This is a genomic window from Gilliamella apicola, assembly GCF_003202655.1.
GTDB lineage: Bacteria > Pseudomonadota > Gammaproteobacteria > Enterobacterales > Orbaceae > Gilliamella > Gilliamella apicola_R.
In genome coordinates this window covers 1-57671 of the sequence record NZ_QGLR01000018.1, presented here as the reverse complement: position 1 = coordinate 57671, position 57671 = coordinate 1, and the positions used below count along the sequence as shown (strand labels likewise).

At 36.4% G+C, this 57671-nt stretch carries 57 protein-coding genes and 1 tRNA gene (1 of these 58 running past the window's edge); 30 read left to right on the top strand and 28 right to left on the bottom strand.

What is annotated here, in order from left to right; translation table 11 throughout:
• A protein-coding gene (gene nagE, locus DKK70_RS15340) for an N-acetylglucosamine-specific PTS transporter subunit IIBC (RefSeq protein ID WP_110434765.1) crosses the window boundary here: on the top strand, window positions 1–358 show its end. The gene continues 1121 nt to the left of window position 1, outside the view; only the last 358 of its 1479 coding nucleotides appear in the window; its start codon lies beyond the left edge, outside the window; the stop codon is at window positions 356–358.
• A 156-nt stretch (window positions 359–514) separates the two neighbouring features.
• On the opposite strand, the gene tusC is transcribed toward nagE, so the two are convergent.
• The 3 genes from tusC to fkpA are packed head-to-tail and all read right to left on the bottom strand — an operon-like array spanning window position 515 to window position 2324.
• Window positions 515–868 (bottom strand): sulfurtransferase complex subunit TusC, encoded by a 354-nt coding sequence (tusC, locus tag DKK70_RS15335; RefSeq protein ID WP_110434764.1) that lies wholly within the window; start codon window positions 866–868, stop codon window positions 515–517.
• A gap of 15 nt (window positions 869–883) precedes the next feature.
• Window positions 884–1249, bottom strand: coding sequence for a sulfurtransferase complex subunit TusD (gene tusD, locus DKK70_RS15330; RefSeq protein WP_110434763.1), 366 nt, complete (start codon window positions 1247–1249; stop codon window positions 884–886).
• A 28-nt stretch (window positions 1250–1277) separates the two neighbouring features.
• The gene (fkpA, locus tag DKK70_RS15325) at window positions 1278–2324 is read right to left on the bottom strand and encodes an FKBP-type peptidyl-prolyl cis-trans isomerase (protein ID WP_110434762.1); all 1047 of its coding nucleotides are present in this window, start codon (window positions 2322–2324) and stop codon (window positions 1278–1280) included.
• 233 nt (window positions 2325–2557) lie between these two features.
• Here fkpA and fabZ point away from each other — a divergent pair, with 233 nt between their 5' ends.
• The 4 genes from fabZ to rnhB are packed head-to-tail and all read left to right on the top strand — an operon-like array spanning window position 2558 to window position 5563.
• On the top strand, window positions 2558–3004 hold the full coding sequence (gene fabZ, locus DKK70_RS15320) for a 3-hydroxyacyl-ACP dehydratase FabZ (RefSeq protein WP_091121625.1): 447 nt from the start codon (window positions 2558–2560) through the stop codon (window positions 3002–3004).
• A 41-nt stretch (window positions 3005–3045) separates the two neighbouring features.
• Complete coding sequence (gene lpxA / locus DKK70_RS15315; protein WP_110434761.1) at window positions 3046–3825, top strand: acyl-ACP--UDP-N-acetylglucosamine O-acyltransferase; 780 nt, start codon at window positions 3046–3048, stop codon at window positions 3823–3825.
• Entirely contained in the window at window positions 3825–4979 is a 1155-nt protein-coding gene (lpxB, locus tag DKK70_RS15310) for a lipid-A-disaccharide synthase (RefSeq protein ID WP_110434760.1), read from the top strand. Before lpxA ends, lpxB begins: the two co-directional genes overlap by 1 nt.
• The gene (rnhB, locus tag DKK70_RS15305; protein ID WP_110434759.1) at window positions 4970–5563 is read left to right on the top strand and encodes a ribonuclease HII; all 594 of its coding nucleotides are present in this window, start codon (window positions 4970–4972) and stop codon (window positions 5561–5563) included. The genes lpxB and rnhB overlap by 10 nt, the downstream gene beginning before the upstream one ends.
• Before the next feature lie 2 nt (window positions 5564–5565).
• Here rnhB and DKK70_RS15300 read toward each other — a convergent pair whose 3' ends face one another.
• Both DKK70_RS15300 and DKK70_RS15295 read right to left on the bottom strand, forming a co-directional pair.
• Window positions 5566–6165 carry a YiiX family permuted papain-like enzyme gene (locus DKK70_RS15300; RefSeq protein WP_110434758.1) on the bottom strand — a complete coding sequence of 200 codons (600 nt, stop codon included), beginning with the start codon at window positions 6163–6165 and terminating at the stop codon, window positions 5566–5568.
• A gap of 88 nt (window positions 6166–6253) precedes the next feature.
• Window positions 6254–7543: an NAD(P)/FAD-dependent oxidoreductase gene (locus tag DKK70_RS15295; protein WP_110434757.1), complete on the bottom strand. Its 1290-nt coding sequence runs from the start codon at window positions 7541–7543 to the stop codon at window positions 6254–6256.
• A gap of 338 nt (window positions 7544–7881) precedes the next feature.
• Here DKK70_RS15295 and DKK70_RS15290 point away from each other — a divergent pair, with 338 nt between their 5' ends.
• The 5 genes from DKK70_RS15290 to rraA all read left to right on the top strand — a co-directional run bounded on the left by DKK70_RS15290 (window position 7882) and on the right by rraA (window position 12734).
• Complete coding sequence (locus tag DKK70_RS15290; RefSeq protein WP_110434756.1) at window positions 7882–8853, top strand: HlyD family secretion protein; 972 nt, start codon at window positions 7882–7884, stop codon at window positions 8851–8853.
• On the top strand, window positions 8835–9974 hold the full coding sequence (locus tag DKK70_RS15285; RefSeq protein WP_110434755.1) for an ABC transporter permease: 1140 nt from the start codon (window positions 8835–8837) through the stop codon (window positions 9972–9974). The genes DKK70_RS15290 and DKK70_RS15285 overlap by 19 nt, the downstream gene beginning before the upstream one ends.
• A 14-nt stretch (window positions 9975–9988) precedes the next feature.
• Window positions 9989–11176, top strand: coding sequence for an ABC transporter permease (locus tag DKK70_RS15280; protein WP_110434754.1), 1188 nt, complete (start codon window positions 9989–9991; stop codon window positions 11174–11176).
• 74 nt (window positions 11177–11250) lie between these two features.
• On the top strand, window positions 11251–12153 hold the full coding sequence (locus DKK70_RS15275; protein ID WP_110434753.1) for a 1,4-dihydroxy-2-naphthoate polyprenyltransferase: 903 nt from the start codon (window positions 11251–11253) through the stop codon (window positions 12151–12153).
• Between the two features lie 89 nt (window positions 12154–12242).
• Window positions 12243–12734, top strand: coding sequence for a ribonuclease E activity regulator RraA (rraA, locus tag DKK70_RS15270; RefSeq protein WP_110434752.1), 492 nt, complete (start codon window positions 12243–12245; stop codon window positions 12732–12734).
• A 104-nt stretch (window positions 12735–12838) separates the two neighbouring features.
• Here the strand turns inward: rraA and dprA are convergent, their stop codons facing one another.
• Window positions 12839–13960 (bottom strand): DNA-processing protein DprA, encoded by a 1122-nt coding sequence (gene dprA, locus DKK70_RS15265; RefSeq protein ID WP_219999841.1) that lies wholly within the window; start codon window positions 13958–13960, stop codon window positions 12839–12841.
• A gap of 160 nt (window positions 13961–14120) precedes the next feature.
• Between dprA and def the strand changes: the two genes are divergently transcribed.
• Window positions 14121–14633 (top strand): peptide deformylase, encoded by a 513-nt coding sequence (gene def, locus DKK70_RS15260; protein WP_110434751.1) that lies wholly within the window; start codon window positions 14121–14123, stop codon window positions 14631–14633.
• Between the two features lie 102 nt (window positions 14634–14735).
• Here the strand turns inward: def and grpE are convergent, their stop codons facing one another.
• A complete protein-coding gene (grpE, locus tag DKK70_RS15255; RefSeq protein ID WP_110434750.1) occupies window positions 14736–15320 on the bottom strand; it encodes a nucleotide exchange factor GrpE in 585 nt (194 codons plus the stop codon).
• A gap of 154 nt (window positions 15321–15474) precedes the next feature.
• Between grpE and nadK the strand changes: the two genes are divergently transcribed.
• Window positions 15475–16353: an NAD(+) kinase gene (nadK, locus tag DKK70_RS15250; protein WP_110434749.1), complete on the top strand. Its 879-nt coding sequence runs from the start codon at window positions 15475–15477 to the stop codon at window positions 16351–16353.
• Between the two features lie 49 nt (window positions 16354–16402).
• On the opposite strand, the gene DKK70_RS15245 is transcribed toward nadK, so the two are convergent.
• Together DKK70_RS15245 and argF are read right to left on the bottom strand one after the other, a co-directional pair.
• Complete coding sequence (locus DKK70_RS15245) at window positions 16403–16900, bottom strand: phosphatidylglycerophosphatase A family protein (RefSeq protein WP_110434748.1); 498 nt, start codon at window positions 16898–16900, stop codon at window positions 16403–16405.
• Window positions 16901–16996: 96 nt separating this feature from the next.
• Complete coding sequence (gene argF, locus DKK70_RS15240; protein ID WP_110434747.1) at window positions 16997–18007, bottom strand: ornithine carbamoyltransferase; 1011 nt, start codon at window positions 18005–18007, stop codon at window positions 16997–16999.
• A 267-nt stretch (window positions 18008–18274) separates the two neighbouring features.
• Between argF and carA the strand changes: the two genes are divergently transcribed.
• Together carA and carB are read left to right on the top strand one after the other, a co-directional pair.
• Complete coding sequence (carA, locus tag DKK70_RS15235) at window positions 18275–19435, top strand: glutamine-hydrolyzing carbamoyl-phosphate synthase small subunit (RefSeq protein WP_110434746.1); 1161 nt, start codon at window positions 18275–18277, stop codon at window positions 19433–19435.
• Window position 19436: 1 nt separating this feature from the next.
• Window positions 19437–22652 carry a carbamoyl-phosphate synthase large subunit gene (gene carB / locus DKK70_RS15230; RefSeq protein ID WP_110434745.1) on the top strand — a complete coding sequence of 1072 codons (3216 nt, stop codon included), beginning with the start codon at window positions 19437–19439 and terminating at the stop codon, window positions 22650–22652.
• A gap of 58 nt (window positions 22653–22710) precedes the next feature.
• Here carB and DKK70_RS15225 read toward each other — a convergent pair whose 3' ends face one another.
• Window positions 22711–23130 (bottom strand): GFA family protein, encoded by a 420-nt coding sequence (locus DKK70_RS15225; RefSeq protein ID WP_110434744.1) that lies wholly within the window; start codon window positions 23128–23130, stop codon window positions 22711–22713.
• A 221-nt stretch (window positions 23131–23351) separates the two neighbouring features.
• Here DKK70_RS15225 and DKK70_RS15220 point away from each other — a divergent pair.
• A tRNA-Met gene (locus DKK70_RS15220) sits at window positions 23352–23428 on the top strand.
• A 43-nt stretch (window positions 23429–23471) separates the two neighbouring features.
• On the opposite strand, the gene metF is transcribed toward DKK70_RS15220, so the two are convergent.
• Both metF and metE read right to left on the bottom strand, forming a co-directional pair.
• Window positions 23472–24347, bottom strand: a complete 876-nt coding sequence (gene metF / locus DKK70_RS15215) for a methylenetetrahydrofolate reductase [NAD(P)H] (RefSeq protein ID WP_110424500.1) — start codon at window positions 24345–24347, stop codon at window positions 23472–23474.
• A 109-nt stretch (window positions 24348–24456) separates the two neighbouring features.
• Window positions 24457–26730: a 5-methyltetrahydropteroyltriglutamate--homocysteine S-methyltransferase gene (gene metE, locus DKK70_RS15210; RefSeq protein WP_110434743.1), complete on the bottom strand. Its 2274-nt coding sequence runs from the start codon at window positions 26728–26730 to the stop codon at window positions 24457–24459.
• 211 nt (window positions 26731–26941) lie between these two features.
• Between metE and DKK70_RS15205 the strand changes: the two genes are divergently transcribed.
• Window positions 26942–27313 carry a hypothetical protein gene (locus DKK70_RS15205; RefSeq protein ID WP_110434742.1) on the top strand — a complete coding sequence of 124 codons (372 nt, stop codon included), beginning with the start codon at window positions 26942–26944 and terminating at the stop codon, window positions 27311–27313.
• Between the two features lie 58 nt (window positions 27314–27371).
• On the opposite strand, the gene DKK70_RS15200 is transcribed toward DKK70_RS15205, so the two are convergent.
• Complete coding sequence (locus DKK70_RS15200; RefSeq protein WP_034882391.1) at window positions 27372–27923, bottom strand: YagU family protein; 552 nt, start codon at window positions 27921–27923, stop codon at window positions 27372–27374.
• Between the two features lie 364 nt (window positions 27924–28287).
• Between DKK70_RS15200 and DKK70_RS15195 the strand changes: the two genes are divergently transcribed.
• From DKK70_RS15195 to DKK70_RS15170, 6 genes are all read left to right on the top strand, one after another.
• Window positions 28288–29640, top strand: coding sequence for an Nramp family divalent metal transporter (locus tag DKK70_RS15195; protein ID WP_110434741.1), 1353 nt, complete (start codon window positions 28288–28290; stop codon window positions 29638–29640).
• A 268-nt stretch (window positions 29641–29908) separates the two neighbouring features.
• Window positions 29909–31570: a DNA repair protein RecN gene (gene recN, locus DKK70_RS15190; protein ID WP_110434740.1), complete on the top strand. Its 1662-nt coding sequence runs from the start codon at window positions 29909–29911 to the stop codon at window positions 31568–31570.
• A 52-nt stretch (window positions 31571–31622) separates the two neighbouring features.
• On the top strand, window positions 31623–32849 hold the full coding sequence (coaBC, locus tag DKK70_RS15185; protein ID WP_110434739.1) for a bifunctional phosphopantothenoylcysteine decarboxylase/phosphopantothenate--cysteine ligase CoaBC: 1227 nt from the start codon (window positions 31623–31625) through the stop codon (window positions 32847–32849).
• The gene (gene dut / locus DKK70_RS15180) at window positions 32833–33291 is read left to right on the top strand and encodes a dUTP diphosphatase (RefSeq protein WP_110424494.1); all 459 of its coding nucleotides are present in this window, start codon (window positions 32833–32835) and stop codon (window positions 33289–33291) included. The genes coaBC and dut overlap by 17 nt, the downstream gene beginning before the upstream one ends.
• Window positions 33288–33881 carry a nucleoid occlusion factor SlmA gene (gene slmA, locus DKK70_RS15175; RefSeq protein ID WP_110424493.1) on the top strand — a complete coding sequence of 198 codons (594 nt, stop codon included), beginning with the start codon at window positions 33288–33290 and terminating at the stop codon, window positions 33879–33881. Before dut ends, slmA begins: the two co-directional genes overlap by 4 nt.
• 60 nt (window positions 33882–33941) lie before the next feature.
• Complete coding sequence (locus DKK70_RS15170; RefSeq protein WP_110434738.1) at window positions 33942–34778, top strand: mechanosensitive ion channel domain-containing protein; 837 nt, start codon at window positions 33942–33944, stop codon at window positions 34776–34778.
• Window positions 34779–34829: 51 nt separating this feature from the next.
• On the opposite strand, the gene cysE is transcribed toward DKK70_RS15170, so the two are convergent.
• Together cysE and DKK70_RS15160 are read right to left on the bottom strand one after the other, a co-directional pair.
• Window positions 34830–35591 carry a serine O-acetyltransferase gene (gene cysE, locus DKK70_RS15165; protein ID WP_110424618.1) on the bottom strand — a complete coding sequence of 254 codons (762 nt, stop codon included), beginning with the start codon at window positions 35589–35591 and terminating at the stop codon, window positions 34830–34832.
• A 179-nt stretch (window positions 35592–35770) separates the two neighbouring features.
• Complete coding sequence (locus tag DKK70_RS15160) at window positions 35771–37006, bottom strand: oligosaccharide MFS transporter (protein WP_110434737.1); 1236 nt, start codon at window positions 37004–37006, stop codon at window positions 35771–35773.
• 194 nt (window positions 37007–37200) lie between these two features.
• On the opposite strand from DKK70_RS15160, the gene DKK70_RS15155 reads away from it, so the two are divergent.
• Complete coding sequence (locus DKK70_RS15155; RefSeq protein WP_110434736.1) at window positions 37201–38205, top strand: LacI family DNA-binding transcriptional regulator; 1005 nt, start codon at window positions 37201–37203, stop codon at window positions 38203–38205.
• 35 nt (window positions 38206–38240) lie between these two features.
• On the opposite strand, the gene DKK70_RS15150 is transcribed toward DKK70_RS15155, so the two are convergent.
• Window positions 38241–39710, bottom strand: coding sequence for a glycoside hydrolase family 32 protein (locus tag DKK70_RS15150; protein WP_110434735.1), 1470 nt, complete (start codon window positions 39708–39710; stop codon window positions 38241–38243).
• Window positions 39711–39993: 283 nt separating this feature from the next.
• Here DKK70_RS15150 and DKK70_RS15145 point away from each other — a divergent pair, with 283 nt between their 5' ends.
• The 3 genes from DKK70_RS15145 (at window position 39994) to bioB (ending at window position 42880) form a co-directional block, all read left to right on the top strand.
• Window positions 39994–40953, top strand: coding sequence for an aminoimidazole riboside kinase (locus DKK70_RS15145; RefSeq protein WP_110434734.1), 960 nt, complete (start codon window positions 39994–39996; stop codon window positions 40951–40953).
• A gap of 4 nt (window positions 40954–40957) precedes the next feature.
• On the top strand, window positions 40958–41518 hold the full coding sequence (locus tag DKK70_RS15140; RefSeq protein ID WP_110434733.1) for a sugar O-acetyltransferase: 561 nt from the start codon (window positions 40958–40960) through the stop codon (window positions 41516–41518).
• Between the two features lie 315 nt (window positions 41519–41833).
• Complete coding sequence (gene bioB, locus DKK70_RS15135) at window positions 41834–42880, top strand: biotin synthase BioB (protein WP_110434732.1); 1047 nt, start codon at window positions 41834–41836, stop codon at window positions 42878–42880.
• A 43-nt stretch (window positions 42881–42923) separates the two neighbouring features.
• Here bioB and ispC read toward each other — a convergent pair whose 3' ends face one another.
• Genes ispC through deoC form a run of 3 tightly spaced genes read right to left on the bottom strand, consistent with a single transcriptional unit; the run spans window position 42924 to window position 45597 of the window.
• A complete protein-coding gene (gene ispC / locus DKK70_RS15130; RefSeq protein WP_110434731.1) occupies window positions 42924–44102 on the bottom strand; it encodes a 1-deoxy-D-xylulose-5-phosphate reductoisomerase in 1179 nt (392 codons plus the stop codon).
• Window position 44103: 1 nt separating this feature from the next.
• Window positions 44104–44865 (bottom strand): DNA-binding transcriptional repressor DeoR, encoded by a 762-nt coding sequence (gene deoR / locus DKK70_RS15125; protein ID WP_110434730.1) that lies wholly within the window; start codon window positions 44863–44865, stop codon window positions 44104–44106.
• Window positions 44866–44925: 60 nt separating this feature from the next.
• Window positions 44926–45597, bottom strand: a complete 672-nt coding sequence (gene deoC, locus DKK70_RS15120; protein ID WP_181416039.1) for a deoxyribose-phosphate aldolase — start codon at window positions 45595–45597, stop codon at window positions 44926–44928.
• A gap of 211 nt (window positions 45598–45808) precedes the next feature.
• Here deoC and rbsK point away from each other — a divergent pair, with 211 nt between their 5' ends.
• The 3 genes from rbsK to DKK70_RS15105 are packed head-to-tail and all read left to right on the top strand — an operon-like array spanning window position 45809 to window position 49079.
• Complete coding sequence (rbsK, locus tag DKK70_RS15115; RefSeq protein ID WP_110434728.1) at window positions 45809–46738, top strand: ribokinase; 930 nt, start codon at window positions 45809–45811, stop codon at window positions 46736–46738.
• 2 nt (window positions 46739–46740) lie between these two features.
• Window positions 46741–48057: an L-fucose:H+ symporter permease gene (fucP, locus tag DKK70_RS15110; protein WP_110434727.1), complete on the top strand. Its 1317-nt coding sequence runs from the start codon at window positions 46741–46743 to the stop codon at window positions 48055–48057.
• A gap of 17 nt (window positions 48058–48074) precedes the next feature.
• Window positions 48075–49079 (top strand): aldose 1-epimerase family protein, encoded by a 1005-nt coding sequence (locus DKK70_RS15105; RefSeq protein ID WP_110434726.1) that lies wholly within the window; start codon window positions 48075–48077, stop codon window positions 49077–49079.
• Window positions 49080–49117: 38 nt separating this feature from the next.
• Here the strand turns inward: DKK70_RS15105 and frr are convergent, their stop codons facing one another.
• The 7 genes from frr to DKK70_RS15070 form a co-directional block, all read right to left on the bottom strand.
• On the bottom strand, window positions 49118–49675 hold the full coding sequence (gene frr, locus DKK70_RS15100; RefSeq protein WP_110434725.1) for a ribosome recycling factor: 558 nt from the start codon (window positions 49673–49675) through the stop codon (window positions 49118–49120).
• A 23-nt stretch (window positions 49676–49698) separates the two neighbouring features.
• Window positions 49699–50433: a UMP kinase gene (gene pyrH, locus DKK70_RS15095; protein ID WP_110424482.1), complete on the bottom strand. Its 735-nt coding sequence runs from the start codon at window positions 50431–50433 to the stop codon at window positions 49699–49701.
• 119 nt (window positions 50434–50552) lie between these two features.
• On the bottom strand, window positions 50553–51413 hold the full coding sequence (gene tsf, locus DKK70_RS15090) for a translation elongation factor Ts (RefSeq protein ID WP_110424481.1): 861 nt from the start codon (window positions 51411–51413) through the stop codon (window positions 50553–50555).
• 84 nt (window positions 51414–51497) lie between these two features.
• Entirely contained in the window at window positions 51498–52235 is a 738-nt protein-coding gene (gene rpsB / locus DKK70_RS15085; protein WP_034882419.1) for a 30S ribosomal protein S2, read from the bottom strand.
• A 355-nt stretch (window positions 52236–52590) separates the two neighbouring features.
• Complete coding sequence (locus DKK70_RS15080) at window positions 52591–52926, bottom strand: zinc ribbon domain-containing protein YjdM (protein ID WP_110434724.1); 336 nt, start codon at window positions 52924–52926, stop codon at window positions 52591–52593.
• Window positions 52927–53025: 99 nt separating this feature from the next.
• Window positions 53026–53799, bottom strand: coding sequence for a class I SAM-dependent methyltransferase (locus tag DKK70_RS15075; protein ID WP_110434723.1), 774 nt, complete (start codon window positions 53797–53799; stop codon window positions 53026–53028).
• A 14-nt stretch (window positions 53800–53813) separates the two neighbouring features.
• Window positions 53814–54155 (bottom strand): cupin domain-containing protein, encoded by a 342-nt coding sequence (locus DKK70_RS15070; protein ID WP_110434722.1) that lies wholly within the window; start codon window positions 54153–54155, stop codon window positions 53814–53816.
• A gap of 223 nt (window positions 54156–54378) precedes the next feature.
• On the opposite strand from DKK70_RS15070, the gene DKK70_RS15065 reads away from it, so the two are divergent.
• On the top strand, window positions 54379–55092 hold the full coding sequence (locus DKK70_RS15065; RefSeq protein ID WP_110434721.1) for a Crp/Fnr family transcriptional regulator: 714 nt from the start codon (window positions 54379–54381) through the stop codon (window positions 55090–55092).
• 39 nt (window positions 55093–55131) lie between these two features.
• On the opposite strand, the gene DKK70_RS15060 is transcribed toward DKK70_RS15065, so the two are convergent.
• Both DKK70_RS15060 and DKK70_RS15055 read right to left on the bottom strand, forming a co-directional pair.
• Window positions 55132–57195, bottom strand: a complete 2064-nt coding sequence (locus DKK70_RS15060) for a TonB-dependent receptor family protein (RefSeq protein ID WP_110434720.1) — start codon at window positions 57193–57195, stop codon at window positions 55132–55134.
• 355 nt (window positions 57196–57550) lie between these two features.
• The coding region (locus DKK70_RS15055) for an EF-Tu C-terminal domain-related protein (protein ID WP_219999817.1) at window positions 57551–57671 on the bottom strand (121 nt) is incomplete at its 5' end.

The following is a 57671-nucleotide window of genomic DNA, read 5'->3' as shown; positions in this document are numbered from 1 at the left end:
CGTATTCTTCTTTGTTTACTATATCGTATTCCGTTTTGTCATTGTTAAACTCAATCTTAAAACACCGGGTCGTGAAGACGATGTTACGGTAGCTGAAGAAAACGTACCAACTGTAGGTGATGTTTCTAAACTTGCTGAACAATATTTAGTGGTTATTGGTGGTAAAGAAAACTTAACTAATATTGATTCATGTATTACTCGTTTGCGTTTAAATGTTCATGATACCGATCTAATTGATGAACAAGCAGCTAAAGCACTGGGTGCAATGGCAGTCATAAAATTAGGTAAAACCGGTGTGCAAATCGTGGTTGGTCAACAAGCTGAAAAGATTGCCGATCATATGAAAAAGTTAGTTTAATATAAATTTTATCTACTAAGTTTGTTTAAAATAATCCCCGCAGCTTATAAAGCCACGGGGATTTTTATTATTACTTACAAAATTAGGTTAAATATTAATAAGATAACTCTCAAATTAAAGAATAAAGGAGTTGCGTAATCGAGGTTGTAAAGGTAATTAAAAGCGTAAAACCGCGTCTTGACTCGCTAGTAATTGGTGCAATTGTTTATTTTCAATTAGTTGGTTGGCAATATTGATGGTTATCTGGCTTAAATTCCGTTCATCTAGTGATGTTTTACAAACATAAACATCTTCAATGTCATAAAGTTCTAACATATTAAATGTTGCTATATAATCTCGCATCAAGATATCTTCTGGATGTTGATTAGGTAAAAGATGAAAAACACCATCACCCATAAAAAAGACGGAAATATGGTTAAATGTTGAGAGCGCTAAAGCAGTATCCAACGCTTCTCGACCCTTGGCACTGCCATGTGGTGCTGAGCTAATTATGATGGCTACTTTTTTCATGTTATCTGCCTGTATTTAAAATTGTACAACTCGATCTGAACTGGCTACCGCAGCACTTAACTCTCCAAGACCAGTTAATTCAAAATGTTCGGCAAGATTGTCTAGACTAATTCCTCGTCTTTGCGCAGCCGCTACACAGACCGTAAGCTTTAAGGAATATTTTTTTGCTAAATTTTGCCAAGCTTTGATTAAATCAAACTCATCATTAGCCGGATCCGTATAACAGTTGGCGTTATAAACACCATCCGCATAAAAAAAGATATTATCGATGGAATGATTAGTACTTGAAAGCAGTATTTGTGCAAATTGATAAGCACAATAAGCAGATTGGGCCCCATAAGCGGGACCCATAATAACCAATGTATAACTCAATGGTTTCATTAAATTATTTTGCTGATAGTTCTTGTGTTTATTCTGTATCGGTAGCTGGAGCAGTCTCTTCATTGTGCTCTTTATCACTATCAATACCAAGTAGTTCAATTTCAAAAACTAAAGTTGACGCAGGGGTAATGCTAGCTTTGTCGCCTTGGTTTGGGAATCCTTGATCACCATAAGCTAATTCAGGGGGAACAACGAGTTTAATCTTACCACCGACACCAATAATTTGAATTCCTTCAGTCCAACCTTTAATGACACCATTAAGTGGGAAGGTTGCAGTTTCGTTGCGATCAAAAGAGCTGTCGAATTTACGACCATCAGTTAATGTTCCAATATAGTGAACAATAACAGTATCATTCTCTGTTGGGTGAGCTCCGGTTCCTTCGTTAATAACTTTATATAGTAAGCCTGACTTAGTTTTTATTACACCTGGTTCTTTGGCAAACTCTTCGCGGAATTTTTCACCAGCTGCGGTATTTTCAGCTTTTTGTTTTTCAAAACGCGCTCTACTTTCTTCTTGCACTCGTTTACCGAAAGTCTCAAGAATTGTATTCACTTCTTCTTGGCTGAATTGTGAAGTATTTTTCATTGTTTCGTTAAAGCCGCTAATTAAATATTCTTGGTCAGCTTCTATGCCATTTTGTTCTAAGTTTGATTTTAAGTAGTTAGCAAATGAAGAACCTAGCGCATAAGATTCTTTTTGAGCTTCAGTTGTAATTTTTATTGGCGTGTTTTGCACATCATCTTTTTCAGGTGTTTCGCTAGCTTTGGCATTATCAACTGTTGTCGTTGTTTCAGATTCTGGTTTATTTTCATCTATCGTAGTTGCCGATGTTGATACCGGCTTATCGTTGCCTTCTGTATTATCAACTATTGTCGTTGTTACCGATTTTGGGCTATTTTCATTTATTGCTGTGTCAGGGGCAGGAGTACTATTATTTTCAGTAGTATTTGCTGTTGTAGTTTTAGTGGTTGTTACCGGTGCTTCGCTTTTTTCTGTAGTTTTTTTATCATCACAACCTGCTAATGCTAGTACAATAGCACTACTTATCAATGTCATTTTAATAAATGATTTCATTTCACTCTCCAAGTTAAAAGATCTTTTAGCTAAATATTAATCATATTATATATGATCTATTATTGGATAATATAGTTTTTACATATCATTTATATAATTAATTTATATCGAATTAGATTTATTTATTATTGCAAACCATAAAAACAAGGTGAAAAATCACTCCTTGAGTGAAAGTGGTTTCCTCAGTTATAATAGACACAATTTATAGTAAATAATGTATAAGGATAGCTATTTTGACTACCGAACTTAATACCCTTGATATTGAAGAGATCATCAGTTTACTGCCTCATCGTTATCCATTTTTAATGGTTGATCGCGTACTTAGTTATGAAAAAGGCAAAACATTAAAAGCAATTAAAAATGTGACTGTTAATGAACCTTTCTTCCAAGGTCACTTTCCTAATAAACCGATTTTCCCTGGTGTGTTAATTTTAGAAGCAATGGCTCAAGCGACAGGAATTCTTGCTTTCAAAAGTATTGAAGAGCTTTCGCCGGGGCAACTTTATTATTTTGCTTCAATCGATAAAGCACGCTTTAAACGTCCTGTCGTACCAGGAGATCAAATCGTACTTGATGTTGAATATATTAAAGAGCGTCGTGGTATTGCATTGTTTCATGGTGTTGCAACAGTTGATGGTAAACTGGTTTGTGAAGCCGAAATGATGTGTGCCCGTAAATAATTTTGATTTTTGAAATATCCCAAAAGTATTAAGGAATTGCTATGGCAACGGAAATACACCCAAGTTCAGTAATAGAAAAGGGGGCAAAGATTGGTGATAATGTCAAAATCGGGCCTTTTTGTTATATTGGTGAACATGTTGAAATTGGTGACGGTACCTTTTTAAAATCACATGTTGTCATCAATGGACACACAAAAATTGGTCAGAATAATCAAATCTATCAATTTGCCTCAATCGGTGAAGTCAACCAGGATTTAAAATATCGTGGTGAACCAACTGACACTATAATTGGTGATCGCAATCTGATTCGTGAAAGTGTGACGATTCATCGTGGTACGGCTCAAGGTGGTATGTTAACCCGTATTGGTAGTGATAATTTATTTATGATTAATGCCCATGTTGCGCATGATTGTATTATTGGTAATCGCTGTATTTTAGCCAATAATGCCACACTTGGTGGCCATGTGCAGTTAGATGATTATGTCATTATTGGCGGCATGACAGCTGTGCACCAATTCTGTGTGATCGGCTCTCACGTAATGGTTGGCGGTTGTTCTGGCGTTGCCCAAGATGTCCCACCTTATGTTATTGCTCAAGGAAATCACGCAACACCACATGGGGTTAACTATGAAGGGTTGAAACGTCGAGGTTTTAGTAAAGAGGCGTTACAAGCCATTCGTAACACATATAAAATCCTTTATCGAAACGGCTTAACCCTTGACGATGCCAAAGTTGAAATTGAATCGTTGGCAAAACAGTATCCTGAAGTTCAACTGTTTATCGACTTTTTTGCTCGTTCAACTCGTGGCATTATTCGTTAATGACAGATAAACCCTTAATCGTTGCCCTAGTCGCTGGTGAAACATCCGGCGATATTCTTGGCGCAGGTTTAATTCGTGCTCTCAAAAAACGCCATCCCAATATGCAATTTGTTGGCATTGCTGGCCCTCAGATGCAAGCTGAAGGTTGTAAAGCTTGGTACGAAATGGAAGAGTTATCGGTGATGGGCATTGTCGAGGTATTAGGTCGATTACGTCGTATATTAGCAATTCGTCGAGATATCACTAAACGTCTTATTGATCTAAAACCTGATATTTTTATCGGTATTGATGCCCCAGATTTTAATCTTGCATTAGAAGGCAAACTTAAACAAGTTGGAATTAAAACTATCCATTACGTAAGTCCTTCGGTGTGGGCTTGGAAGCAAAAACGCGTATTTAAAATTAAACGCAATACCAATCTTATCTTAGCTTTTCTGCCTTTCGAGAAAGCCTTTTATGATAAATTTGATGTTCCTTGTCGATTTATTGGTCATAAAATGGCCGATGATATTCCTTTAGAGCCTGATCAAACGGCTATGCGTCAGCAATTAGGTATTCCGCTTGATAGTCAATGCTTAGCACTTTTGCCGGGTAGCCGTCATGCCGAAGTGGCCTTATTATCTCAACCTTTTTTGCAAGCAGCTCAACTATTACGAGATAAATTGCCCGATTTACATATTGTGGTTCCTTTAGCGAACGCCAAAAGAAGACAAGAATTTGAGCAAATTAAAGCCGAAGTTGCGCCACAACTTAATGTTCAGTTAGTAGATGGCCATGCACGTGAAGCGATGATTGCTAGCAATGCGGCAATTTTGGCTTCCGGAACCGTTGCGCTTGAGTGTATGTTAGCCAAATGCCCAATGGTAGTGGGTTATAAAATGAAAGCCTTTACCTTTTGGCTGGCAAAAAAACTTATCAAAACTCCTTATGTTTCTCTGCCTAATATTCTAGCGGGTAAAGAGATCGTCCCTGAATTATTACAGCATGACTGTACGCCGGAAAATATCGCTAATCATGTTCTTCCCTTTTTAGAAGGTGACAACACCGAACTAAAAGCAACATTTTTAGCTTTACATAAACAAATTCGCTGTAATGCTGATGAACAAGCTGCTCAGGCGGTATTAGATGTATTAGAGGATTCCCCTTGTTATTAGAATTTACTTACCCGGATGCGACATTAATTGCTGGTGTTGATGAAGTTGGTCGCGGACCACTCTGTGGCGATGTCGTAACTGCTGCGGTGATTTTAGATCCGAATAAACCGATTGAGGGATTAACCGATTCTAAAAAGTTAACAGAAAAAAAACGTGAAGCCCTCTTTGATATTATTAAGCAAAATGCATTAGCATGGTGTGTTGCCAGAGCATCAGTTGAGGAGATTGATAAACTCAATATCCTGCATGCCACCATGCTAGCAATGCAACGCGCAGTGGCAGGATTATCAATCAAACCAAATTATGTTTTAGTTGATGGTAATCGTTGCCCTAATTTTGGTATCCAAACTCAGGCGGTGGTTAAAGGTGACTTATTAGTCGCAGAAATCAGTGCCGCATCGATTTTAGCTAAGGTGACGCGTGATCGCGAAATGGTCGAGTTTGATAAGTTATACCCTCAGTATGGCTTGGCCAAACACAAGGGTTATCCAACGAAAGACCATTTAAGGGCAATTGAAGAACATGGTGTGAATCATTTATATCGTAAAAGCTTTGCACCAATAAAAAAATTGTTACTCATTTAAGATCACCAGTTCTTATCAACGGTGATTAATAGAGGTGAATTAAACATCGCAACCGGTGAAATTACCGTCTCTTGATAAGGGATCTTATCGCCATAACGTTGTTTTAATTTTTGTTTAACCGCTGGTGATGTTAGGTTAAAATCTTTAATCGTTTGTAATTTACCAATTTTTAAATTAAGTGCTTTATTGTAAATTTTCCAAACTAATTCTGAACAGTAAATATAGTTATCATCCCAACCAAACCAAATATCGTAAGGCTTGTTTTCAAATGTGTGAGCGACTTGCTTTAAATTGGTAATTTCTTTAGCTGATAAGGTATGATCTTTTAACCGTTTAATCACATATTTTTTATTTTTTCCGCGATTTATCCATTTATCTAATGGCGTATAAACCACTTTACTCGCCGCTTCAAAAACATAAGGTTTACCATTTTTAGTAAAAATGATACCCATATGACTATAAGGTGAATTAGTTGCTTGCTCAACAGCTTTGCTTTGGTTTGATTGAGAAGATTGGAAAATGATATCACCATCTTGAGGTAGATAATCTGCTATAGCCGTATAGCTAGTGAAAAGTAATCCTATAATGAAAATAAAACGCATAAACAGTGACTTAAAAAATAAACTAAAGTAGTAGTATATGCTAAAACAGCTACTTAACAAAATTTTTAAGTAGCTGATGTTTTAATAATTAATCCCGATTACTAAAAATGGAAGTTGATTTTGTTTTGTACATAACTTTGCTAGCACGAGCAAAACGGATCGCTTTAAAAATCCCCAACAAACTAGCTTGGTGCATTCGATACAACAATCGATGAATGATGAGTGCAAACCAGCCTTTTACACTCATTTCACTTTTTCCTGCTATTTTCACCACACCTTGTGCAGTATCGTGTAAAGAAATGATTGTACCATTATCAGTATACTTAAATGATTTTAATGGATTGTTATTTAGTATATTGATAATGTTTTCATAACAGATTTTTGCCATTTGATGCGCGGCTTGAGCGGTAGGTGGTGAGGCATGGCCATTATCTTGCATCGCATAAGCACAGTCACCAATAACAAAAATACTATCATCACGTGAAGTTTGCAATGTTGGTTTTACTACCAATTGATTGGAACGGCTTGATTCTAAACCAGCAATTTCTTTCAAATAATCAGGTGCTTTAACCCCAGCAGTCCAGATCATAATATCAGCTTTGATGGTATCGCCTTCTTTTGGATAAAATCCATCACTTTCGGCTTTGGTAATCATGGTTTTAGTTAACACATGAATACCTTGTTTTTCAAGTGTTTTAGTGATGCTTGCTGCGGTCTTTTCAGGAAGAGCAGGTAAAATCCGATCGGTTGCTTCAATAACCGACACATCTAAAAGATCGGAACACATCTTATTACGACCGCAGGCGCCAAATGTTTCCACCATATGTGGTAGTTCAGAAGCTAATTCTACGCCGGTTGCACCACCACCCACGATAGCAATGCGGATTTTATCTTCCTCACTGCTTTGATCATTATCGATGATGGAACAAAAACTGGTGAATTTATTGATTAAGGTTTCACGTAATCGTATAGCGGCATTTTGATCATCTAAGAAAATACAATGCTCTTTTACACCAGGGGTACCAAAATCATTAGAGGTACTACCAATGGCAATAACTAAAATATCATAATCAATAGTTAGTGTTTCGTCTTGGTGATTGATGATAGTAATTTGTTTTTGGTCACGATCAAGGTTAGTAAAAGTACCTTGGGTAAATTCGAAATTATGCTGTTGTCCTTGAGCGGCATAAAAGATATTATCAACTTGTTCATCAAGTACACCAGTTGCAACCTCATGCAATAATGGTTTCCATAGATGATAACTGTTTTTATCAATTAAGGTTATTTGCGCTTTATCCGTTTTGCCTAACTTATCACCTAGGTCGGTAGCGAGTTCTAAACCGCCGGCACCACCACCTATAATAATTATTTTTTGCATATTTCAAGCCTTATTTTTTAAACTAAAAATATCATACTAAATAAGTAGGTTTTTATCTATTTCTTTTGACTGATAACATTTATAAATGAAATCTATTGAAATGGTGGTTTGCAATTATTGAAATTTATTTAAGGGTGCAATAGAATATCTTTTAATGTAGTTGTAAATAATCCCATGTAGTAGCCTTACTTTGTTATAGAAATATAGCTTTGATTGTTTAAGTAAAGCACTATATCCTGTGATATAGTAATCATTATTGATGTATATTAATTCTAGATTGCATACAATTATCCTAGTTCTTTAGGCCTTATCTTACAATTGTCACTCAAAATAAATTTATGAATAAAAAAATATTTATTGTTATTGCATTGATTGTTATTTTAATTTCGATGACGATCTTAATACGTGCTCATAATAGCCAGCTTATTTTGCAAGGCGAAGTTGACGCACCCAATGTTAGCATTTCCTCAAAAGCCAAGGGGAGAGTGCAAGTTATTCATGTCAATCGTGGCGATGATGTTAAACAAAATGATGTTTTAATTACGCTCGATAGTCCTGAACTTTTAGCCCAAGTTAAAGCAGCTGAAGCTGGGCGGGACCAAGCTAAAGCGCAAGTTGAACTTTCGCAAAACGGCACCCGTGAAGAAAGTATCCGCTATTATGAGGCATTACTTGAACAAGCTAAAGTTGCTTATGACAACGCCTCGAAAGAGTACAACCGTAATAAAGCCATTTCGGCAAAAGGATTTGTATCGCAATCAATATTGGATAATGCCCTTAAAACGCGTGATGCTGCTTATCAACAAGTTCTATCAGCTAAAGCCAATTTAGATCAAGCGCAAAATGGTGATCGTATTGAGCAACGCGAAATCTATAATGCTAAATTGAAAGAGGCAGAAGAGCAGCTTAAACAATTACAGATTCAATATGATGATCTGCAAGTTAAAGCACCGGTCGATGGCGAAGTCGGTTCAATTCCTGCTGAAGTTGGTGAGTTGTTTAATCCTAATAGTCCTCTATTAACGGTTATTCGCTTACCACAAGCTTATTTCGTGTTTAACATTCGTGAAAATATTATGCCTAATATTCATAAAGGTGATCATGTTAAACTAGAAGTTCCAGCGCTTGGCAATAAAGAAGTTGAAGCTGAGGTGCGTTTTATCTCACCAATGGGTGATTATGCCACTAAACGAGCTACGCGAGCGACAGGTGATTTCGATTTAAAAACCTTTGAAATTAGACTTTATCCAACTAAACCTGTTGAAGGCTTACGCGCAGGTATGAGTACATTATGGAAAATAGACAACTAATTTCAGATTTCTGGCACCGATTTAAAGATGCATTTAACGATGAAATCCCAGTTATATTTAAGCGCTTTACCTTTCATTGGTTAATGTGGATTTTACCGCTGATTATATTTGTTATCATCAGCAGTATTTTCTATCGAGGGGTATTATTTGACCTACCAGTAGGTTATGTTGATCAAGATAAAAGTACCTTATCTCGTGAAATTATTCGCGATCTTAATGCTGGAGCGCACGCAAATCTAACTAATTATGATAATCAGCTAAAAATGGCTGAACGTGATTTAGAGAAAGCTAAAATTTACGCTATTCTCTATATACCGCCTAATTTTGAAGCCGATGTGTTAGCCGGTCGTCAACCGACACCAATGCTTTATTATAATGCTTTATATTATAGTGCTGGTTTATATTCCATCATGGATTATTCCGGATTAATTGCCTCATTAAACACTCAATATCGTACCACTCTGGCTACCAGTATTGGTTTGCCGGTACCGAAACTTGCACAAGTTAATTTCAATTATGATGGATTATTTAATGCCAGTGGTAACTCAATGTACTTTCAGCAATTTTCTGCGGTAGTACATCTATTACAATTATTTGTAGTGACCACAACGATTCATATTCTCTCGCGATTACCTAAAAGAACTCGACCTAATTATCCATTTGTATTAGGTAAGCTAGCGCCTTATACCATTTGGTACACTATGTTATTAATGTTTGAAATAGCCATGCTGGTTCTATTTTCTGATGCTCGAGTATCAGGTTCGCCATTCGCTATGATGTTGGTTGTGTTCTTTTATGTGATTGCGGCGCAAAGTATTGGTATTTTGCTCTATACGTTTACTAAAACAGTATTAGATGCCTATACCTATATTGGTGTGTTAGTCGGACTGGCCTTAACCTATTCGGGGGTAGTGGTACCTGAATTATCGATGCCTTGGATAGCTAGATTTATCTCTTCTTTAGAACCTTTAACTTATGCGCTTAATAAATTGTTCGATCTTTTTTTGCGGCATTCTAGCTATCTATCCGTATTAAAAACCTGTGGTATTTTAATGATCTATCCAATCATTATCACAGTGCTAGTTAGAAAACGTTTAGTCAAACGTTTACATTCACAGTAAGAGGCAATATTGGGATGCTTAAGCTATTTTTATCTTCAGCTGTAAAAATGTTTTTCTACATGCTCATGCGACCAATGTGGTTATTGCTATTAGTATCTGTTTCATTAATGAGCCTAGTTTATATTAATGGTACCATCACCAATTTGCCCGTTGCGATCGTGGATCAAGATCATACTGCCACTAGTCGAAGCTTGATTCGTTCTCTAAATACCAGTTCTAAAATTGATGTGCTTACTTATGAAAGTTCATTAGAAGCTTATGATGATATTAACAACCGTAAATTATTTGCGGTATTTACCATTCCCAGAGATTTTGAAAAACGCCTGTTAAACGGTGAAGACGTGACCATCCCTGCCTATGGAGATGCCTCTAGCCGTTTAGCTAATGGTTTGATACAAGTCGATATTCGAGGAATATATCAACAAATATTAACCGAATATAATACCCGGGTAATGCGTAATGCTGGTTTTTCTGATCCGCAGATTAATATCATCTTATCGCCAATAAAAGGGCAAACTATGCCGCTTTATAACGCCGGTATCAGCTTTGCGGCAATAACTTTTCCTGGATTATTAGTCATGTTGTTGCAACACTCTTTTTTGATTGCCTCAACGCGTACCAACATTACTTTACACTCCTTGCCACAAGGCAAGCCACCGAGGATTGTTATCTTCGGAAGTTTATGCGGTCTTATTCCAATTTGGCTATTTTTGTCTTTGGTCCTATTTGGATTATGGCCTTGGGTGCTTGGTTACCGGCAATTAGCTAGCATACCGGCGATTTTGGTGATGACATTTCCGCTATTATTAGGCGTATTAGGTTTAAGTAAATTACTCACTGAATGTTTACATCGAACTGAGATGATTTATCTTACTTTAGCCTTTTTGACTACGCCGGTATTTTACCTTTCGGGTACCATATGGCCGCTTGATGCTATGCCGTTTTGGGTACAAACGGTATCGCGAATGTTACCATCAACCTGGGCGACCAATATGATTGCCGGTGTCAATCAGATGGGATTAGGTTTATCAGATAATTTATTTAATATATTTATGATTCTTTTTCTTGGGGCAATTTATGGGGCATTAGGCTTTTTTATTGCGGCATTACGAGAAAATAAGGTTAGAGGATATATCAAAAAAGTAAAAAAACTGATGCGCTCAAGTAATCAGAAAGTTAATAATAAATCCTCAATTAGTTAGTGTAAAAAGGTGAATATACTATCAATTACTGTTATCATAAATACTTAAGTTTTTTCAAATAAATAACTAGTTTTATGTTCAATAAATATTATCCATGGATGATTAGTTTACGCCCTAAAACGTTAGTATTATCGCTTTCTGCTATTTTGATGGGAAATGCGCTTGCGTATTGGCAACAATCTTTTGATTTATCAATTATGCTGTTATCAATTATTACCGCATCGTTATTACAAATTTTATCCAATTTGGCCAATGATTATGGTGATGCAGTTAAAGGTAGTGATCAGCAAAACTTATTGGGGCATAAACGAGGATTACAGCTGGGATTAATCACCCTTGAACAGCTGAAAATAGCGCTTTGGATTACTGTTATACTATGTATTATGTCAGGGCTGGTTTTACTCGTTTTAGCCTGTAACAACTATCAACAGTTACTGATTTTTGTCTTATTGGGATTAGGTGCAATCATTGCCGCAATTACTTACACCATAGGGAAAAAACCGTATGGTTATATTGGACTAGGCGATCTCTCCGTTCTGATTTTTTTTGGCTTAGTTGCAGTCATTGGTAGTGACTATTTACAGACCAAAGTGTTATCAGCATCAATAGCTTTACCGGCAATTGCCAGTGGTTTGTTGGCGGTTGGAGTGCTTAATATTAATAATCTGCGTGATTATGACAGTGATAAACAAAACCATAAACGGACATTGATAGTTCTGATTGGCAAAACTTACGGTTGTTGTTATCACTTTCTTTTATTAATGGTATCATTGAGCTTATTTGCGCTATTTGCTTACCAAAATCTCCATACATATTACAGTGGATTATTTCTATTAACGTTACCACTATATATAAAACATATTTATTTGGTGTTTAAATTTAAGACAGCTAAAGAAGCGGCACCGTTATTAATACAAATGGTCAAACTTGCTTTATTAACTAATTTACTTTATTGTTTGGGTATTATTTTGAGCTAGTTCACGTTTATGCCAAATTTATATAGTTTTACTTCATGTTAGCGTTATACTAGAATCAAATAGATATTACAGTTAAAGGAGACTCGACCATGGAATTTGAAACATCAATTCTTTGCGATTACTACCCAGAAGATGTAAACGTCGTAGAACCGATATTTAGTAACTTTGGTGGTGTGACTTCGTTTTCAGGCCAGGTTGTTACAGTGAAATGTTTTGAGGATAACGGCATATTGTACGAAGTGTTACAGTCCGATGGTGCAGGAAAAGTACTGGTTATTGATGGCGGTGGTTCGGTGCGTCGAGCATTGATAGATGCCGAATTAATCGATATTGCCCTGCAAAACCAATGGGAAGGTATCATTGTTTATGGAGCGGTACGCCAAGTTGATTATATCGCCGATTCTGAAATTGGAGTACAAGCACTAGCGGCAATTCCTGTTGGCTCTGATGATCAAGGTGTTGGTGAAATAGATATTCGCGTTAACTTTGGTGGTGTGACGTTCTTCTCTGGCGACTTTATCTATGCTGATAATACTGGCATTATCTTATCTGAAATTGCGCTTGAAATAGACGATAAATAAATCGCATAGCATATTTATAAACCGCTGTACTTTTGAAGTGCCCCCATAAAGTTGGACACTTTTACAGCGGTTTTTTAGGTAAAAAACTTTCCTCAACCTTTTGGCTATCGCACAGTATCTTGTGCGGTTCTTGTTCGGTTACGAATGTAACCACCCGTGACGGTAATGATTAATCCTGCTATTTCCATGTCTAATAATTTAATGGTTAGCTCAGGAATGGGTAAATTAACAAGGGACGCAATGGTATCAACTGGAATTGGTTGATGGTGAATAACGGCAAAAATGTCAGGATATAACACACTATTACTCTCTTGGTTATCAAAATCACTTTGTCTTTCAATTGTGGATAAAAAGCCACTATAATGTTCTAAAATATCAGTTGGTTCGGTGACTAAATAGGCACCTTGTTTGATTAAATAATGAGTACCATGGCTATTTTGATTATCGATATCCCCCGGCAATGCAAACACATCACGATTTTGTTCAAGCGCATAACGAGCAGTAATAAGTGATCCACTTTTTTCCGATGCCTCAACCACAAATGTCCCTAAACTTAATCCACTAATAATACGATTGCGGCGCGGAAAGTATTCGGATCTTGCTTTTTCAAATGGATAAAATTCTGAAATGATAGCCCCATTTTGTGCCAAAATATCATTGGCTAATCTAACATTTGAACGAGGTGTAATTTGCGCTAAACCGCTCCCCAAAACGGCAATAGTATTTCCTGATACCTCAAGTGCACCACGATGACAGATCGCATCTAAACCCAGTGCCAGTCCGCTAGTTATCGTCAAACCATTAATGGCTAATTCACTAGCAAAATATCGTCCCCATTGTGCACCATACTCACTAAATTCACGACTACCTACCATCGCAATTTGTGGTGAATGTAATAACTGTTTATTGCCCATAACAAATAACAATGGCGGTGGTGAACTTATCTGTTTAAGCAATATTGGATAATCGGAATCACAATAGGCAATCAAATATTTGGCAGGATAAGGTGTGGCTAACCAATCGAGTACTGGTTCAAAATGAAGATAAGAGGTTTGAAAAAATTGCTCTTGAACCGTTTTGGATAAACCTAGTTTATCTAACAATAACGATACATCATTGATGTTATTTGGCAGACCATTGCTAAAGCAAAGACTAATTCGCTCAAAACAGCCTATTCTTTTATGACCAAGCATTGAAATTCGTAATAAAAATTCATATTTACTCATTACTGTCCTTTTTTATCTACATCGTTGCTTGGTGCCAAATCTAAAATTGATTAGATATATTTTACCAATAGTCAACTAAGGCTATTCACCGGCATCATAAATGTTTACAATGTAGGCGAATCTGAAAAAACACAAAATTGAGGAGTAGATCGAAGAATTTATGGCTATTTTACCGGTATTACGTTTCCCAGATGAACGACTTCGCAAAATCGCAAAGCCTGTCTCTAATTTTACACCAGAGCTACAAGAAATTATCGATAACATGACTGAAACTATGTACGCTGAAAATGGTATTGGACTTGCAGCGACGCAGGTGGATGTGCATGAACAGATCATTGTGATTGATGTGTCAGAAGATCGAAGCCAGCTTTATGTGATTATCAATCCGGAAGTGATCAGCCAAGAAGGCGAAACTGGCATTGAAGAGGGATGTTTGTCGATACCTGACTGCCGTGGATTTGTACCAAGATCAGAAAAAATCAAGATCAAAGCATTAGATCGTGAGGGTAATCCTTATGAAATTGATGCTGATGAACTGTTGGCGATTTGTATTCAGCATGAAATGGATCACTTAAAAGGAAAACTGTTTGTCGATTATCTTTCGCCATTAAAGCGTCAACGTATTGAACAAAAGATGAAAAAGCTAGCTCGTGAAGAGCAAAAGAATCGATAGTATAAACCGCCACTATATTTTGACATAAAAAGCTCCCCCAGTAATTGGTTGTCCAACTATTGGGGGCACTTCAAATTTGGCGGTTTTTAGTTTAAGCGACCATTATTTAGCGACAATTACCATCGCTGGTCGAATAAGTCGGCCATTAAGTGTATAGCCTTTTTGGATAGTATTTACAATTTGTCCTGACTGATGTTCAGGCGATTCAACCATACTAATTGCTTGGTGCAGATCTGGATTAAGCTGTGAATCAGCTGTATTGATTACGTCAATGCCAAATTTTTTGACCGTATCTAAAAATGATTTTAAGGTTAACTCTAACCCTTCCACTGTTGCTTGGTGTTCTGGATTATTTTTATCGGTAGATTCTAACGCACGCTCAAGATTATCAATTACCGGTAGTAGCTCATTTGAAAATTTTTCTAACGCAAATTTACGTGCTTTATCTACATCTTGCTCAACACGTTTGCGAACATTATCAATTTCTGCTCGAGCACGAATCATTGCTTCGCTTTCATTTTTCTTAGCTATTTGCAGTGCTTGTTCAAGTTCGCTAATACGTGCATCTTTAGCCTTTAACTGCTCTTCAACACTTGGTTGTGATGGGGTTTGTTCTTCAGTTGTTTGCTCAGCAGCGGTTTCAATGTTTGTCTCATTTTCTGACATATTGTTCTCTTGTTCAGTCATACGGTACTCCAAATTTAGTCGAAAACTTAGTGAATAACAGTTATTATGGGGATAATTTTTATTATTACAAGTTTAACGATAAGATGATATCGTGTTTTTTAATTGATAACTAAAAAATAATTGTACTTAAGTCAAAAATAAACAAGGATATTTTATGGGTAGACCATTTAAATGTGTTGGTTTGGTTGGGATTCCACGTAAGTTAGAGGCGATTGAAACTCACCAAGTACTATATGACTGGCTAGTTAACTTAGGTATTGAAGTTTTGGTTGAAGATCAATTAGCGCAATACATTAAATTCCCAAGCAATGTATATGCATCATTAGATACTATTGGTGAGCAAGCCGATTTAGCGATTGTGGTGGGTGGCGATGGTAATATGTTGCGTTCAGCCCGTCACTTATCACACTATAAAATCAAAGTCATTGGCGTAAATCGTGGTAATTTAGGTTTTTTAACCGATATTTCTCATGATCATGTCATCGAACAATTAACCCCAGTTATCAAAGGTGAATATGATGATGATCCTCGATTTTTGCTGGAAGTATCAATCTATAGTGATGGTCAGTTAATTAATTCTGGTTTTGCGGTAAATGAAATAGTGGTTACCCCCAATACGGTTGCCCATATGATTGATTATGATGTCTATATCAATGAGCGTAATGCATTTTCGCAGCATGCGGATGGCTTAATTATTGCCACACCGACCGGTTCAACCGCGTACTCACTATCGGCCGGTGGTCCGATCCTTGCGCCACATTTAGATGCGTTAATTATTACACCAATGTTTCCACACTCGTTAGCGGTTAGACCATTGGTAATAAAAAGTGATAATCCTATCCATCTTAAATTTCCCACAACCGCGTTGGATCTTAATATTGCTTGCGATAGCCAAATTATTTTACCGATTAAACCGACACAAGATGTGATTATTCGTCGCTCAGATTATGAATTTAATTTAATCCATTCGAAAGATTATGACTATTTTAATAATCTTTCGAGCAAACTAGGTTGGTCGCAGAAAATGTTTTAGTGGAAAATTATTACTGCAAGTAAATTATCATTTAAAGATAAATCTATCTTTAAATGATAAAGGTTAAGGCATAAACCGTTAATGATGAAAAGATTGCGGCGATCACATCATCAACCATAATGCCAAATCCACCCGGCACGCGTTTATCAAACCAGCGGATTGGCCAAGGTTTTGCCATATCAAAGACTCTAAAGGCGACAAAAGCAATAGCAATCCATAAAACAGATATTTGTGGAATAAAAAATAGGGTGATCCACATACCAACAAATTCATCCCATACTATATGCCCTGAATCATGGGTGTGAGTATCATCCGAGGTTTTTTGACATAAAAAACAACCAAAAATAAAGGCGACAACTATAAACACCCAATATAAATATGGTTGCAGACCATCAAATAGCAGCCAAAGTGGAATAGCCATTGCTGATCCCATTGTGCCGGGCATAATAGGTGACATTCCCGATCCTAAACCCACCGCGAGTAAATGGATAGGATTTGTTAATTGCACATATTTTTTAAAGTCTCTATTTCGCTCTTGTTTTGTCATTATGTTAAAGGTCTGTTAGATAAAATAATGCCGACTTAAAGTCGGCAAAAAACGGTTTAGCTAAATCAAGCTAAGCATTAGTGATAATCAACTATATTATTCGTCTTTAGTTAACGTTGCAACCATTACCGCTTTTATCGTATGGAGGCGGTTTTCCGCTTCGTCAAATACGATGCTATGTTTTGATTCAAAGACTTCATCGGTGACTTCTAAACCATTTTGCAAACCATATTGAGCTGCCATTTGTTTGCCCACAGTGGTATTCATATCATGGAAAGCCGGTAAGCAATGCATAAATTTCACATTTGGGTTGCCAGTTAATTTGATCACATTTTGATTGACTTGATATGGTGTTAATAATTTTACTCGTTCATCCCACACTTCTTTCGGTTCGCCCATTGATACCCATACATCGGTATAAAGAAAATCTACATCTTTGACACCTGAAGCAACATCTTCCGTTAAAATAATTTTAGCGCCGGTGGTTTTAGCGATTTCTTGACATTTTTGTACTAACTCAGCTTCAGGTTGGCAAGCTTTTGGAGCAACTAAGCGAATTTCCATACCCATTAATGCAGCACCTTCCATTAAGGAATTGCCCATATTATTTCGTGCATCACCTAAATAGGCAAATTTAACACTGTTTAATGCTCTATCGCCAATATGTTCTTTCATGGTCATAAAATCAGCTAAAATTTGCGTTGGGTGTGCTTCGGTAGTTAAACCATTCCAAACCGGCACGCCAGCATATTTTGCTAAAGTTTCAACAATTTCTTGCCCATAACCACGATATTCAATGCCATCATACATTCTACCTAATACCCGAGCGGTATCGGCAATCGACTCTTTGTGTCCGATTTGACTACCACTTGGCCCTAAATAGGTAACTTGTGCACCTTGATCAAAGCCACCTACTTCAAATGCACAGCGTGTACGGGTTGAGTCTTTTTCAAAAATAAGGGCAATATTTTTACCAACTAAATGTTTTTTTTCGCTACCGTGTTTTTTGGCTTTTTTTAATTCGATAGCAAGCTGAATCAGCTGGTTAATTTCTGTTGGGGTGAAGTCGAGTAAACGTAAAAAATGGCGTTGATAAAAACCGTGCATATTGAGCTCCTAATAGCGGTAAATATTGTTACGATTTTATTTGAATAATTATGCAATTTCAAGTTAAACATTTTTAATTTAGTTAATATTATTTTTTAATCTTTGAATTGTCTAAAAAATTAGATTTTATTATTTAATTATTTTTTATAATATCGCTTTTTTTGTTCAAAAAAGTGTAATAAAATGGCCAAACATTAGATCCTAAAAAAACAGTTAAATGAATTATTATTCATAATTATTGATTATTTAATCAAAGGTTGTTTAATCATGCAAACTTATGCCCTCCTTATGTTACAAGATGGTTCACAATTTATCGGTAAGTCAATTGGTGCTAACGGTCAAACTGTTGGTGAAGTGGTGTTTAATACGTCAATGACCGGTTATCAGGAAATCCTCACTGATCCTTCTTATAGTGAGCAAATCGTTACATTAACTTATCCGCATATTGGTAATGTTGGTACCAATAGTGCCGATGCTGAATCAACGCAAGTTTATGCAAAAGGATTGATTATTCGTGATTTGCCGCTAATTGCCAGCAACTATCGAAGTGAAATGGATCTTTCCAGTTATTTAAAAAAGCATAATGTAATTGCTATTGCGGATATTGATACCCGTCGTTTAACTCGTATTTTACGTGAAAAAGGGGCACAACATGGTGTGATCATTACCGCAAATGATAAGCAGACCTTATTAGATAAAGCCGAAAATGCCAAACAGGAAGCACTAAATTATAAAGGGTTAAGTGGATTAGATTTGGCTAAAGAAGTGACTTGTAAACAAAGTTACACATGGACTTATGGTATTTGGACCAGACAACAAGAGCATCCTACACCAAAAGCGGAAAGTGAATTGCCTTACCATGTGGTTGCTTATGATTTTGGCGTGAAACAAAATATATTACGGATGTTAGTTGCGCGTGGATGTAAGTTAACTGTTGTTCCGGCTAAAACACCAGCAGATGAAGTACTGGCACTAAATCCGGATGGAATCTTTTTATCAAATGGCCCAGGAGATCCGGCGCCTTGTACTTATGCCATTGAAGCGATTAAGAAGTTTCTGACTACTGATATTCCAGTTTTTGGTATCTGTTTGGGTCACCAACTGTTAGCACTAGCCTGTGGAGCTAAAACTATCAAAATGAAATTTGGTCATCATGGAGGCAATCATCCAGTTAAGGATCTAGAAAATAATCGTGTCATGATTACCGCGCAAAATCACGGGTTTGCTGTCGATGAGAGCACCTTGCCAGCACATTTACGCACTACACATAAATCCTTATTTGATGGCTCATTACAAGGGATTCATCATAATCAGAAACCTGCATTTAGTTTTCAAGGACACCCTGAAGCTAGTCCGGGCCCCCACGATGCTGCGCCACTTTTTGATCACTTTATCGAATTAATTAAAATTTATAAGCAGGAGCAATAATATGGCTAAGCGAACAGATATTAACAGTATTCTAATTATTGGTGCAGGTCCAATTGTTATTGGTCAAGCTTGTGAATTTGATTATTCAGGCGCTCAGGCATGTAAAGCTCTACGTGAAGAAGGCTATCGTGTAATTTTAGTTAACTCCAATCCGGCAACCATTATGACCGATCCTGAAATGGCGGATGCCACCTATATTGAGCCAATTCATTGGACATGTGTGCGCAAAATTATTGAAAAAGAGCGACCCGATGCCATTTTACCAACGATGGGCGGACAAACGGCATTAAATTGTGCATTAGAGCTTGAAAAACAGGGTGTATTAAAAGAGTTTAATGTTGAAATGATCGGTGCTACCGCCGATGCGATTGATAAAGCCGAAGATCGCAAACGCTTTGATCAGGCAATGAAAAAAATTGGGCTGGATACTGCACGTTCGGGTATTGCTCACTCATTACCAGAAGCTTATGCTGTACTGGAACAAGTGGGCTTTCCTTGTATTATTCGTCCATCATTCACTATGGGCGGAACCGGCGGTGGCATCGCTTATAATCAAGAAGAGTTTGAAGAAATCTGTACTCGTGGACTTGATTTATCCCCAACCAATGAACTCCTGATCGACGAATCACTAATTGGTTGGAAAGAGTATGAAATGGAAGTTGTGCGCGATAAAAACGATAATTGCATTATTGTTTGTTCGATTGAAAACTTCGACGCAATGGGCATTCATACTGGTGATTCGATAACAGTTGCGCCGGCACAAACTTTGACAGATAAAGAGTATCAAATCATGCGTAATGCCTCAATTGCGGTATTGCGCGAAATTGGTGTTGAAACTGGCGGTTCAAACGTGCAATTTTCGGTTGATCCACAAACCGGACGATTAATTGTCATTGAGATGAATCCTCGGGTATCACGCTCTTCGGCGTTAGCCTCTAAAGCAACCGGCTTTCCTATTGCCAAGATTGCAGCTAAATTAGCCGTCGGTTATACACTTGATGAGCTTTCCAATGATATTACTGGTGGTAAAACGCCTGCTTCTTTCGAACCTTCTATTGATTATGTGGTGACTAAAATCCCACGGTTTAATTTTGAAAAATTTGCCGGTTGCAATGATCGCTTAACCACACAAATGAAATCAGTAGGCGAAGTGATGGCAATTGGCCGAACATTCCAAGAATCGATGCAAAAAGCACTTCGCGGTTTAGAAGTAGGGGCGAGCGGATTAGATGAAAAAATCGATGATGCTAGCGATGAAAAGAATCTTGCTAAAATTCGATACGAACTACAAGAGGCTGGTAGCGATCGCATTTGGTATATAGCCGATGCTTTTCGCGCTGGTTTTACCGTTGATGAAGTGTTTTTATTAACACATATTGATCGCTGGTTCTTAGTGCAAATAGAAGAATTAGTGCAAATAGAAAACCGCTTAAAACAGCAAACGATTGAAGATCTTGATCAAGAGGCCTTATGGCAACTTAAACGTAAAGGCTTTTCGGATCTGCGTATTGCTAAACTGCTTAATACTCAAGAACAAGCCGTGCGAGATCTGCGCGTACAATATGATATTCACCCAGTTTATAAACGTGTGGATACCTGTGCAGCCGAGTTTTCAACCGATACCGCCTATCTTTACTCAACCTATGAACAAGAGTGTGAGGCCAATCCACAATTTAATCGTAAAAAGATTATGATTTTAGGAGGAGGACCTAATCGTATTGGACAAGGGATTGAATTTGATTACTGCTGTGTACATGCTGCTTTAGCTTTACGTGAAGACGGCTTTGAAACCATTATGGTAAATTGCAATCCCGAAACGGTTTCAACCGATTATGATACTTCCGATAGACTCTATTTTGAGCCGGTTACCCTTGAAGATGTGCTTGAAATTGCCCACGTTGAAAAACCTGATGGCGTGATCGTACAGTATGGTGGACAAACTCCGCTGAAATTGGCGCGGGCTCTTGAAGCTGTTGGAATTCCAATTATTGGTACTTCACCTGATGCCATAGATAGAGCTGAAGATCGCAAACGCTTTCAAGAAGTAGTCGATAAATTAAAATTAAAACAGCCTGTTAATGCCACCGTAACCGATATCGATGAAGCAGTAATCAAAGCAGAGCAAATCGGTTATCCACTTGTGGTGCGTCCATCTTATGTATTAGGCGGACGGGCAATGGAAATTGTCTACAATGAACAAGATTTACGCCGCTACTTTAAAACCGCAGTAAGTGAATCCAATAATGCGCCAGTACTGCTTGACCACTTTTTAGATGATGCCATTGAGGTGGATATTGATGTGATTGCCGATGGCGAACAAATCGTTATTGGTGGCATTATGGAACATATTGAACAAGCCGGTATCCACTCGGGGGATTCAGCTTGTTCACTGCCAACTCATACCTTAAGCCCTGAAATTTTAGCTGAACTGCGAAAACAAGCGAAACAATTGGCGTTTGAACTTAATGTAAAAGGTTTAATGAATGGGCAATTTGCTGTCAAAGATAATCAAGTTTATCTGATTGAAATTAATCCGCGTGCAGCGCGTACGGTGCCATTTGTCTCGAAAGCGACAGGCTTACCACTGGCTAAAATTGCGGCTCGCGTCATGACAGGGCGATCGCTTGCCAAGCAAAATGTCACCCAAGAAGTGATTCCGCCTTATTACTCAGTTAAAGAAGTGGTATTACCATTTAATAAGTTTAGCGGTGTTGACCCAATTTTAGGGCCTGAAATGCGCTCAACCGGTGAAGTTATGGGAATTGGTAAAACGTTTGCCGAAGCTTTTGCTAAAGCACAACTTGGTAGTTTATCTAACATGAAAAAATCTGGTAAAGCATTACTTTCTATTCGTGAACAAGATAAACCACGTCTATTAGAAGTTGCTAAACGATTAATCGCTCATGGATTTACTATTGATGCCACACTTGGCACAGCAAAAGCATTGCAACAAGCAGGAATTGCCTGCCAAATTGTCAAAAAAGAGAATGAAGGTCGGCCAAATATTCATGATCATATTAAAAATGGCGAGTACAGTTATATTCTTAACACGACCTCAGGGCGAGCAGCTATTGAAGCTTCTAAAATTCTGCGCCGTAGTGCTATCCAATATAAAGTCCATTACGATACCACTATGAATGCTGCTTATGCCACAACGTCGGCACTAGATTACGATCCTGCCAACAGTGTGGTGCCATTACAGGCACTTTATCAATAAGCCAAAAGACGAGCAATGCTCGTCTTTTTTATAAATATATCAAGTTATAATTTATTTTTTAAGCCTTTCCTGCCGCCATCGCTAAAATATCTGCTTCGGTTAATTTGTGAGTCGGATTAGCAAACGCGTAGCAAGTTGGTTTTTTATCAATAAAGACTTCAGCTGTGAATTTTAACTCTTTAATATCGTCAAAGATCCAAGCAGCAATATAGTAATTTTGCGTACCTTTTAAATGATAATAAAGATGAGAGCCACACTCTTTACAAAATGCTCTTTCCGCCCATTCTGATGAGTTAAAATGGGTAACGTTTTCTTGTCCTTCTATCGTTAAATCACCACTGTGCGCTAAGGTCATTAAAGGCCCTGCACTCCATTTACGACAAGTTTGGCAATGACATGCACTAAACTCCGTATTGGCAAATGGCACAGATAATTTAACTTTTCCACACAAACAAGCTCCATGATATTGAGTTGACATACTTATTTCCTTTTTTCTTATTAAAAATTTTATGTAATTGTAAAGATGTTAGCATAATGAATTATCAACGAGAATAAATTTTGTTATAAAAATATTGAGAAAAGCATACTAAATCGTATAAAAAGCGAGATTATTTGGTAAGGAATGCGTAAAAAAAGGGCGTTTAGACAAGAAAGGTATTGCTTTATTATTTAATTACTATATTATAGCAACCTCTTTGACGCGGGGTGGAGCAGCTTGGTAGCTCGTCGGGCTCATAACCCGAAGGTCGTTGGTTCAAATCCAGCCCCCGCAACCAATTCTACCAAACCTTTCTCATATTCTTACAAACAACTAAATAATTACGCTGATTTTGGCACCGCAAGCAGTGTTGATACCGCTTCGCTAATGCGTCTAGCAATGTAACTATTGTTCATTGTATATAAATGGATACCATCAACGTTTTGTGAGACTAAATCAACAATCTGATCAATAGCATAAGCTATACCAGCATCACGAAATGCATCTGGATGATGTTCATATTTTTCCATCATCTGTTTGAACTTTTTAGGTAAATTTACGCCACACATTGAAACCATGCGTTCAATTTGATTTTTATTAGTAACTGGCATAATACCTGCTTCAATTGGTACATTAATATCCATATCATGCGCTTTATCTAAAAAGGCATAAAAATAGTCATTATCAAAAAATAGTTGTGAAATTAACTGATCGGTACCGGCATTTACTTTCTCTTTTAGATGGATTAAATCTTGTTTAAGCGTCGTTGCTTCAAGATGCCCTTCTGGATAGCATGCGCCAATAACATTAAAATCACCATTTTCTTTAATAAAGGTGACTAATTCGCTAGCAAAGCGAAAATCATCTTTAGGTGTTACATTGGGACTGATATCACCACGTAATGCTAATACGTTATCAATTCCGGCACATTTGAGGTCGTGAAGAATTTTTAGCATTTCGGCTTTGTCGAAGTTAATCCCCGGTAAATGGGCGACACTTTCAATACCATAAGTATGTTTAACTGCATGCGCAATATCAATCGTAGTTTGACCATTTAAACTACCACCTGCACCATAAGTGACACTAATAAAGTCAGGTTTAAAATAACCTAATTCGCGTAAAGTGCTATAAATTGTCTCTAATGGTGACGTTTTTTTAGGTGGAAAAACCTCAAAGGAGAATACTGTTTTTTGGTTAAATAATAAATTTGTTTTCATTGGTACCATCCATTCTTGCTATCTTTTTTACTCTACTGACATTACCGCCGCCTATAAAGGCGGCGGTAATTAAGACAGACAAAGCTAATTAACTTTATAAAAAACAGTGTTAATTAAGAGTCTTTCTCACTTCTAAGGTTGCTTGAACTAGATGTTCTAAGCTTTCAACTACTTCTTTTTCACCGCGAGTTTTTAAACCACAATCTGGATTAATCCACAATTTTTGCTTATCAATTTTAGCCACTAATTTTTCAATGGTTGCTTTGATTTCCGCAACTGGTGGTACGCGTGGTGAGTGGATGTCATATACACCAGGCCCCACTTCTGTTTTAAAGTTATTTGCTTTAAGCACATCAATTAATTGTAGATTTGAGCGTGATGCTTCAAATGAAATAACATCAGCATCCATTGCATCGATATCTTTGATGATGTCAGCAAATTCGCTATAACACATATGAGTATGAATTTGGGTATCAGCTTGTACTTTGCTGTGAACTAATCTAAATGCCGGAATTGCCCAATCTAGATATTCACTATTCCAATCCGCTTTACGTAGTGGTAATTTTTCTTTTAATGCCGCTTCGTCAATTTGGATGACTTTAATGTCAGCCGCTTCAAGATCTAATACTTCATCACTGATCGCTAATCCAATTTGGAATACCGATTCTTTTTGTGAAATATCTTCACGAGGGAATGACCAGTTTAAGATAGTCACAGGGCCAGTTAACATGCCTTTGACAGGTTTATCAGTTAAACTTTGCGCATATTTTGAATATTCAACCGTAATTGGTTTAGAACGGGAAATATCACCCCAAACAATTGGTGGCTTAACGCAACGCGTACCATAAGATTGTACCCATGCTTTTTCAGTAAAGACAAAGCCATTTAAACTTTCACCGAAGTATTCCACCATGTCATTACGTTCAAATTCACCGTGAACTAATACATCAATACCGATCTCTTCTTGTAGTTTGATACATTCAGCAATTTTTTTCTTATTAAATTCAGTGTATTCATTTAGGCAAATTTCGCCTTTTTTGAATTTAGCACGATTTAAACGTACATCCGGCGTTTGTGGGAATGAACCAATAGTAGTAGTAGGTAATAATGGCAAATTAAAGGCTTTTTTCTGCGCAGCTTCACGTACTGAAAACTCAGGTAAACGAGTAAAATCAGACTCTTTCAGTGCAGCCACTTTTTGGCGGACCGCTTGGTTAGCGCCTTCTCGTTCACGGGTAAACAGAGTTTGGTTAGCTTTGTAAGCCGCATTGTTATCAGGATTGGCTTCATTAAGTAATTGACCTAGTTCAGCAAGTTCTTGTAGTTTTTCTTGGGCGAAAGCAAAATAAGCACGTTGTTGAATAGTTAATTTCGTCTCATTTTGTAGCGTATAAGGTACATGCAATAATGAACACGAAGTATTTATCACCACGTTTGCCGCTTTTTGTTTAATTTTAGCTAATAAAGTTAAGGTTTTTTTGTAATCATTTTTCCAAATATTTTTACCATTAACGACACCGGCAAATAAAACTTTATCAACAGGGAAGCCATTATTTTCAAGTAAGGCTAATGTTTGCTTACCTTCAACAAAATCCAGACCAATACCATCAAACGGTAATGCAACCAGTTCTTTATAGCAGTCACGCACATCACCAAAATAGGTTTGTAACACAACTTTAGTTTTACCTTTAACTGATAAGATAGCTTGATACAGTTCGTTAAATAGTGCGATATCTTGTTGACTAAGATCCGTCACTAAAATTGGTTCATCAATTTGGATCCAGTCAGCACCAAGTGCAGTGAATTTTTCGATGATTTCTTGATAGGCTTTAATAATGTCTGCTTTAAAATCAACTAGCTGTTTGCTGCCTAAATATTGGGCTAATTTGAAAAAGGTTAATGCCCCAATAATAACCGGTTTAGTTTGGATTCCTAATGCTTTTGCTTCTTGATATTCATCAAAAGGTTTTGTACTGGCGATTTTAATTTGCAGTGAATCTTCAATTTCAGGCACTAAGTAGTGGTAATTGGTGTTAAACCATTTCTTCATTGCTAACGCACGCACATCACCTTTTTCACCTTGATAACCACGCGCCATTGCAAAATAGCGATCGAGTTCAGGTAAACCTAAATCTTGATAACGTTTGGGAATAACATTAAGTAAACATGCAGTATCAAGTACGGCATCATAAAATGAAAAATCATTTGATGAGATAAATGCGATTTTTTGCGAAGCTTGTTGTTGTAAATGTTCCGCACGTAGTGCTTTTGCTTCACTTAATAATTCAGCTTGGGTTTTATTACCTTTAAAATAAGCTTCGGTGGCAAATTTTAATTCACGAAGCTTCCCAACTCGAGGGTATCCGATAACAGCAGTATTCATTTTGTCTTCCTTTCATCACATTTGGTTAGTAATAGGAAAGATAACAAAAAAAAATGCTATTGAATAATTCTGGTTTTTTATTGGTTGGTATAGTTTTTATCTATAATGAAATCATCCACCATTTTCACTTAATCAAAAATTAACTATATTTGTTTAATAGCCATATATTAAGATAATAAGAAATTCTATAGCATGATCAGCAATAGTTACTATGTGTATTATTCTTTATTTAATTTATTTTCTTGAACTTACTTTGATCTGTCCGTCATTAGGTAATGACCATATCGGTGTTATGACGACTCAGTCGATTTTGAACTTTTTTATTATGGTTTTTTTCTTGTTTAACTGCATTGTCAATATTCTGTATTGGCTATTTAAATCACATAAACATTGGTTTGATTATACTGCGGTTGGATTATTATTTGCGGTTATTATTTTTATCCCTGTGAATAATTTTATGGTGGAAAAGAAAAAGGAAGCTCGTCAATCAATTAGGGTTGAGCGACAACTTAGTGATATAAATGCAGATAGAGTGGTGAAGATTAACCTAAATATTTCATATAAAAAAATGATTAATAATTAATTTATCTTAACTTTAAACCCTCCTATCTTGATTGGGACAGAAGGGTAGTAAACAATATTTATTTTCGCCATTCACCATGAATCGGTCTAGAAAAGTGAGCGAGTACGGCAATCATACAGATCTCGATTGATACCCCCCAATAAATATGGCCTAAGATTTCACTCCATAACTCATAACCATTTAAATTCCATAACCAACCAATTGTTCCTTCAGGTGCATAAGCCGGATGACGGAAGCCTAATAATGGAATAAAAAAGCCATGCATAACAACAGTAATAATTAATCCATAAAAGGCTCCATACCAAAGTCGGATTTTATTCCAAAAATAAGCGATAAATACATAAACAAAAGCAAAAGCGAAACTGAATAACCAGTGATAAAGGGTGACCGCGCCCAAAACGTTTGCACCTTGATAAATATAATCAAGGGAATGAGAATTAATGCCTAACCAACCAAGCCAAGCATCAATATGTGCCGCTGGTGGCGAAATTTCACCGGGAACTCGAGGTGGCATATTAACTTCAGATCCCCATTTGACTAATGAACTGATAAAACCACCAATAATTGTTGTCCAAATGATAATTTGACGATTTGTTTTATTTCCAAACATTGAAGTTATTCCTTACTATATTTAATAGAATTAAATTAAATAGCCAATAATATAAATAAAATGTGTTCTATCTAAGTTCTACCTAAATTCGGTAGGACGTTTTATCGTATATTCGTTTAAAACAAAATTTGCTTGCTCAGTATTACTTTTGGGGTGGACTAATATAGCTTTAATCAGTCATAATGGTTAGATGCCGACATACCGATTTATAGACTAATTACGGTTAAATAATATACGCTTTTAAATCTAAATAATACACATTATCCCGATCATAATTTCTAAAAAACTTAAAATGGTTAATTTAATTGATAATGATTCTCATTATCATATATAATGGCAATATATCAATTTTGAGGTTTTGATTATGTTGAAAATATCCACAGTAAGTTTAGAAGAGATCAATAATACTGTTCATATTCCCGATCCAAATGCGAGTTTTCTTCGAAAACTGTGGGCTTTTTCTGGTCCGGGGGCTTTAGTAGCGGTTGGTTATATGGATCCCGGTAATTGGATCACCTCAATTCAAGGTGGTGCGCTTTATAGTTATTTGTTGCTATCAGTGATATTAATTTCTAGCTTGATAGCCATGTTATTACAGGCCATGTGTGTCAAGATTGGCGTAGTTACCGGCATGGATCTTGCTCAAGCAACTAAATCAATGGTGGGTAGAAAGGTAGCATTTTGTTTATGGATATCAACTGAATTAGCGATTATTGCCACAGAAATTTCTGAGGTTATTGGTAGTGCCGTTGCCTTGAATCTTTTGTTTGATATTCCATTATTGATTGGTGTTTTATTAACGGTTTTTGACGTTGTTATTCTATTAATTTTAATGCGGTTTGGATTTAGGAAAATAGAAGCGATCGTCTTTTGTTTGATTGCGACAATATTTATTATCTTCACTTATGAAGTGTTAAGAGCTTCACCGGCATTGGGTGACATTATAAATGGCTTTATACCAAGGACGGACATTTTTACTGCTTCAATCAAAGGCCATGATTCAGCATTGGTTATTGCGCTAGGGATTGTTGGTGCAACTGTTATGCCACATAATTTATATCTACACTCTTCTATCGTTCAAACCAGAAAATATGACAGAAAGAATCGAACTAGTCTAAAAGATGCAATTAAATATGCCACCATTGATTCTAATATACAGTTATCCTTTTCGTTCATCATCAATTGTCTATTATTGATTCTTGGTGCCGCCCTTTTTTATGGCAATAATCCCGATGATCTTGGTCGATTTACACAGCTATATGATGCTTTGAAAGATCCAAATATGGTTGGACCGGTAGCCAGTTCGATTATGGCAACATTATTTGCTGTGGCGCTACTAGCCTCAGGTCAGAACGCCACTATTACCGGCACATTAACCGGGCAAATCGTGATGGAAGGGTTTATTAATCTCTCTATTCCGCTTTGGGCTCGGCGAATGATTAGTCGAGGATTGGCGGTTACGCCAGTGATTTTATGTATCTATATCTGGGGAGATAAGGAAAATATTGTTGAGAATTTATTGATTTATACTCAAGTATTTTTAAGTATTGCCTTACCGATTTCAATGGTGCCTTTAATTTTGGTTACTTCAAATAAAAAAATTATGAAGGAGTTTGTGAATAGTAAGTTAACGATTATTTTAGGCTGGATAGCGACTATTGCACTAGTGGTTTTAAATCTGCAATTGATCTATGAAGTTATTGCTTCATTATATTAGCTCTGTTTTAGGCCATTGAAATTTCTCCTTATCAATGGCTTTTTTGAATTTTTAGTGGCCGATAAATCTCTCACTATCACTTATTTACTTATTTATTTAAAAAAATGAATAAGCTTTAAAAGTATCTTAAACCCTATCAGCACAATAATTCTAGCAAATATCCTCGAATAAAATCGTCATTTTATTTAAAAAGCTGTGTTTATTTACAGTGTTATTATTGATATACTCGCATTAATTTTAATCAGTTGCATACACTTATTGAACTATTATGATAACTCAACTTACTATTAATAATTTTGCTATTGTCGATCAGTTGTTAGTTGATTTTACAACAGGAATGACGGCAATAACGGGGGAGACCGGCGCGGGTAAATCGATTGCGATCGATGCTTTAGGGCTTTGTTTAGGAAATCGTTCTGATGCTTCAGCCATACGCAATGGCGCGGATCGGGTAGATATTTCTGCCAGTTTTGTTCTTGATGATACTCCGGCGGCACATTCGTGGTTAACCGAGAATCAACTTGATGAAGGTAATGAATGTATTTTAAGGCGAGTTATTAATCAAGATGGACGTTCTAAAGCATTTATTAATGGTCGCGCAGTGCCTATTTCGCAATTAAAAGATTTAGGGCAAATGTTAATTCAAATTCATGGACAACATGAACATCAACGTCTACTACGTAGTGATTATCAACAAATTTTACTTAATCACTATATGAATGAGCCGACATTATTGTCACAAATGCAACAAGCTTATAAGCAATGGAAATCTGCCGCCCAAGCTTATCAGCAATACCAAGCTTCCAAACAAGAGCGGGATGCACACCTACAGTTATTGCAATATCAATTAAAAGAGTTAAACGAATTTTCTCCTATTGACGGTGAATATCAACTGATTGATGAAGAATATAAAAAGTTGTCAAATAGTGAGCAGCTAATTAATCTTAGCCAACAATCTATCATGCTATTAGATGAAGCAGATGAATATAATGTTAATAATATGCTCAATAGTGTGAAGCAGAGTATCCATGAGTTAGTAACATTAGATCCGTCGCTAAATGATATTTTAACGATGTTAGAAGAAGCTGCTATTCAAATTAAAGAAGCTAGCTATGAATTACGTCATTATAGTGAAAGCTTAGAGCTTGATCCGGCAAGAGTAATGCAACTTGAACAACGGTTATCAAAACAAATTGCCTTAGCGCGTAAACATCATGTTTCTCCCGAGGCATTACCCGAGTTACATCAAAGTTTATTAAATGAATTTAAACAGATTAATCAACAAGATGAACAAGGTGAGCAATTACAAGAAGAGATCAAAAAGTATCAACAAATTGCCCTTAAACTTGCCACTAAATTACATCAAAAACGATTAACAGTGAGTAAAACGTTAGCTAAAAAAGTCATGACGATTATGCATGAATTATCCATGCCAAATGGTCAATTTAGTATAGATGTTGTATTTGATGAAAACCGATTGAATGAAGATGGCGCAGACCAAGTCTGTTTTTTAGTGAGCACTAATGCCGGGCAAGAGGCACAGCCTTTAGCAAAAGTAGCATCAGGTGGGGAATTATCACGTATTGCCCTTGCCATACAGGTTTTAACCGCACAAAAAATGGATACGCCAGCATTAATTTTTGATGAAATTGATGTCGGTATCAGCGGACCAACTGCCGCTAAAGTCGGACAGTTATTGAGGCAGCTTGGTGAGTCAACCCAAGTGATTACGGTTACCCATTTGCCGCAAGTTGCCGGTCAAGCCAATCAACACTATTTTGTCAGTAAGCAAACAACGGGTAAACAAACCTCGACAGATATGCAAAAATTAGATAAAAATGGGCGTATAAATGAGCTTGCACGATTGTTAGGTGGGGATAAAATTACCGATGCAACATTGGCCAATGCGAAAGAGTTACTTATTATCTAAATTAATTATGGTAATATAACGCTTTTAACAGAGATCGGAGAGTAACGAGATCATGAGTCTATCTGGTAAACATATCTTATTGGGGATAACAGGCGGCATTGCTGCTTATAAATGCCCTGATCTCGTTCGTCATTTAAAAAAAGCGGGCGCGCAGGTCCGTGTAGTAATGACTGAATCAGCGAGCCATTTTGTCACGCCAATGACACTGCAAGCGCTATCTGGTAATGCGGTATCACGTGATTTATTCGATCCTTCTGCCGAACTTTCGATGAGCCATATTGAATTAGCCAAATGGGCTGATTTACTATTAATCGCGCCGGCTACAGCCAATATTATTGCAAAAATGGCAAATGGTATTGCTGATGACCTTTTATCGACCATTTGCTTGGCAACACCAGCTAAGATCGTCATCGCGCCAGCTATGAATCAACAGATGTATAAAGCCGCGGCAACGCAACAGAATTTAGCGAGCTTAGCTTCACGTAACACCTTAATTTTAGGCCCCGATGATGGTTTCCAAGCTTGTGGAGATTTTGGTCCAGGGCGAATGGTTGAACCGGCAACCATCGTTGAACATGTTGAAGGTTATTTTCTCGCAACTGCAACACTTGTTGGAACCGAAATTACCATTACCGCAGGCCCAACCATTGAAGAGCTTGATCCGGTTCGTTATATCAGTAATTACAGTTCAGGTAAAATGGGGTATGCTATTGCACAAGCGGCGGCGGAAATGGGCGCAACAGTAAATTTAATTAGCGGTCCAGTTAATTTAGCAACTCCCAATAATGTCAATCGCATTAATGTAAAAAGTGCTAATGAGATGTGTGATGCGGCGTTAAAGCTTGCTACAAAGTCGGCGATTTTTATCTCTTGCGCCGCTGTTGCTGATTATCGAGCAGAAACTATTGCTAAGCAAAAAATTAAAAAAACTGATGATAATAATGAACTTGTGATTAAATTGGTTAAAAATCCTGATATTGTAGCTAGTATTGCTGCGTTAAAAAAGGGGCGTCCGTTTGTTGTCGGTTTTGCAGCTGAAACCAACAATATTAAGGCTTATGCCCTTAAAAAATTAACTACTAAGAATTTAGATTTGATTTGTGCTAATGATGTGTCTGATAAGAGCATAGGCTTTAATTCTGATCAAAATGCATTAACCATTTATTGGCAAAATGGCGAACAAACGTTACCATTAAGCAGTAAACAACAATTAGCAAGAGAATTACTTCAAGCAGTTATAACACGATATAAAGCGAGTCATGATGAAAAGAAAAATTGATATTAAAGTATTAGATAAACGTTTAGGTAACGAGTTTCCACTGCCAAGTTATGCCACCGAAGGTTCTGCTGGTATTGATTTAAGAGCGATGTTTGATAAAACAACGGAAATCAAACCAGGTGAAACAATCTTAACTCCAACCGGCTTATCAATGTATATTGCTGATCCTAGCTTAGCGGCATTAGTGTTACCCCGTTCAGGACTGGGTTCAAAAAACGGTATTGTACTAGGTAATTTAGTTGGTTTAATTGATTCTGATTATCAAGGTCAATTATTTGTGCCAGTTTGGAATCGAAGCCAAACCCCATTTGTTATTGAACCGGGCGATAGAATTGCGCAATTAATTATTGTGCCAGTCGTGCAAGCTGAATTTAATATTGTTGATGATTTTGTTGAATCAACACGCGGTGAAGGTGGATTTGGGCATTCAGGTAAGAAATGATCGTGAGTAACAAAAATAAAAATCGTAAAGAAGATATACTCCAAGCATTAGCAACTATGCTTGAATCCAATGAAGGAACACAACGGATAACTACAGCTAAATTAGCAGCAACGGTTGGTGTTTCTGAAGCAGCATTGTATAGGCATTTTCCAAGTAAGACGAAAATGTTTGAAAGTTTAATTGTTTATATTGAGGATATTTTGCTTTCGCGTATTAATGTGATTATGCAAGATGAGCCTAAAACATTTACACGACTACAGCTTATTTTGGCTTTAATCCTTGGTTTTTCGGAAAAAAATCCAGGGTTGACGCGAATTATGACTGGGCATGCGTTGATGTTTGAGCAAGATCAATTACAAGAACGAATCAATCAATTATTTGAACGTATCGAAACGCAGATAAAACAAGTCATACGAGAAAGAAAGATTCGTGAAGGCGTGGCCTTTACCACCGATGAGCGTGTTTTATCTAGTCAGTTACTGGCTTTTTGCGAAGGGATGATGGCACGCTATTCTCGTTCTGGTTTTAAATATCTGCCAACAACCAATTTTGAAACCCGTTGGGCTTTATTAGCAAAACAGTTAGTTTAACCGATTTAATCGTAATTATTCACTTAACGATTTCTGTTATTTTTTACAGAGGATAATTTCATGAGTTTTGAAAATATAGCAAACCAGATTTGGTTATTTATTGAAAAATATGATGGCGTAGTAATTAGTTATATAGCTCATTTTTGTTTTGCCATTGTTATTTTTCTCATAGGTCGAACAATTGCTAGATTTGTTGCTCGTCAACTAAGAAGAATTTTAACTAATCGTCATGTCGATCCAACAGTAGTTAAATTTGTTAGTTCGCTATCTTATTACGCCATTATAGTTATGACATTAGTTGCCGTGCTAGGGCAACTTGGTGTGCAAACCGCTTCAATTGTTGCGGTAATCGGTGCGGCAGGTTTGGCGGTAGGTTTAGCTTTGCAAGGGTCGTTGTCGAATTTTGCTGCTGGTGTAATCTTAATTATTTTTCGTCCTTTTAAAGTCGGGGAAACCGTGGTTATTAATAACCAAAAAGGGGATATTGATTCAATTCAAATCTTTTCAACCACTATTGTCACCCCAACAAATGAAGTAGTCGTTATTCCAAATAGCCAAGTAGTTAGTGCCAATATTATTAATTATACTCGCTTACCGGAAAGACGTTTAGATCTAGTGGTTAATGTTGGTTATAATTCAGATATTCAACAGGTTTATCAAGTATTAAGAGCGGCGGTAAACAAAACTGATAATATTTTAACCAATAAGGCGCCAACTATTCGTTTGGATTTGTTGGATGCTTCATCCATGAATTTTAATGTCCTTGTTTGGACGTTAAATGCTAATTATGGATCAGTTAAAGCGGCATTACTTGAAAATATTAAAAATGGCCTAACTGAAAATGGTATTAATATTCCGTACCCAACTATGGATGTAAATCTTAATTCCCAATCGTAATTTACAGTTATGGTATTCCGTTGCTTGTCAGCAACGGAATGGCCTTTGAAATTAGATATCTTGATCCATATTTAATGCTGGTTTATCACAATCAGGACAACCAACAACTTTAGCTGGCACCCCCGCAACGGTGGTATGTTTAGGTACTGGCTCTAAAACCACTGAACCGGCACCGATTTTCGCACCTTTACCGATTTCAATATTTCCTAAAATAGTTGAGTGGGCACCAATCATTACACCTTCGCGAATTTTAGGGTGACGATCGCCATTTTCTTTTCCGGTACCACCCAGTGTCACTGATTGTAAAATAGAAACATCGTTTTCAATAACGACGGTTTCACCAATGACAATTCCGGTTGCATGGTCAAACATCACTCCGCAGCCAATTCTCGCTGCTGGATGGATATCCACGCCAAATACAATGGCAATTTGGCTTTGTAAAAAGGTTGCCAGTGATTTACGGTTTTGTTGCCAAAGCCAATGTGCAATTCGATAAGCTTGTAGTGAAAGAAAACCTTTATAATAAAGCAGCGGTGTAGAGTAGTAATTGGTTGCCGGATCACGAATATAAACCGCAAGTATATCAGTAATCGCTGCAGAGATAATGTTGTTATCCGCCTGATAAGCTTGTCTAGCAATTTCACGAATTTCCATTGCCGGTACAACTTGCGTCGCTAGTTTGTTAGCGAGAATGTAACTTAATGCACTATCCAAATTTTCATGATTAAGTAAGGTTGCATGAAAATAACTTGCTAACATTGGCTCACTTTCAACGAGCTTGGACGCTTCTTGTCGGATGGTTTGCCATAACATTTCAGGTTTAACTACTTTTTTGCTCGTATTCACACCAAGTACCTATATCGATTTAAAGGTTAGTTTCAATAGTTTATATTGTTTCGCAAACCAAGAATAGAAGCAAGCTTTCTCTAGTGAGATTATAAAATGGGAGCAATTAGTTCCCATTTTTACAATATCACAAAATGAATGTATGGTTATTTTTCTACTTTTTTCTTACTGTCACTTAACGTAAATGTTGCGATAAATAGAATGACAAATACGATTGCCGCAAGGATATAGAAAGTCGTTGAATATCCTGTTTTATCAAATAATTTACCGACTATCCATGATAATACTATCACCCCAACATTGGATGAAATATTGAATCCAACTAAATATAAGGTAGATGATAGTCGTGCATCAAAGTTAGCTACAGCATATTTAAATACCGCTAGAATAAACAATGGTGTTTCAATGGCGTGGAAAAGTTTAACCAATGAAATTAGATAAACATTATCCAATGTTGCTGATAATGAGATTCGACAAACCATTACCAAAGCCGCGGCTAATAATGCCTTTTTAGCGCCAATTTTGTTAATAAAATAAGGGGCTAAAATCATACAAGCAGCTTCTAAAAAGACTTGGAAGGAGTTTAAATATCCATAAATTTGATATCCCTTGTCAGGTTTTTCAAAGAAGCTGGTATAAAAATTTGGGAATAGTTGCTGATCATAAATGGTATAAAAACTGTTAGTACCAATTATAAAAAAGACAAATAACCAAAACTTTTTCATACCAAATAGTGAGAAAATTTCATTCATGGTAGGGATAGTTGGCTTTTGTATTACTGCTTTATCGGTTGCCGAAAATTGTTGCGTAGGTTTGTAAATTAAATTGATAGTGAAATAGACAGCGGCAACGGCAGACGCCATCCAGAAGTTAATATGGGGGTTGATGCCAAATAGAATCCCGGCAACAAAAGTTGCTGCGGCATAACCAAACGATCCCCAGAATCTTGCTGGACCAAATTCAAAACCAAATAATCGACTAATACGCTCAATAAATGAGTCAATCAAAGCACATCCAGAGATAAAACCTGCACTTAAAACCGGAGCGCCAATACAAACACCTAAAATAAAATCATTGCGCAATAAAGGTTCATATACATAGATTAAGAACGGCCCAATAAGTAGCATGATAATACTTTGGAAGGTAATTACCGCTTTGCCGATCTGTAATTTATCTTGGATAATGCCATAAAAAATCATAAAAAACATGGCAGCAGCAGAATTAGCTGAATAAACAATCCCTAATTGTTCACCAGATAATCCAATTTCATTTTTAAGCCAAATGGCATAAAAAGACCACCATAGTGACCATGCTGCATAAAAGGTAACAAGATAACCTGACGAGAACCAATAATTGCTATTTTTAATCATATCTATTTTCATTTTTATTCTCTTTTCTGTGGAAGTTTAACGTTAACATGTTAATGTTAACATTATTGTCATAGTTGAAATAAAATAGAAACAATCAATTGTCATAAATGTTACTTTCCTCACACTTTTTATCATTTTTATTTGTGGTATCATCACACTAAGTGAAAATTAATTATTATTTTAATGCTGAGTAAAAGGATTGAACTATGGCTTCACTAAAGGATGTTGCTAGATTGGCATCAGTTTCCTTGATGACGGTTTCGCGGGCAATTAATAATCCTGAAAAATTAAATAAAGATACGTATAAAAAAGTGAAGAAAGCTATTGAGGAGCTTAATTATGTCCCTGATTTATCGGCACGCAAGATTCGTGGTGATAATTCTGGTCCATATGCTATTGGAGTGCTGGCATTAGAAACTGCAACGACGCCATTTTCAGTTGAATTACTTCAAGCAATAGAAAAAACCGCGCAACAACATGGTTGGAATACATTTATCGTCAATTTATTTGATGATAAAGATGCTGATCATGCGATTAATACTCTTTTGTCTTATCGACCTAATGGCATCATCTATACCACAATGGGGTTAAGAAAGGTTCAGCTTCCCGATAAATTGCTAGGTAAAAATGTGGTATTAGCAAACTGCATTAGTGATTCAGAGCAACTAGCGTGTTACATTCCCGATGATTATGCCGGTCAATATCAAGCAATGCAAAATGTGATAAACAAGGGATACCAAAAACCTTTATGTATCTATTTATCAGAAAATACCTTAGCTGGAAAAATTAGGCGTAAAGCTGCTGAGCAAGCGTGGTTAGATGCCGGTAACGATTTAAATGATATGAAGAGTTATCATACTTCAATGTCACCTGAAAATCTTGCTTTAGAATATATGATGACGATAGAAATTTTGGCAAAGCATTGTATTAACAAACCTGATTTTGATGTATTAGTTTGTGGTAATGACCGAATTGCCTTTGTGGCTTATCAATTTTTACTTGGTAGAGGATTTCATATTCCCGAGGATGTGGCGGTGCTTGGCTATGACAATATGGTCGGTACCGGTGAACTTTTTTATCCTTCACTAACGACCGTGCAATTACCGCATTACGAGATTGGTGAAAAAGCCGCCTTGCATATCATCAACAGTGAAAATGACAAGACTATTACTCAGATACCATCGCCCTATTTAGCAAGAGAATCTTTATAACTTAAAAACCACCATTTCTGGTGGTTTTTTATAAATTATTCATAAATTGATTTTAATTGCCAACTTGCCAATTTGCTTATTTGGGCTTGTCCATTTTCGGCAAATAAGTTAATTACTCTTTTTGCCGGTAATTTAGGGTAAATACGGCTTGAAAGGCTATATAAATCTTTATTTACAAAAACTTCGACTGATGAGGCATCTACAAAAATATGCAGTGACAGTTTCTTAGTTTTGGGTAAGGGTACACTTCGATAACCTTTTAAGTCGATTCCAGAAAGACTTCGATCAAGAATGATACGGTTAGCTTGACGGTCAATATACAGTAAAGTCGCTTGTTTACCATCTGGCGTGGCAGCAAGTTGTAAGCCAAAACGTTCGGCATTACTATTGGCTAAATCAATTTCAACATTAAGTTCACAACTGATTGACTCAATTTCGGTGTTTTTTAACTCACTATTTAATTCGATATTGGTCAGTGATTTAGGTTGGTTCCGAAGCGCAACAAGTTCTTTTATAGGGCGATTACGAACTCTATTTTGGCCATCTAGGATTAATTCGCGTGGTAAAGTAAATGCTCCCATCCATTTATCGTGTTTACTTGGCATTTTCGATTCCCACATATCCATCCAACCAAACATAATACGACGGCCATCAGCCGCAAGGAATGATTGCGGTGCATAAAAATCATGGCCATAATCCATCTCTTGGAATGATTTAATCACTGTGTATGGTTTACCTGGTTGCCAATCTCCTACAACATAGCCCGATTGGAATCGATTTCGATATTGATAACCTTTTGCCTGCATGCCTTGTGGTGAGAACATCAATATCCATTTATCGCCTAATGGAAAAAAGTCTGGGCATTCAAGCATATAAACATTTGGATCAATATCACTAATAAGTACCTGATCGAATTTCCAATCTTTTAAATCAGTTGAATGATAAAGTAACACTTGACCGACATCATTGGTTTCTCGTTGGCCAACTACCATCCACCACTTACCATTTTGTTGAAAAACTTTAGGATCACGAAAATGCATAATCCCTTCTTTAGGAGTAAGTACCGTGCCATGTTTTTTAAAATTAATACCGTCTTTACTAGTGGCAAGGCATTGGGTTTCTCGGATATGTTCGTCATTACCTTGACCATTTAACCAGATGTGGCCAGTGTAAATTAAGCTTAATTCGCCATTATTATCAACGGCTGAACCGGAAAAACAGCCGCTTTGGTCATAATCATGATCTGGGGCAATAGCAATTGGTAATCTTCGCCAAGTAATAAGATCATCACTTACTGCATGTCCCCAATGCATTGGTCCCCAATTTTCATTATAAGGATGGTGTTGGTAGAAGGCATGATATTGTCCGTTATAATAGACTAAACCATTTGGGTCATTCATCCAACCAGCTTGAGGTGCTAAATGGAAATGAGGATAATATTGTTTATTCATTTCTTCTTCTAATTTTTTTACCGCTTGGTTAGCTTTATCAATTGCGTTTGTCATAACATTCCCTTCTTTCATCATCAGTTAAGTTAATCTGGTTACATACTACATTAAATTATTTGTTAACGTTAACTTATAATGAAATAAACGTTAAAATATGTGATGATAGTCACATATTTTTAACGTTAACAATAAATTTTTTATAAATGATTTAGTTTATTGTTAATATTGATTATCAATACCTCAGCCGATTAGTGCTCTATGAGCTAATTTAATTAGTAATATGCTGAAACAATATGAATAATGTAATTCAACCCTATTCAACAATAATATGAGTGACAAAATGAAGAATACAAAAGTATGGTCTCTTGGTGATGCCGTTATTGATTTATTACCATTTGGTGAAATGAACTATCGAGCCTGTGCAGGTGGAGCCCCAGCAAATGTTGCTATCGGTATTGCTAAGTTAGGACTTCCTTCAGGTTTTATTGGTAGAGTGGGTAATGACCCATTTGGTCACTTTATGGAAAAGACCTTTTGTGAACATCATGTTGATTGCCAAAGTCTGGAAAAAGATGATGAACATAGAACAAGTACAGTTGTTGTTGATTTAGGTGAAAATGGTGAGCGAAGTTTTACCTTTCTTGTATCACCTTCTGCCGATCAATTCCTATCTGAACAAGCACTTCCTGATTTTAATCAAGATATTCTGCATTTTTGTTCTTTGGCATTAGTTGGACCAACATGTCGGCAAACGCTGAAAACTGCTATTGAACAACTGACAGCTAAAAATGGTTTGATTAGTTTTGATATCAATTTGCGTGAACAAATGTGGCAAGATAAAACTGAAATGCGCTCCGTTATCACCCAATTCTGCCATGATGCTGACATTCTTAAACTTTCTGATGAAGAGTTATTTTGGTTAACAGAAAATAATGATTTGCATATTGCCTTAAGAAAATTAGCGCAACATTATCCGGCACCATTAAAATTAATCACTAAAGGTAAAAATGGCAGTATTGTGTTATGGCAAGGTAAAACGTTTAGTTTTGACTCATTTCATGTCAATAGCATTGATACCACTGGAGCCGGAGATGCATTTGTTGCCGGATTGCTTAGCAGCATCGCCTCATCTGGTATGCCTGAAGATAAGTTAATGTTAGAAAGTATGATGACTATAGCCAGTGCATGTGGTGCATTAGCAACCACCAAAAAAGGAGCATTAACAGCACTGCCAGACAGTGGTTTTTTACAATCATTCATTAGTGATAATCCAGCATTAGTCGCAAAACAGATGGGATAGTAATATGACTGAAAAAGAGAAAATGTTAAGCGGTTTACTTTATAACCCCGGTATTAATGAGCTTGAAAGCGAGCGACTTTATGCACAAGATCTCTGTTTTGCGCTAAATCAACTACCTCCTTCCGCCGTGGATAAACGGCAACAACTTTTTAAAAAATTACTGGGCAAAACTACCCAGCAATTTACCATTATGCCCGGTTTTCAGTGTGATTATGGCTACAATATTGAAATTGGTGATAATTTTTTTGCTAATTTTAATTGCATAATCTTAGATGCCGCCAAAGTAACTTTTGGACATAATGTGCTTGTGGCGCCTAATTGTGGCTTTTATACCTCAGGTCATCCACTTGATAGCCAAACGCGCAATAGTGGTTTAGAGTTTGCCAAACCAATAACAATCGGTAATAACGTTTGGATTGGTGGTAATGTTATTGTACTACCGGGGGTAACAATTGGTGATGATAGCGTTATTGCTGCCGGGAGCATTGTCGATCGTGACATACCTAGCAATGTTATCGCCATGGGTACCCCTTGCCGGGTATATAAAACATTAAAAGAGCATTAACAGCACTATCTGATAGTGTATTTTGGTAAGCATTTATAAGCGATAATCCTGTTTTATACGCTTAACAAATGGCGTAATAAAATGACAGAAAATGAGAAAATATTAGCAGCTTTATTGTACGATTTTGGTCTCAATTTACGTGCTGATAAATAATTTAATGCGCAAGATATCTGTTTTCAGTTAAATCAATTTTTTTATAGCAAAAAGGCATAGTAATCCCTTTTATGTAAACCATTTAAAATTAAAATAGTTGATAATGCGTGGTTATGTATTATGCTGCACGTAGATTTATGTTGATTCTTAAAAGGATTTTCTATGTCATTCAATGGCATTCGTCATGACTGGCTATTGTCTGAAGTAATGGATATTTTTCAGTTACCTTTTTTCAATGATCTTATTTTCAAAGCACAAACCATACATCGACAATATTTTGATGCGAATAGAGTACAAGTTTCTACTCTGTTATCAATAAAGACAAATGCTTGTCCTGAAGATTGTAAATATTGTCCCCAGTCTATCCATCATGATACTGGCTTAGAAAAAGAAAAATTACTTGAAGTACAAGGAGTAGTTGAAGAAGCTAAAGCCGCCAAAGCTGTAGGGGCTACACGTTTTTGTATGGGAGCGGCATGGAAACATCCAACAAATCGCGATATGCCTTATCTCTTGGAGATGGTAAAAGGCGTTAAAGCTCTGGGGATGGAAACCTGCATGACTCTAGGGCAACTATCCCAACTACAGGCCTACGCATTAGCCGATGCAGGTTTAGATTTTTATAATCATAATTTAGATACTTCACCTGAGTTTTATCAGCAAATAATTACTACTCGTACATACAGTGAGCGTTTACAAACATTGGCTTATGTAAGAGAGGCCGGCATTAAAATTTGCTCAGGTGGTATTCTCGGTATGGGAGAAACTTTAAAAGATCGAGCCAATTTATTGATACAACTTGCTAATTTAGACCAACACCCAGAAAGTGTTCCCATTAATAATTTAGTCAAGGTTAAAGGTACCCCGTTAGCAAATGAAAAAGATATTGAACCATTTGATTTTATTAGAATGCTAACTGTCGCTCGGATTATGATGCCTAAATCTTATATACGTTTGTCAGCAGGAAGAGAACAAATGAGTGAGCAAATGCAAGCATTGGCTTTTTTAGCCGGCGCTAATTCAATATTTTATGGTGATAAGTTATTAACTACATCTAATCCGCAAGTCGATAAGGATAATGCTCTATTTGTTAAATTAGGCATTAATCCAGAGAAGATCCAAGATTATAGTGATGAGATACATAAGGCTGCTATTGTGCAAGCAATTAGTGAGCAAACGCAAAATAATCAATTTGGCGACAATTTCTAAGATTTGAATATAACAATATTAATCTTAACTTTTTGGCCGATTACTATAAGTTTGCGCAGGTTTGTCTTGCCCATAGATCTATTGTAAATACGTCTTCAATCGTGGTCGGTTCAGGAAAATCAAGTGCTTCTAAAACTGTTGCTACCTGTTTAGCAATATCCATAAAGCCGATTTTGTTTTGTAAGAATGCCGCTACCGCTATTTCATTCGCCGCATTGAGTGCCGTTGTTGCCGCTTGTCCTTGATTGAATGCCTCAATAGCTAACTTTAAGCAAGGATAACGGTTAAAATCGGGTTGAGAAAAAGTCAGTGATGAAATTTGCGTAAAATCTAATGCCGGCACGCTTGATGAAATTCTAGCAGGATAAGACATTGCATAAGCAATTGGCGTACACATATCAGGAATGCCGAGCTCGGCAATCACACTGCCATCTTGGTAACGAACCATCGAATGTATGATTGATTGAGGATGAATGATAATTTCCATCTCTTCTTCACGGGCATTAAACAGCCAACGCGCTTCAATATATTCTAGTCCTTTATTCATCATGGTAGCAGAATCGACAGAGATTTTCTTACCCATTGACCAATTAGGATGAGCAACCGCTTGTTCAGGCGTAACTGTGGTTAATTGATTTAACGGTAAATCTCGAAATGGTCCTCCAGAACCGGTTAGGACAATTTTGGTGATGCCATAATCGGCTAAATTAGCAAATCCTAAATTTTGTTGAACTTCTGATGGCAGGCTTTGAAAAATCGCATTGTGCTCACTATCAACTGGTAATAACTGTGCACCATATTGTTTAACTGCCTGCATAAATAAATGGCCACAAGTTACCAAAGATTCTTTATTCGCTAACAAAATGCGTTTGCCTTTTTTAATGGCGGCAAGGGTAGGTTTTAATCCTGCTGCTCCGACGATTGCTGCCATAACCATATCGACTTCAGTAAGCTCTGCTAAATCGCATATAGCTTGTTGACCATGAAATACTTCAATATTTAATTTTAGGTCTACGAGATTATTTTTAAGTTGTTGAGCGGCTTCTTCATCAGCCATGGCGACATAATTGGGCCTAAATTCCAAACATTGTTCGGTCATTTTGCCGACATTCTGCCCACCAGTTAAAGCAATTGCTTTAAATAAATCTGGATTTTGCCGTATAACGGCTAAAGTACTACAACCTATTGAGCCAGTTGAACCTAAAATTGTGATATTTTTCATATTAGTAAATTAAACTTATATTGTTTTCAGCAAAAAATGAGACGAATCGCTCATCAGGCAGTTTATCAGTAATTACCTGATCGAACAAAGTTAATTCACTGATGAAAGCCGGCTTGATTTGGCCAAATTTAGTATGATCAGCAATTAAGATATTTTGACCTGATTTTTTCATTGCCTGATGTTTCATACTAAGCTCATCAAAATGATAACAGGTTACCCCTTGTTGAAGATCGATACCTGCAGCTGAAATAAATGCTTTATTCGGACATATAGAATCTAATTGACTGTGCTGATTTACACTTGTGAAGATAGCATTATTGAGTTGATAATGACCGCCACATAAAATAATTTTACATTTTGGTTTATTTTGCAGTGCCAAAAAGGCGTTAAGTGAATAACAGATGGCGGTAAAGGAAATTTCATTATCGATAGCATTAATAATGAAAGGCATGGTGGTACCACAATCGAAAAAAATTGTATCGTTTTCATTGACTAATTGGCTGACCAGCTTGGCAATATCACTTTTTTCCTCAACTTGTTTATCTTGCTGATCAGATACAAAATATCGTGCTATGGAATGACGGGCTTCATCGACAATATAGCCACCTAATACAATTAATGATGTAGGTAGATTATTAATATCTCGCCGAATGGTCATTTCTGAAACCGCCAATCGTTCGGCAGCCTCTTTTAAGTGTATCTTATCAGTGGTCTTTAGGATTTCAATGAGTTCATTAATTCTTTTTTGCGGTTGAGTTTCCATTGTTTTTCCTAAAACAGCAATAAGCTACATAAAATATATGTAACTTATTGTTATGATTGGTTAGTAATTGCTAGTTGACGTACTGTTACCTGAAACAATGGCGATACCAGCACTTGCACCCAAACGGTTTGCGCCAGCCTGCACCATTTTTTCAGCAGTCATACGATCACGAATCCCACCTGAAGCTTTAACTCCTATGTTTTCACCAACAGTTTCACGCATTAGTTTTACATCTTCAACTGTTGCGCCTGAAGTACTAAAGCCAGTAGAGGTTTTGACAAAGCCTACACCAATTTCTTTACAAATTAAACAGATTTTTATAATTTCTTCTTTTGATAATAAACAGGTTTCTAAAATAACTTTCAATGGTACGTTATTACAAGATTTAAATACGGCTTCTATATCTTGTTTAACTGCCTCCCAATTATTACTTTTTAACCAACCAACATTGATCACCATATCAATCTCTTCAGCGCCAGCCTTAACAGCCATTTCGGTTTCATAAGCTTTAGCAGAAGTGAGCATCGCACCAAGAGGAAAACCAACCACGGAGCACACTTTTACGTCACTTCCTTTTAATAATTTAGCAGCTAAAGGGACATAGCCAGAATTCACACAGACTGAATAAAAATGATATTCCTTTGCTTCATCACAAAGTTTTCGGATCTGATCCTCGGTTGCATTCATCGCCAGTAAAGTATGATCAATATATTTTGCATAATTCATAATAATTTTCCTCAATCTATTTTGTATTTAAGAATTGTTATTAATATAACATATAAAAAACTGAATAACTATTTAAATTTATTGTATTTAAGCTATGTAAAAAGTAAATTCAAAATTTATAAACGAGATCTGTGTCACAATAATAACATTTCATGGTTAATTTTGTTAAATTTCTAACATAGAATTAAAAAACAAAAATATTCAGGAGGAAATAAATATGAAAATTGCTGTTATTGGTTCTAACATGGTTGATTTAATAACTTATATCGATCAAATGCCAAAAGAAGGTGAGACGATAGAAGCACCAGAATTTGAAATAGGTTGCGGAGGTAAAGGGGCTAATCAAGCTGTAGCGGCAGCCAAACTCGGTGCTAACGTAATGATGTTAACTAAGGTTGGAGATGATTTATTTGGTCAAAACACGATTAATAATTTTAAAAATATAGGTATTGATACCCAATACGTCAAAGTTATAAACAATGTTTCTAGTGGTGTGGCGCCAATTTTTGTTGATAAAAATTCTCAAAATAGAATTTTAATAATTAAAGGGGCAAATAACTACCTACTTCCACAAGATATTATTGATGCTAAGGATTCTTTGTCTCAATGTAATTTAATCATATTACAGTTAGAAGTGCCGCTCGAGACAGTTTATGCTGCCATAGATTTTGCTGTTACTCATGGAATTGAAGTTATTTTAAATCCTGCCCCTGCAATTAAAAACTTGGACATTTCGTATGCCTGTAAATGTGATTTTTTTATCCCAAATGAGACTGAATTAGAAATACTAACAAATATATCAATTAATAGTGAAGAAGCTATCTATAAAGCAGGTAAACTCCTTTTGGATAAAGGGTTAAAGAACTTAATTATTACCTTGGGTCATCAGGGTTCTATATGGATGACTAAAGATAAAATTCATCACATCGATCCTATAAAAGTAAACGCTATAGATACCAGTGGAGCAGGGGATGCTTTTATTGGCTGTTTTGCTAGTGAATATATTAAGAATCACGACATCATTAAAGCGCTAAATAAAGCATCAGCTTATTCTGCTGCCAGTGTAACCAGAAAAGGTACTCAACGCTCTTATCTTGACTCAATACAATTTAATGAATTTTTATCTTCTCTATCCCTAGGAGAATAATTATGAAATTTAACATAATAAAATTAAAAAAAATCTCTCAGATGCCGGATGGTTTCTTAGATAAAACACCTATCTTTCAATTTATATTACTTTCTTGTTTATTTCCATTATGGGGATGTGCAGCAAGTTTAAATGATATTTTAATCACCCAATTTAAAAGTGTATTTACATTAAGTGATTTTGCAAGTGCATTAGTTCAAAGCGCATTTTATGGTGGCTATTTCATCATAGCAATACCTTCATCACTTATTATAAAGAAAACAAGTTATAAGATTGCTATATTAATTGGTTTAGCCCTTTATATTATCGGTTGCTTAATGTTTTATCCTGCATCGCATATGGCAACTTATACAATGTTTTTAGCCGCGATTTTCGCTATTGCTATTGGTTTAAGTTTTCTGGAAACATCAGCAAACACCTATAGTTCTATGATAGGAAATAAAAATTTTGCTACATTACGACTAAATATAAGTCAAACTTTTTACCCTATAGGTGCGTTACTCGGAATTGTATTAGGAAAATACCTTGTTTTCCAAGAAGGAGATAGTCTTGAACTGCAAATGTCTAATATGACTATAGAGCAAATTCATGAATTCCGTCTATCCATGCTTGAATACACACTCCAACCTTATAAATATCTTATTTTGGTACTTATTATTGTGCTCTTCTTGTTTTTAATCACTCAATATCCTTCATGTAGAGCGGAAAATAAAGATAATCCAAAATCAGAATCCTTAACTAGTACCTTAAAGTATTTAGCCGCTAACTTTAGATTTAAAAAAGGTATTATTGCCCAGTTTATGTATGTTGGTATGCAAGTTACCGTTTGGTCATTTACTATCCGATTAGCTTTAGATCTTGGTGATATAAATGAGCGATATGCATCTAATTTTATGATTTTTAGTTTTGCTTGTTTCTTTATTGGTAAGTTTATCGCTAACTTTTTAATGACACGCTTTAATCCTACTAAGGTCCTGATTATTTATTCCATACTGGGAAGTATTACATTAGCTTATGTGGTTTTAGTTTCCAACTTCTCTGCGGTATATGCGGCTGTCTTTGTTAGTGTGTTATTCGGACCATGTTGGGCCACTATTTATGCAAAAACTTTAGCTGTGGTAGATAGTAAGTATACCGAAACCGCTGGAGCAATTATTGTTATGTCAATAATTGGAGGGGCGGTTATGCCGGCTATCCAAGGACTTGTTTCCGATAAATTAGGTTCAATGCAATTTGCTTTTATCGTTCCATTAATCTGTTTTATTTATGTGGGTATTTATTTTTGGACGGAATTAAAACAAGAGCAATCTAAATTATAAATTATTAGGAGTCACTAATGCTTACAAAAATTTCATTAATCCCTGAACAATTTCAAATATTACCATTAGAATTGTATTCTAATGAATATTTTACTATTACATCTTCACGTTTTAATTCAGGGATTGAAGCGTTAACGATAAAAAATAGTCGTGGTTTTGTTACGGTATTACCTTACTATGGACAAATGGTATGGGATGCTGAATTTGATGGCTTGACATTAAAAATGGACAATATGTTTAATCAGCCACAATACGGTACAGATATTACCGACACATATGGTTGCTTTGCCTTTCATTCTGGACTACTAAGTAATGGTTGTCCTTCATCAGACGATAATCATATTATGCATGGAGAAATGGCATGTGCCAAACTAAGTAAAGCTTGGATTGAAGTACAAGATAGTAGTTTATCTATTTGTGGCGAAGTTGAATTTATAAAAGGATTTGGTGCTCACTATGTTGCTCGATCTTCAGTAACTTTAACTGCTAACTGCGCTACTTTTGATATAAAAATGCAAGTAACTAATTTGAGTGGATTTGAAATGCCTTTGCAATATATGTGTCATTTAAACTATGCTTACATTGATAATGCTACTCTGGAACAAAATATACCTGATAATGCGTTTATGTTGCGAAAAACTATCCCCTCGCATGTTCATCCGACTGAACAATGGTTAGATTATACTAAAAAATTAACAAATCTAACCGTTCTTAATGAGCCCCATTATTATGATCCAGAAATCGTTTTTTTAGTTGATGATTTATCGCAATATACAGATGCGGCAGAATTTTATATGACATTACCTAATGGAAAGCGCTTTGTTACTCGTTTTTCAACAAAGCAATTTAATCATGGAACTCGTTGGATTTTAAATAATAAAGATCAAAAAGTCGCCGCCTTTATATTACCAGCAACATGTCGACCAGAAGGTTTTCTAGCTGCAAAAAATAATGGTACATTGATTATGCTTAAAAGTGGGGAAACAAAAAGTTTCTTAGTGACTACAGGAATTGATAAATAAACATATGCCCAGTTAAATTTTAACTGGGCATAGCAATATTAAAATTCCATTAATTCTTTTTCTTTATCAGCAAGTACGCTATCTAATTTTTTGATTGCCGCATCGGTTGCTTTTTGAATAAGATCTTGTGATTTACGTTCATCATCTTCAGAAATTTCTTTATCTTTCAATAATGCTTTGATCTGATCATTGGCATCACGACGGATATTACGGATTGATACGCGTCCTTGTTCTGCTTCACCACGAACAATTTTCGTTAAATCACGACGACGTTCTTCAGTGAGTGGTGGTAGAGGAACTCGAATAACGGTGCCGGCTGATGCAGGGTTCAAGCCTAAATCAGAAGTTAAAATTGCTTTTTCAATTGATGGTGTTAATGATTTATCAAACACGGTAATTGCAAGGGTTCTTGAATCTTCAGCAACTACATTGGCTAATTGGCGAAGCGGTGTTGGGCTACCGTAATATTCAACCATAATGCCATCTAATAAACTAGGTGACGCACGACCAGTTCGAATTTTAGAAATATGATTCTGGAAAGCCTCAATACTTTTTTCCATGCGCTCTTGCGCTTCTTTTTGAATCTCATTTAGCATAATAAAAACCTTTTTAAATAAGACTAACAGGTAACTGTAGCCTGATTATTGATTAATGTTCCTTCTTGCTCGCCTAAAATGACGCGACGTAATGCACCAGGTTTATTCATATTAAACACACAAATTGGTAGATTATGATCACGTGCTAATGTAAATGCGGCTAAATCCATTACTTTTAATTCATCATCTAACACTTTTTCATAGTTAAGTGTTTTATAGAGTGTAGCATTGGGATCTTTTACTGGATCGGCAGAATAAACGCCATTAACTTTGGTCGCTTTTAAAACCACATCAGCTTCAATTTCAATCCCGCGCAGACATGCCGCTGAATCAGTTGTGAAAAATGGGTTGCCAGTTCCTGCCGAAAGAATAACGACTTTACCATGCTTAAGCAAGCTGATTGCCTCAGTCCAGCGATAATCATCACAAACGCCGTTTAATGGAATTGCCGACATCAAACGAGCATTAACTTCAATTCGGTGCAACGCATCACGCATGGCAAGACCATTCATAACTGTGGCAAGCATGCCCATATGGTCTCCAACAACACGGTTCATACCCGCTTTAGCAAGTCCTGCACCACGAAATAGATTACCACCCCCAATAACAACAGCAACCTGAACATTCATGTCGATAAGTTCTTTAATTTCTTGTGCCATACGATCAAGAACAGTTGGATCAATACCAAAACCTTCTTCACCTTGCAATGCTTCACCACTGAGTTTAAGAAGGATACGTTTATAGAAAGGGGTTACCATATGAAGTCTCACTATTTCGTTATTTAATTACTTAAAAAGCTAGCATAACTAGCTGGCAATCATTTTAAAATATTTTGCAGATAAACAAAACCGCCATGACGGCGGTTTTAATAAAACAATTAAGATTGTTTCGAAATCGCAGCAACTTCGGCTGCAAAGTCAACTTCGACTTTTTCGATACCTTCACCCACTTCGAAGCGGATAAATGATGCAACAGTCGCTTTTTTCTCAGTAAGTAAATCACCAACTGTTTTGCTAGGATCCATTACAAATGGTTGACCAGTAAGTGATACTTCACCAGTGAATTTACGCATACGGCCTTCAACCATTTTTTCTGCGATTTCACGTGGTTTACCAGATTGCATTGCAATATCGATTTGAATATTACGTTCATGTTCAACCACATCAGCAGGTACATCACTTGGGTCAACATATTCTGGTTTGCTTGCGGCAATGTGCATTGCAATGTGTTTAACTAATTCTTCATCACAACCGCTATTTGCTGCAACTAAAACACCAATACGGGCACCGTGTTGATAACTACCAACAACATCGCCAGCAATTTCTTTAACACGACGGATACCAATGTTTTCGCCAATTTTAGCAACTAGTGCAGTACGTTCTTCTTCAAATTTTGCTTGTAAAGCTGCAAGATCAGTGATGCGATCATTTAAAGCGGCAGTTGCTACTTTGTCGCTAAATGCTAAGAAGCCAGCATCTTTAGCCACGAAGTCAGTTTCACAGTTGATTTCTAAAATAACACCCACTTTTTTATCAGCAGAAATTTTAGAAATAATTACACCTTCAGCTGCTACACGACCAGCTTTTTTAGCTGCTTTTGCTTGACCTGATTTACGCATGTTGTCGATAGCAAGATCGATATCGCCATTTGCTTCAACTAATGCTTTTTTACATTCCATCATACCTGCGCCAGTTCTTTCGCGCAGTTCTTTTACCATAGAAGCGGTAACTTCAGCCATTTTTAAATCCTCTATTTAACCATTATGATGATTTTCATTAGAATGGGTCGATGAGATTATCGACCCTGAAAATATTTGAGTTTATTACTCTGCTGCTGGAGCTTCTTCAACAAAGCTTTCTTCAGATACTGGAGATTGATTTTGTTCACGACCAGAACGAACTGCTTCAGCAACCGCATTTGCATATAATTGAATTGCACGGATCGCATCATCATTACCTGGAACGATATAATCAATACCATCTGGATCTGAGTTAGTATCAACAACAGCAATGACTGGAATACCTAAATTGTTAGCTTCTTTGATTGCGATATGTTCATGGTCAGCACCAATAACAAAAATCACATCGGGTAAGCCACCCATATTTTTAATTCCACCCAAGCTATTTTCTAATTTAGCCATTTCACGAGCACGCATAAGTGCTTCTTTCTTGGTTAATTTATCAAATGTACCATCATTAGCTTGTGTTTCTAAATCTTTAAGACGTTTAATTGATTGACGTACTGTTTTCCAGTTAGTCAACATACCACCTAACCAACGGTGATTAACGTAGTATTGTCCACAGCTTTCAGCTGCTTGTTTAATTGCTTCACTCGCGGCACGTTTAGTACCAACAAATAAAATTTTACCTTTACGCGCAGCAATCTTGTTTAATTCAGCTAATGCTTCATTGAACATTGGTACTGTTTTTTCAAGATTGATAATGTGAACTTTGTTACGTGCACCAAAAATAAATGGTTTCATTTTTGGGTTCCAATAACGAGTTTGGTGTCCAAAGTGTACACCTGCTTGTAACATATCGCGCATTGATACTGTAGTCATGATTTCCTCATTTTTACGTTGGGGTTATGCCTCCACATATCCGCTTTAGCCGACCTAATTACTTTAAGTAAAAGGCACCCCGGCAAAGAGTAATGATATGTGTGTGTTATAACGTTAATTAATAAATTTTATGCTGCTATTTCGCTATTTTTCTCAATGAAAATAATATGAAATGTAGCGCGCGTTTTATATCATATTTAGTTAAAAATTACCAGCAGTATTTAAAATTATATGATTTTAAGTATAAACTGTTGATTGGTCATTTTTTGATTAGGTATTAGAGGTGGTTAATTTATAAGCTAATGAAGAGAGTTCATTAGCTTATAAAAGATAAGTTGCAGGTGGATTTGGGTAACTAAGCTTTTTTAACAAAGCAAGCTTTAAGCATGACTTTCATCCCATCAACTTTACAATCAATTTCATGATCGCCGTCTACCAGACGAATGCCTTTAGCTTTAGCCCCTTTTTTCAGAACGGTTGATGATCCTTTTAATTTTAGATCTTTAATCAAAATAATATCATCGCCATCAACAAGTAAATTGCCATTGCTGTCTTTAACTTGTAATTCATCATTGGTTGAAGTTTCTTGATTTGGATCCCATTCATGTGCACATTCAGGGCAAACATAAAAGGTACCATCATGGTAAGTGTGTTCTGATTGGCAAACTGGGCAATTAGGTATAGATTCCATAGTTTTTCATTATTCCAAGTTAAATAAAATGGTGGTCACTATAGCAAAAAAAGGCTATTTCGTCATGGTATTCTCTTTTTAAGGATCCGCTATACCTATTTATTCTTTAGGTTTGACACTGCACACCGCAATATAATTAAGGTATTTTTTATTTTTTCTAAATCTGTTAAGCATGTTGAAAAATTGTTGCCGATTTTGTTTATGTAATGCATTACGAAAAATTTTCAGCGCACCAAAAAATCCCTCATCAATAATCATTCCCGTCGGTGACAATAGCGTCATAGGGGCGTGTGATGTTTTTATATCGCTAAATCCTGCGCTAGAAAAAAGATTTATCCAACCATCATGGCTCATAGGCTGAGCATTAACATTGATTGCAAGATAGATTTGTTCCAGTATGTATTGAGGATTTTCGGTGTTTAATAACATCATGTCATGAGTTAATAATTTTCCACCTGGTTTTAATACTCGAAAATACTCTTTGAGTAAGTGAGCCTTCGCCTTATCTGCGTACATGGTTAACATCGCTTCATTAATTACAATATCAAAGCTGTTATCATCAAAAGGTAATTTTGAAGCATCCGCTTGTTTTATCTCAACTAATTCACTTACATTGTTTTGGATAACATTTTGTTTGGCTTTCTCTAATGCCATTTTATCCATGTCGATACCAATAATATGGCAATTAAATCGCTTAGCTATTTCGATAGAGGTCGTACCCATATTGCATGCGATCTCTAACACTTGGCTTTGCGGTGTAAATCCAGCTTGTTTGAATAACCATTCAGTGGCTTTTTTTCCGCCTGGTCGTAAACGTGTTTTACCAAGACGAGCTAATAATTTGTGACCAACTTCTTTTTTATTGTTTTCCATGGTAGATCCTTTGTTTAATTAACTTTGATTTCTCTTAACATTATTAACAACATTTTTGCTTTTGTCGGGGCTTCAACAGCGTGAGGGATATTAGCTGGCATTCTCACAATTGTTCCCGGCTCCGCGTTAACTGGCTTACCATCAATGATTAAATTTAGTTGACCTTCTAAAACCATAACGAGCGCATCAAATGGCGCACTATGTTCAGAGAGTCCTTGTCCTTTATCAAAAGCAAATAAGGTTAGATTACCGCCTGAAGTCTTAGCTAAAATACGGCTAGCAATCCCTTGCTCAGTTTCATTAACTAATGAAACTAAATTAAGTGCTTGTGCTGGAATAATAGTATTATTTGACATAGGATTCTCCTGATTATAACTAAATGTTAAATAAAAAAGTAGTGATCATTTTTTAGCCTCTGCCCAGGCATAGGTTATAATTGGTTAAATTATTGCTATTAAGATAAATAAAACATTATATTTCATAAGGTTATTCCATATAATATTATTGTATTATCAATTGAAATAAGAATTATTATCAATTATATTGGCATCATTCTAAAAGTATCATTAGGCAATTCCTATGACATTTGTCAAAACTATGCCAACTCAAAGTGAGATCTTAAATTGGTTAAATCAGGTAAAGCTGTTCGATGGATTAGCTGCCGATGCATTAAAGCCAATTATTGAAAATGCCAATTATCTGGAATTTAATACTGGCGATTTGATTAGTTATGAAGGTATGCCATTCTCTGGTTGTTCTTTAGTTATTACCGGCAAAGTTGAAGTGTTTCGGAATACTTATTTAGGTGAAGAGAAAATTTTTGGAATATTTTCTCCTTATGAATTAGTTGCGATAGCCGCAGTATTTATGCCTCATAATCGCTTTCCTATGACCATCAGAGCAAAAACACATTGCACTTTGTTATTGTTAGAAAAAAGTAGCGTGTTACAAGTTTGCATGAATAATCCTATTATTATGCAACGTTTGTTAGTTCAATTTAGCATAAAACTATACGAACAAATCAATAATATCGATTGGTTAACCTCAAGCTCGGCAGAACAACGACTAGCAGCTTATATCTTATCTCAATCATCGAACCAAGATGCAAATTTTGTTTTACCAATATCACGTAGTCAATTGGCGACTAAGCTTGGGATCCGTTATGAAACTTTAAGTCGATTAATGTCGAGTTGGCGTAAGCAAAAAATTATTGAAATTGAATTAAATAATATAAAAATATTAAATAAATCGTATCTTAATGATCTTACACTTCCTTCACAACGTTCATTTTAAGTAGCGGTATCTGACAGCATTACTGTCAGATACACTTTTTTAGAAGTGGTAAACAAGCCCACTATTAAGATTGAATCCCATCGCTGGGAATAAGGTATTTTCTTGTTTTGAATTTACTACTTTATTAGCAACCGAGGCGGTAGCATAATGTTTGTTGGTTAGGTTATCCGCAGTTAAATAAGCCGACCAACCATTAGGATTTTGATAATTAATTTTAAAGCCTAAAGCTGCATATTTATCTCGATATTGAACATTCATATTATTGGCATGATCAACCGGCGTATTGGTTGGAGACCAGTGAATATTTGGGCCAAGTGTCCAATTATCATATTTATATAAAATTTCGGCAGTAATGGTATTTCTAGGGATGCCGGCAATATAATTACGATTGTATTCGCCACCCATAAAACGAAAATCGTTATACGTCCAAGCTAGACGATATTCGATATCGCCAGAAGCAATAACTGAAGGTATTAGCCCTTTTAGGCCTGCTTCTATCCCTTGATGACGTGTTTTGGCGCCATAATTAAATACCCCTATTGCCGTTCCACTTGAGTCGTAAGTGGTAATATATTCATCTTTAATGATGCTTCGATATAAAGCAATATCCCAGTTTAGTTCTTGGGTTATCTTTCCATTACCACCAATTTCAGCTGTAATACCTTTTTGACGATTTAATTTGTTAATTTTTGCTTTCATGCCATCGCTAGTAATAATTTCACGGAAAGATGCAGGTTCGTTACTAGTGTTTAAATTGGCATAAAATCGTGTATCATTGGTTTGATGCCAAATTACCCCTAATTTGGGTGACCAGAATGTCCATGATTGATCAAGGGCGTTTTTATTGTGCCGCGCATCAACATCTCGTTTAGCATGTGTAACTTTTGTATCTAAATTGAGTTGCCATTCATTGTTGATTTGCCATGAGGTGCCAATGGAACCATATATGTTTTCTGCGGTAGCATCATATTTTCCCAGTGAACGTTTATTCATTGTGGTATGACGTCGATTCATCAATAATTGACGATCAAGATTGGTTTTATCCCATGCGAGAGCCGCTCGATAGCTAAAATCATCAAAGTTCGCATTATAAGTTAATTGACTACCAATAGTGTTACTATCACTTAAAATATAATCGGTTGGCGTAACAAAATTATCATGTGTATGCTGATACCATAAACCTAGCTCAATCGCTTGGTTATCTAGGGTCCAATTTGCGCGGTTAGCAATACGCCCCTGTTGAACATTACGATGCGGGTCTCGCATTTGCACGACTTTAAAAATACTCGTTGGATCGCTTTTGCTTTTACCTTGCGATAAAGGCCCTGGAATATCAAAACGTAAATCTGTCCAACTTAACCATGTTCTATTTTCAAAGTTTTCATTACTATAACCAAAGTTAGATCGAACCGTTTTTCGTTGCGAGGTTGAATGATCTCGATAACCATCAAAATGGTCATAAGATAGGCTAATGCGACCATCCATATCATAACCGCTATGACCTAATGCGATTTGCGCGGCTTCTCGACCAAATGCTCCATATTCATAACGAGCACTACCAAGTTCATCTTTTCCTGTGTAGGAGATGAAATTCAATTCTCCACCTAAACTGTTGGCTTGAGGATGGCTATTATTGGCTCCACGATAGACTGAAATTAACCGAGCTTCACGCATATCTAAGGTACTAATATGGAAATCACCATCAGCATCAGTGATAGGTAGCCCATCTTGTAATAGTAAGACCCCTCTTGATAGTGGCGCGCTTTGCACCCCGGAACCACGAATATTCAACCTTGGTTGATCTGTGCCGCCGAAAAAGTTTTGAATAATAATTCCGGGTTGATAATCAAGTGCATCTTGTAGTGTGGATAATCTATTTTCCTGTTCTGGAATGATTAAGTTAGTCGCCCCAGCAGTTTGTTTCTGTTTAGCTTGTTCCTGCTGAAAAGTCGGAGACAATGAATTTTTTTTGTCATCATTATCATTAGGGGTAACTATAATTGTATCATTACTAGTCTCGGCGAATGCATAACCGCTAAACATCATGGGTGAATAGAATAGGGTTAATATACTTATTTGAATAACTTTATTTTTTCTGCACATAACATCTCACTTCTCATTTGGTTTAATGATAATGATTATTATTTGCACGAATAATAAGAAACACTATGACATTTATCAAATATGACAAAAAATAAATAAGAAAAGTTTGAGACATAGACTATCTCTAGCTTTTGTTAATCAACAATAATATTGTAAATTATTTTCTTAGTTGCTTTTTCTTTGTCTAGCTAATACCTCTAGCTGCTATATACAGCAGCATCTTCACTGATATCGCCTTTATCTTGATACATTGGTCTAAATAGGCTAATTAACCTGTTTAATTGGTGTAGTTAAATATTGAGGACAATAAAAAAGGTGCACATAGTGCACCTTTTTAGAGCTGATTAAGCTTAAATTATTTGATAACTTTAGCAACAACACCAGCACCAACAGTACGACCACCTTCACGGATAGCGAAACGTAAACCGTCTGCCATTGCGATTGGGTGAATTAATGATACTGTCATTTTGATGTTA

Coding starts and splice junctions, on each gene's coding strand:
- coaBC (WP_110434739.1), top strand. CDS start 31,623: ATGAGTCTATCTGGTAAACATATCTTATTGGGGATAACAGGCGGCATT.
- slmA (WP_110424493.1), top strand. CDS start 33,288: ATGATCGTGAGTAACAAAAATAAAAATCGTAAAGAAGATATACTCCAA.
- DKK70_RS15245 (WP_110434748.1), bottom strand. CDS start 16,900: ATGACAAAACAAGAGCGAAATAGAGACTTTAAAAAATATGTGCAATTA.
- bioB (WP_110434732.1), top strand. CDS start 41,834: ATGTCATTCAATGGCATTCGTCATGACTGGCTATTGTCTGAAGTAATG.
- DKK70_RS15075 (WP_110434723.1), bottom strand. CDS start 53,799: ATGGAAAACAATAAAAAAGAAGTTGGTCACAAATTATTAGCTCGTCTT.
- DKK70_RS15145 (WP_110434734.1), top strand. CDS start 39,994: ATGAAGAATACAAAAGTATGGTCTCTTGGTGATGCCGTTATTGATTTA.
- fucP (WP_110434727.1), top strand. CDS start 46,741: ATGAAATTTAACATAATAAAATTAAAAAAAATCTCTCAGATGCCGGAT.
- DKK70_RS15295 (WP_110434757.1), bottom strand. CDS start 7,543: ATGCAAAAAATAATTATTATAGGTGGTGGTGCCGGCGGTTTAGAACTC.
- tusD (WP_110434763.1), bottom strand. CDS start 1,249: ATGAAACCATTGAGTTATACATTGGTTATTATGGGTCCCGCTTATGGG.
- DKK70_RS15160 (WP_110434737.1), bottom strand. CDS start 37,006: ATGAAAATAGATATGATTAAAAATAGCAATTATTGGTTCTCGTCAGGT.
- DKK70_RS15105 (WP_110434726.1), top strand. CDS start 48,075: ATGCTTACAAAAATTTCATTAATCCCTGAACAATTTCAAATATTACCA.
- DKK70_RS15285 (WP_110434755.1), top strand. CDS start 8,835: ATGGAAAATAGACAACTAATTTCAGATTTCTGGCACCGATTTAAAGAT.
- def (WP_110434751.1), top strand. CDS start 14,121: ATGGCTATTTTACCGGTATTACGTTTCCCAGATGAACGACTTCGCAAA.
- deoR (WP_110434730.1), bottom strand. CDS start 44,865: ATGGAAACTCAACCGCAAAAAAGAATTAATGAACTCATTGAAATCCTA.
- nadK (WP_110434749.1), top strand. CDS start 15,475: ATGGGTAGACCATTTAAATGTGTTGGTTTGGTTGGGATTCCACGTAAG.
- recN (WP_110434740.1), top strand. CDS start 29,909: ATGATAACTCAACTTACTATTAATAATTTTGCTATTGTCGATCAGTTG.
- DKK70_RS15155 (WP_110434736.1), top strand. CDS start 37,201: ATGGCTTCACTAAAGGATGTTGCTAGATTGGCATCAGTTTCCTTGATG.
- frr (WP_110434725.1), bottom strand. CDS start 49,675: ATGCTAAATGAGATTCAAAAAGAAGCGCAAGAGCGCATGGAAAAAAGT.
- rpsB (WP_034882419.1), bottom strand. CDS start 52,235: ATGACTACAGTATCAATGCGCGATATGTTACAAGCAGGTGTACACTTT.
- tsf (WP_110424481.1), bottom strand. CDS start 51,413: ATGGCTGAAGTTACCGCTTCTATGGTAAAAGAACTGCGCGAAAGAACT.
- DKK70_RS15200 (WP_034882391.1), bottom strand. CDS start 27,923: ATGTTTGGAAATAAAACAAATCGTCAAATTATCATTTGGACAACAATT.
- DKK70_RS15205 (WP_110434742.1), top strand. CDS start 26,942: ATGTGTATTATTCTTTATTTAATTTATTTTCTTGAACTTACTTTGATC.
- DKK70_RS15150 (WP_110434735.1), bottom strand. CDS start 39,710: ATGACAAACGCAATTGATAAAGCTAACCAAGCGGTAAAAAAATTAGAA.
- DKK70_RS15070 (WP_110434722.1), bottom strand. CDS start 54,155: ATGTCAAATAATACTATTATTCCAGCACAAGCACTTAATTTAGTTTCA.
- cysE (WP_110424618.1), bottom strand. CDS start 35,591: ATGTTATGGCAAACCATCCGACAAGAAGCGTCCAAGCTCGTTGAAAGT.
- dprA (WP_219999841.1), bottom strand. CDS start 13,960: ATGAGTAAATATGAATTTTTATTACGAATTTCAATGCTTGGTCATAAA.
- carA (WP_110434746.1), top strand. CDS start 18,275: ATGCAAACTTATGCCCTCCTTATGTTACAAGATGGTTCACAATTTATC.
- grpE (WP_110434750.1), bottom strand. CDS start 15,320: ATGACTGAACAAGAGAACAATATGTCAGAAAATGAGACAAACATTGAA.
- tusC (WP_110434764.1), bottom strand. CDS start 868: ATGAAAAAAGTAGCCATCATAATTAGCTCAGCACCACATGGCAGTGCC.
- DKK70_RS15225 (WP_110434744.1), bottom strand. CDS start 23,130: ATGTCAACTCAATATCATGGAGCTTGTTTGTGTGGAAAAGTTAAATTA.
- DKK70_RS15080 (WP_110434724.1), bottom strand. CDS start 52,926: ATGGAATCTATACCTAATTGCCCAGTTTGCCAATCAGAACACACTTAC.
- DKK70_RS15300 (WP_110434758.1), bottom strand. CDS start 6,165: ATGCGTTTTATTTTCATTATAGGATTACTTTTCACTAGCTATACGGCT.
- carB (WP_110434745.1), top strand. CDS start 19,437: ATGGCTAAGCGAACAGATATTAACAGTATTCTAATTATTGGTGCAGGT.
- lpxB (WP_110434760.1), top strand. CDS start 3,825: ATGACAGATAAACCCTTAATCGTTGCCCTAGTCGCTGGTGAAACATCC.
- lpxA (WP_110434761.1), top strand. CDS start 3,046: ATGGCAACGGAAATACACCCAAGTTCAGTAATAGAAAAGGGGGCAAAG.
- ispC (WP_110434731.1), bottom strand. CDS start 44,102: ATGAAAAATATCACAATTTTAGGTTCAACTGGCTCAATAGGTTGTAGT.
- argF (WP_110434747.1), bottom strand. CDS start 18,007: ATGCACGGTTTTTATCAACGCCATTTTTTACGTTTACTCGACTTCACC.
- DKK70_RS15065 (WP_110434721.1), top strand. CDS start 54,379: ATGACATTTGTCAAAACTATGCCAACTCAAAGTGAGATCTTAAATTGG.
- DKK70_RS15195 (WP_110434741.1), top strand. CDS start 28,288: ATGTTGAAAATATCCACAGTAAGTTTAGAAGAGATCAATAATACTGTT.
- metE (WP_110434743.1), bottom strand. CDS start 26,730: ATGAATACTGCTGTTATCGGATACCCTCGAGTTGGGAAGCTTCGTGAA.
- DKK70_RS15280 (WP_110434754.1), top strand. CDS start 9,989: ATGCTTAAGCTATTTTTATCTTCAGCTGTAAAAATGTTTTTCTACATG.
- rraA (WP_110434752.1), top strand. CDS start 12,243: ATGGAATTTGAAACATCAATTCTTTGCGATTACTACCCAGAAGATGTA.
- fkpA (WP_110434762.1), bottom strand. CDS start 2,324: ATGAAATCATTTATTAAAATGACATTGATAAGTAGTGCTATTGTACTA.
- DKK70_RS15275 (WP_110434753.1), top strand. CDS start 11,251: ATGTTCAATAAATATTATCCATGGATGATTAGTTTACGCCCTAAAACG.
- DKK70_RS15060 (WP_110434720.1), bottom strand. CDS start 57,195: ATGTGCAGAAAAAATAAAGTTATTCAAATAAGTATATTAACCCTATTC.
- rbsK (WP_110434728.1), top strand. CDS start 45,809: ATGAAAATTGCTGTTATTGGTTCTAACATGGTTGATTTAATAACTTAT.
- DKK70_RS15170 (WP_110434738.1), top strand. CDS start 33,942: ATGAGTTTTGAAAATATAGCAAACCAGATTTGGTTATTTATTGAAAAA.
- metF (WP_110424500.1), bottom strand. CDS start 24,347: ATGAAAACAAATTTATTATTTAACCAAAAAACAGTATTCTCCTTTGAG.
- pyrH (WP_110424482.1), bottom strand. CDS start 50,433: ATGGTAACCCCTTTCTATAAACGTATCCTTCTTAAACTCAGTGGTGAA.
- dut (WP_110424494.1), top strand. CDS start 32,833: ATGAAAAGAAAAATTGATATTAAAGTATTAGATAAACGTTTAGGTAAC.
- DKK70_RS15290 (WP_110434756.1), top strand. CDS start 7,882: ATGAATAAAAAAATATTTATTGTTATTGCATTGATTGTTATTTTAATT.
- DKK70_RS15140 (WP_110434733.1), top strand. CDS start 40,958: ATGACTGAAAAAGAGAAAATGTTAAGCGGTTTACTTTATAACCCCGGT.